We start from the raw sequence: 55,970 nt of genomic DNA, 5'->3' as shown, positions 1-55,970 counted from the left end.
GAACGGCATGATCGAGGCTGACCTGTACGGCAACGTCAACTCGACCCACGTGATGGGCAGCCGGATCATGAACGGCATTGGCGGCTCGGGCGACTTCGCGCGCAACGGTTTCCTGTCCGCGTTCCTGAGTCCTTCAACGGCGAAGAACGGCAGCATCTCGGCGATCGTCCCGATGGTCAGCCACGTGGATCACACCGAACACGATGTATCGGTGATCGTCACCGAACAAGGTCTGGCCGATCTGCGCGGCCTGACCCCGCGCAAGCGGGCGCGGGTGGTGATCGACAACTGCGCGCATCCGGATTTCCGCGATCAGTTGAACGACTACTTCGACCGCGCCAGCCGCGAGAGCTATGGCAAGCACACCCCGCATCTGCTGCCCGAAGCGCTGTCGTGGCACCAGCGCTGGCTGGATACCGGGACGATGAAGGCGTAATCGTCTGACGGTAGTTCCGGCCGCTGGCCGGCACTACCGTCAGGCGTGACGCAGGCTCGCCAGCGACTCGGCCTGCAGCCGCGCGTAGATCGCGAACTCGTCCTCCACCTTGATGCCCAACGCCTGCTCGAAGGCATCGCGGTTGGCATGTGCGGCGTAGGCGCGCTGTTCGTCGCCGCCGAGGTTGGACTGGAAGATGCCCGCGGCGCTGACCGGCAGGAAATCCTCGTAGACGATCGGGTCGGCGCTGGCCAGGCCGGCGGCGATCAGCGCTTCGGCGGGCAGGTCGCCGACCGCGGCCGGGTTCGCGCGACCGGCATCGGTCAGTGCATAGCGGTAATAACCAAGGCCCTCGCGACGCAGGGTGTCGTGGTCATCCGGGAAAGCAGTGAAGGCCTCGGCCAGACGCGTCGGATAGTCCTGGCCGGTGCTGCCGGCACCACCACTGTCGCGCGCCTGCGCCAGCAGCTGGTCATACAGCGCGCGGCCCTTGGGCGTCAGGGCGAGGCCACGCTGTTCGATCTCACCGAAACGCGCGGTATGCGTGCCGGCATCCGCTGCCTCCCCCGACGGGAAGTGCACGGTTTCTTCCAGCGCCTTGAAGCTGGTCTGGCGCAGCAGGATCGGGCAGCGGCGCGGTGGCGGGCCTTCGATCACGGCCTTGGCATCGATGCCGCGGGCGAGCATGCCCGCCTGCGCAGCGTCGATGTCCAGCGTGCGCGGGGTCAGGTGATTGATGTGCGGGCCGCGGAAGCTGACCACGTCGGCAATCAGCCGGTGCGCGTCGTGCAGCGCGTGGTAGGTGGCCAGCGAGACCGTGGCGTCGCCGTGCCAACGGAAGGTCTCCAGCGCTTCGATGACGAAGCGGCGCGCGTCGGCTTCGTCGAGGCCGCCGTCGCGTTCGGCCTGCGCGATCAAGGCCAGCGCGGTGTCGGTGAAGATCCGTCGCTCGGCAAGAATGGCGGCGGACTGCTCGCGCAGCGCGGCGTTCTCGATCAGTTCCAGCCGCAGCAGCGAGGTGAACACCCGGAAGGGATTGCGCGCCAACGCCTGCGCGGTGCGCGGGCGGAAGGCGGTGGAATGCACCGGCACGCCGGCCACCGAGAGGTCGTAATAGCCGATCGGGTACATGCCCATGAGCGCGAACAAGCGACCCAGCGTGGCCAGTTCTTCCGCCGTGCCGACCCGGATCGCGCCATGGCGCTCCTGATCCAGACGGGCGCGTTCATCGGTGCGATCCAACTGCTCGGCCAGCGCTGGAGTGGCGGTCAGCACGGCGTCGTTGATCTCGGCCACCAGGTCGACCAGCGTGCCGTACAGCGGCACCTCGGTGCGGTACATGGTGGACATCGCCTGGGCGAACAGGCTGCGGATATCGTCGGGTGAAACGAAACGGTCGGTGCTCATGACGTACTCGGCAACGGATCACGGGGGAAGGTGCAGCAAGCGCTGCATTGTCGCCGAGGGCGGGGGTTACCGCGATCTGCACAGCAACAAAGAAGTCCCTCAGCGCGCGGGTGGCGTGGGACTGCTCGCCGCACGCTGGCGCTGCTCGCGGTTGCCGAGCTGGCGCTGCAGCGTCGCGTCGAGCGTCACCGGGCGGTCCCAGTGGTCATGGCTGGCGACGATGGCGTGGCGCAGGGCGCGCCAGTGCAGGTTGGTCGGCGTGACCGGCAGCTCGCCCACCACCGCCTCCCAGCGCTTGGCCTCGCCCTCTTCCGGCACCGCGCGCGACCACACCTGCACGCTCTCGCGGCAGGAACGTTCGATCACGTGCGCCCAGAAACAGGCGAAGTAGATGTCGCCGGCCTGCCAGCCGTGGGTGTGCATCAGCGCGGCGATGTAGCCGCGCGAGACGCCGGCATAGCGCGAGACTTCATCCAGAAAGCTGTCCGGATAGCGCTCGGCGTAGTGGTTGATGTCCTGCAGCTGGGTGTCCACCCAGGCATCGCCGGTGTCCACCACGTAGGCGGCGGACTTCTCCGGGGTCTGCTCGGCCACGGCTGCCCAGGGCAGCATCAGCAGCAGCGCGAGCAGGCCTGCGCGCATCATCCGGCCTGTGCGGCCTTGGCTTCGATGGTCCGCAGCGCCTGCGGCCAATCAAAGGCGGTCGGGGCATCGACCATGCGCGGCTCGTCATCGGCCACGCCGTGCTGGGTCTCGTGCGCCCAGGTCACCGCGTACGGGGTGTGGATACCCCAGCCGCCCAGGGTGATCACCGGTTCGATGTCCGAGCGCAGCGAATTGCCGACCATCACGAACCGCTTGATCGGCAGATCGAACTCCTCCAGCACGCGGGCGTAGGTTTCCGGGTCTTTCTCGGAGACGATTTCGATCCGCGGAAACAGGTCGCGCAGGTTGGCCACCTTGATCTTGGCCTCCTGATGGAACAGGTCGCCCTTGGTGATCAGCACGACCGGGTAGTCGCGGGCGATCTCGGTGACCGACTCACGCACGCCGTCGATCAGCTCGACCGGGTGGCGCAGGGTGTCGTGGCCGATATCGAGCATCTGCTGCAGGTCGCGGGCGCTGATGGTCTGGTTGGTGATCTCGATCGCGGCTTCCACCATCGACAGGGTCATGCCCTTCACACCGTAGCCGAACACGCCAAGATTGCGCTGCTGCACTTCCAGCAGGTGGCGCGCGGTCTGCGTGTCATGCACGTCGATGTAGCGCGACAGGATGTCCAGGTAGTCCTGCTCGGCCTTGCGGTAGAAATCCTCGCTCTTCCACAGCGTGTCATCACCGTCAAAACCAACCAGGCCGATAGCGCCTTGCGGCGTGGGCAGGGAAGTCATCATCGGCCAAGTTTACCAACAGCGGCCCAGCGGCCCCACCCCGGCGGCCCATAAAGAAAGGGCGGCCGAAGCCGCCCTTTCCCCCTCACTGCGCTACCGGTGTCCCCGGTCCTTACTTGCTCTGCTGGGCGCCATTGCCGGCCGGCTTGCCCTGCTGGGCGGCCACATACGCCTTGTACTCATCCGGCGAGAGCTCGCCGTCCTTGTTGGTGTCGGCCTGGTCGAACACCTGGGCAAGGCCCGCGTTCACCTGGGCCTCGGCCTTGCTGATGGTGCCGTTGCCGTCGGTATCAACGCTGGCCCACGTCTGGCCACCGCCACCACTGGCCTGCGCGGAGGCCTGCGCCGCCGCGTTGGCAGCCGTATCTGCTGCATCACCAGCCTGCGCTGCCGCCTGCTGTGCCTGGGCGGCCTGATTCTGCGCCTGCGCGGCACTCTGCTGTGCCGACTGGGCCATCGCCGGAATGGCCAGCACACTGCCTGCGGCGACGATCAGGGCGATCAGGGGCTTGCGGTTGCGAATAGTCATTGGGGTGGTCTCCTTGGTAGGTATTGCGCGGCCTGTTGTTTCCGCACGGCCCCACACTGCCACCCCGTTTGTGAATCGATATTGGGCCTCAACCGCCCTGCGCACGCCGTCTTAACCACCCCCAAGAAAGCGTGCATTACCGCGGTGGTTAGCCGCAGGTGAGCGGTTGGTAATGCGCCCATTCATTGGCCCCGGATTTAACCGGATGCAAACGCAATCTCACGCGGTGTTGCTGTTTTTTTCGCCTGAGCGGGAACTGAACAAAAGCCACCCCAGTGCAACACCACCGATCGCACCGGCCACCTCGAGCACCACGCGCGAGCCCAGCTCGTTCGGATCGTGGATGCCGGCGAGGAACAACCGCGCATACAGCGGCGACTCGAGCCGCATCATGCCCATATAGAACAGATTCCACGCATCGATGCCGGCCGAGGCCACCACCGCGATCACGCAGGCCCAGCCGATCGCATGCCCGTCGGTCCAGCCTGCCCAGCGACACAGGCGATGCCACAGCGCATACACCAGCAGCCCGACCAACAGCGCGATCAGCCCTGCCTCCAGTGTTCCCAGCAATCCAAAGTGCAGCGGCAGGTTCATCGTGGTCCGATCCGGCGGTCAGCGCACAGTGTAGCGGTGCGCCTCAGCGGACCGGCACATCGTAGGCGGTGGTCGGCGCCGGCTCGGGCTGCAGGGTGAAATGCCACCACTCCATCGGGTAGTTGGCAAAGCCATGCCGTGCCATCGCCTGGCGCAGGTGCTGGCGGTGGCTGCGCTGGGCCGCGCTGATCTCCGGCGCGTCGGTATGCGCGCGCGGGCCGAAGAAATCGAAGTCGGTGCCCATGTCCACGGGCGCGCAGGGGCCGTCGCGGCAATCGAGCAGGGTCAGATCGACCGTCGCAGCCCGACTGTGGCCGGAGGTCTCGGCGATGTAGTCGCCGAGCAGGGCCGGCTTGTCGATGTCCGGGTACTGCAGGGCCTTGCGCGACTGCTCCTTGGGATCCTGTGCCCAGGCGACGAAGGCCGTCACCGCGTGAGCCGGGCGGTAGCAATCGTAGAGACGCAGCGCGTAGCCCTCTGCCCGCAGGTCGGCCTCCACCTGTGCGAGCGCGGTCGCCACCGGGGCGAGCAGATAGCACTTGGGCGCGTCATAGCCGGGCACGCGCTGGCCGGTGAAGTTGTCGGGGCCGGCGTAGCGGATCTCCTGTTCGATCGCCGGGGTCAGCGTGCGGATGTCGACCAGCCCGGCCTCGGCGACGTCGCGTGCGGGCGAGACCGTGACCGCCGGCGCCGCGGCGTGGGCACTGCCGACCAGCAGCGCCAGCAGCAGTGCGCTACGGGCAATCGCCGATGCGGGTGAAGTGCAGGTCCTGGTAGTCATAACTGAAGTCGATCTCCGGATCGATCGGGGCCAAGGTCAGCACGGGCGTCGCGCCTGGCTGCAGCTGCAACCAGGGCTCGGCGTCGGCCCCGAGGGTATCCCACTGCACCAGCCAGCGCGCGCCGAGCTGCATGACCTGACCCCGCAGCAAGGGGGATTTGTCGACACTGAAACGCAGCGCACCCTGCTCCGGGCAGAGCAGCGCCTCGCCCAACCACGGATCGCGATAACGGCCGTGCGCGGTGGCGGTCACACGTAGCGAGGCCGGTTGGCGCGCGCGGGTATCCGGCCGTACCTGTCCCGCATCGCGGCGCGCGGTGCGCTCGCGTTGCAACAGGGTCAGATAGTGGTCCACATCAGCACCGTCCTCCGGTGCGGTGTAGTGCTTCAACGCTGCCTGCATCAGCGCGGTGCGGGCGTCTTCGGCGTCGCTGTTGATCAGGATCACCACGCCGATCTTGCGGTCCGGCAGCAGCGCCAGCGAGGAATACATGCCCGACAGCGTGCCGGTGTGGGCCACCTTCCACTGCCCATCCATGTCCGACAGTCGCCAGCCATAGCCGTAGGCAGACACATGCGCGTTATCCCAGCGGCGTTGGCGTTCGCCCAGCGGCATCGGCATGTGCGCGGTCCAGAGCGCGCGCCGCTGCGCGGTACTCAGCCAGCCGGGCACGAGCGCCGGATCGAGCAGCACCTGCATCCAGCGGGTCATGTCGCGCAGGCTGCAGCGGATGCCGCCGGCGGCCATCGAGGTCAGATCGGCGCTGGTGTCACCATCGGCACCGCGCACCACGTTGCGGCCATCTTGCCGCGTGTGCGGCTGGGCGACGTTGCCGACCGCCGCGACCGACCACGCGCCGACCTGGCAGCGGTCCATGCCGAGCGGCACGAACACCTCGTCGCGCAGCAGTTGATCGTACGGCTTGCCCCCTGCCGCCGCGGCGACTTCACCGGCGACCACATACATCAGGTTGTCGTAGGCATAGCCGCTGCGGAAGCTGGTGACCGGTTTGAGATGGGCCAACCCGGCGATGATGTCCTGGCGGGTGAAGCGGTTCGGCTCAGGCCACAGCATCAGATCGCCCGCCCCCAAGCCCAGGCCGCTGTTGTGAATCAGCAGATCGCGGACCTGCATCTGCTGCGTCACCCACGGGTCATGCATGCGGAACTGCGGCAGGTGCTTGATGACCGGGTCGTCCCAGCGCAGTGCACCGCGGTCGACCAGGCGCGCCAGCAGTGCGGCGGTCATCGCCTTGCTGTTGGAGGCGATCTTGAAGAGGGTGTCCGGGTTGATGGCCTCACCCTTCCCAGCGCGGCGCCCGCCGCGGGTGCCGATGAAGACGGGGTTGCCATCGTCGACGACGGCCATGGCGATGCCCGGCAGGTGTTCGTGGGCGACCGTCTGATCGAGCAGGCGATTGAGGGTGTCGGCGGGATCGGCATTGGCGGCTGTTGCGACGGGCAACGCCGCCAGACTGCATGACAGCGCCAGCAGCAGGCGACTGCACCTGGATGTTGAAGATGCAGATGGCATGGAGTCCCTCGTCATGACCTCAGGGCGTGCAACCGAAGCCGCCCGTGGAAGGCAGGTGCCGACACACTGTCGGCACCTGTCACGTGCAGGCCGGATCAGAAGTTCCAGGTCACCATCAGCTGCGTGTACCGCGGGGCCTGCCAGCGGGTGCCGGTGTTGAAGGTGTTCTCACGCACCTGGCCCGGCTGGGCTTCATAACGCTGGTGCACGTTGATGACGGTCTGGTTGTTGAACAGGTTGTAGACCGACAGGCGCGCGCTCAGGTCGATGCCCTCCACCGGCAGCCGCCAGGTGACGTTGGCGCCCATGGTCCAGGTCCACGGCAGGCGACCGAAGGCGCCGCGCGGGCTGTACTCGAACTGGCGCTGGTTGTACGCACCCGAGCAGTTGGCCACGCACAGCCAGCCGGTACCGCCGCCGCTGCCCTCACTGGAGGTGCTGCCACCGGCCACGGTGTCGTTGGGCCACATCACGCCGAAGGCGGTGATCGGGCCACCGGACAACACCTGCAGCGTGGTGCCGAACGACCACTGCTCGTTCAGCGCGTAGGCGGCGCGGAACTTGAACTGATGGCGGAAGTCGTTGAACAGCGGGCCATAGCGCTGGTTGTTGGACGGATGATCCCAGTGCTGGACCATGCCGGTGTCACCGTAGTTGGTATCCGAATTGACCGGACCTTCGAAGTTGCCATCGCTGCGCGACCACAGGTAGGACGCGTTGAACAGCCACTTCTCATCCCACGCGCGGTCGATCTGGAATTCCAGCGCCTTGTAGGTGCGCTTGGGCTTGGAATAGCCCACCACTTCCAGGCTGCCGCCCTTGCGGTAGCCATCCTTGGCGGTGTCGATGGTGATCCAGCCTTCGGTGGCGCAGCCGATGCTGGAGTCGCCCCAGATCGTCAGGCTCTCGCCCGGGTTGGCGATCGGCCACAGGGTGGTGCCGGTCGGGCCGCACGGGGTGTGGTTGATGCGCATGTCATCCAGCGCGCGGTCCATCTTGCGGTAGGTCGCGTTGACGCCCCATGACCAGGCCTGGTTGATCATGGTCTGGAAACCGAGGATGTACTCGTCCTGGTAGACCGCCTTCAGGTCCTTGTCCACGCTCTGACGCAGATCGGCCGCACCGGTGTTCATGCGGGTATCGACCGGGCCGATCTGCTGGCCGATCACCGGGGCCATGTACGGTGCGCCGGTGACCGGGTTGGCCTGCTGCTGCCAGCCGTTGAGCACGTAGTAGGAATATTCGTCGGTGAGGCCGCCGGCGAAGTTGACGTTGATGTTGTTGGTCACCGGCAGGTAATAGCGGCCGGCGTTGCCGAACAGCTTGGTGCTGCCGTCGCCCTTCATGTCCCACGAGAAGCCGAAGCGCGGCGCGATCAGGTCGTCCATCTTGATGAAGGCATCGCCATCGGCGGTGCGGTTCTCGAAGCGGTCCCAGCGCACACCCAGGTTCAACATCAGGTTCGGGGTGATGTTCCAGATGTCTTCGAGGTAGAACGCGTTGGCTTCCGTCTCGAAGGTGCCACCGGACACGCGGTTGCGTGCGCGCAGCATCTCGGTCACGCCGGCCGGCACATAGGCGTTGGCGCCATCCCACACTTCATCGCCCGGCCGGGCGACGTAGGCGGTGTAGCTGAGCTGGGTCGGGCCCGGGTAACGCGTGGACTGTTCGGTGGTCATCAGCTCGCGGTCAACACCGAAGCGCAGCAGGTGCGTGCCCAGCTGCCATTCGAAGTCCAGGCGTGCGACCTCGCGCGTATCATCGCGCTCGGCCACCGCGGCCCCAGTGGGATGGCAGCCGGCGCGCAGGCCGTTGAGCTTGCCCAGCCGCGAGGCGTAGCTGGCATCGGTGAACACCGGGCTGCAGGCCTCATCCAGCGAGGAACGGGTGAAGGCGCGCTGGTTGTTCTCACCCACCATGGCGCGGGCGGTGAAGTTCTCGCCGAAGTGGCCGGTATAGGTCGCCGACCAGTTCTTGCCACCGGTCTCGGTGACCGAATCGCCGCCCCACGCACCGATCTGATCATCATCCCAATCGTAGTTGTACGAGCCGTTGGTGATCTCGCCCTCATCGGAAAACGCCAGCAGCGCCAGGCTGTGGTTGTCGTTGATGTTCCAGTCCAGCTTGGCGCCCCAGAAGCCGTTGTCGCTCTTGTTCTTGAACCAGGTCAGCGCATCGGAGGACGTGTTGTGGCCGGTGTCGTTTCGGTCTTCATACATCGCGAACAGGAACAGCTTGTCCTTGATGATCGGGCCGGAGCCCCAGACGTTGGTCTTCAGGAATGAGTTGTTGTCGCGGCTGGCATAGGAGTGCGGCGTGCCGTCGCGATGGAAATGGTCACGCGGGCTGGAGCGCAGTGCGCTCGGTTCGGCGGTGACTTCCACGCCGCCCTGGAACTCGTTGGTGCCCGAGCGCGTCACCGCATTGATCACCCCGCCCGTGGAGCGCCCGAACTCGACCGAGTAGCCACCGGTCTTGACCTGGAATTCGTTGAAGAACCCGAACGGCGCGCTGGAGAAGCCGCGGCGGGTGTACATGTCGGTAACGTTCAGGCCGTTGATGAAGACGGCATTCTCGGCCACCGAGGAACCGGCGAAGGACAGACCACCGAAGGAGGAGTTGCCGCCCACCACGCCCGGTGCCAGCAGCGCCACCGCCGAGAGGTCCTGCGCTACCGGCAGGCGCGACAGCTCCTGGCGGTTGACGTTGAACGAGGTTTCGGTGGAGTACACATCCACGCGGTTGACCACACGGGTACCGACCACCTGCAGCGCATCAAGATTGACAACGCCCCCGCTGCTGGCCAGGTTCACCGTGGTGGTGCCGCCGACTGCCACGCTGACTGCGAAGGGCTCACCCAGCGCCTGGCCATCGCGGCTGACCTGCAGCTGGTAGTCGCCCACCGGCAGCTGGCCAAGGCGATAGCTGCCATCGGCGCTGGCGGTGACCGTGCGGGTGAGGCCGGTAGCCGTGCTGACCACAGTGACCTGGTCACCCGCGGTCGCACGCCCGGCCACCGCACCGCTGACAGTCTGTGCCGAGGCGCCCATCGGCACCAACGTGCCCAGACATACCCCGAGTGCGGCATACAACGCCGCGCGCTTCAATCGATGTGCATTCATTCCCTGCTCTCTCCTGCAGATGTGGAATCGTGGGTACCGCCGTTTACCGCGTTGCCTCCAGTGGCACTACGTGCGACTGGACGTCGTAATTCCATTGATCGAAGTACAGGTTGCCGCCGCACCACTCGGCCTCACCGCGCTGGGAGTCCACCGTGTCGGAGCGGAAATGTTGCTTGGCCGGGACCAGTGGCTGCGCGTAGTCGTCGTTGAAGGCGATGCGGTACGCGTCCAGCCCGCCCAGGTAGAAATCACGCAGTGCCGGCTGCGGGCTGTCCAGCCGCCCGGTGGTGACATCCATCGGCACCCATCCGTACGGCGCCAGATACACCGCGCCCCAATCGTGCAGATTGGTATAGCCGACCGCATCGTCCGAATACACCATGCCCGACTGCCAGCGCGCGGGGATGCCGTTCAAGCGCAGCAGGGCGATCAGCAGCAGCGTCTGCTGCCCACAGTCGGCGTGACCGGCGTGCAGGGCGTAATCGCTGATGTTGGAGATCGTCGCGTACTCGCGCGCACCGGCCCAGGGAATCCGGTCCACGGCATCGAACAACCTCTGCACGATGCGGTACGGATCGGTTTCCGTGCCCACCACTTTCTGCGAGTAGGCGCGCAGCGCCGGGGTGAACACGATGTGCGGCGCCTGCTCGGCGAGGTACGGCGTCAGCGCGGGATCCTTCGGCGTGGGCTGCACCTTGGCCGGATCGATCGCGATGTGCCGGGCATACACGGTGACCGCATAGCGGATCTGGAACTCGGTGGGCGTACCGGCCACTGCCTTGCGCTCCAGGTAGGCGGTGCGCTGCAGAGTGGCTTCAGGCGCTACCTGCGCGCCGGCGGGCGTACTCGCGATCCAGGTGATGTCTTTCTGCTGGCCGGTAATCGTGCGCGGATACGGAATCCACGCACGGATGGTTTGCCCGGCAGGCACGGCGTCGGGCTTGACCACCAGCGACTGCGTGACCTCGATACGACGTGGCACCAGGCTGGTCGCGCCCGTGGCGCGGGCGGCAGCGAGAATCTCCTCGTGGTGCGGGTGCAGGTGCTCGTAGGGGCCGTCCTTCGGCATCGGGGCATCGGGCGAGCGCCGGGCACGCGCCTCGGCACTGATGCGGAACAGGTTGGATGGCGCGCGTTTGAAGTAGCGGCGCTGGCCATCGATATCCAGGTGTTCGATCAGGCCGGCCGCCTCCCAGCGTGCGAACTCCTCATCGCGAAGATCGGGAATCTGTTTGCGCAGCTGCGCTTTGGCGGCCGTCGCATCCAGGGTGAAATCCAGGCGCAGGCGACGCATGCGTTCGCGCTCGTAGGCATAGGCCTGACGGTCCGCTGCCGACAGGCTCCGATCCTGCAACGCCATCGCGATGTCGGCCTCGGCCTGCGCGAACGCACCGCGGTCGATACCGGCGATCACCGTCGGCAGCGCGGCCGGCGCCGCGGCCAGCCCCCACGGCGTTGCCAGCAGACCAGCGCACAGGCACCAGACAGCAGGCAGAGGCAATCGCGGTTTGCGCATCACAGGATCCACGGCGACACTTCCCAGGTGCGGGTGGGGTAATCGCTGTGTAACACGGGCCTGATAGCCGGTCAATAATGTATTCTTGCTTTCGCCGAAAAAAGGAATAAATATTCCTGATGCTTCCGAGGAGGGTGACCGCGTGATGATCCAGGCTTCCCCCCACCGCCCCGTGCGGTCCCGCTGGCTGTCGCGCACGCTTCTGGCGGCGGTCCTTGCGACCACGCTGGCGCCAGTGTGGGCCGACGCGCCGCGTGCTGCGCCCGCCGCCGATTTCGGCGGGGTCATCGCCTTGCGCGAGGCCTATCTCGATCCCGGCTTCTGGGCCGATCGCCTGCCCGATCCGGACCGGGTGATCCTCGATCGCGCCGGTATCGCTGCGCAGAACGCCCGCATGCGTGCCGAGGATGCCGCCATCCACGATCTGCGCGCGTTGCCGGCGCAGTTGCCCCGTGCCCAGGTGCTGGGCAGCATCCAGTCGCTGTCCAGGTGGCCGGAGCGCACGCTGTATGGCCAGGATGGCAAGACCATCAGCGACCGGCAGCGCAGTGACACCCTGGCCAATCTCGCGCTGGAGGCGATACCGGCGCAGCGCCCACTGCAGTACGGCCTGGTCACCCATCGTGCCGCGCTGCGCGCGTTCCCGACCACGCTACGGGTCTTCAGCAGCCAGGGCGACACGGATATCGACCGGTTCCAGGAGTCGGCGCTGTTCCCCGGCGACGCGGTGGCGGTGCTGCATGAAAGCGCCGACGGGCGCTGGCTGTTCGTCACCAGCGAGCGCTATTCGGCGTGGATCGAGAAGCGTTTCGTGGGTATCGGTGACGCGGACACCGTGCTCGGCTACGGTCAACGCGGTCCTTACCGCGTGGTCACCGGCGCCACGGCATTCACCGCCTACACCCCCGAGGAACCGCGCGTGTCCCGGCTGCAGCTGGACATGGGCGTGCGCCTGCCGGTGATCGCCGACTGGCCGCTGGAGAAGACCGTCAATGGCCAACAGGCCCACGCCGCGCATGTGGTGCAGCTGCCGGTGCGGGAGGCCGATGGTCGCCTGGCGCTGATCCCGGCGCTGCTGCCGCGTTCGCAGGACACTGCCGACGACTACCTGCCACTGACCCCGCGCACGCTGCTGACCCAGGCCTTCAAGTTCCTCGGCGAGCGCTACGGTTGGGGCCACGATTACGACACCCGCGACTGCAGCGGCTTCGTCTCGGAGATCTACCGCAGTGTCGGCGTGCTGATGCCACGCAACACCAGCGCGCAGGCGATCAGCCCCGCGCTGGACCGCATCGCCTTCACCGCGAAGGACGGCAAGCCCACGCGCGATGCCGCCGTAAAAGAACTGCAGGTCGGCGATCTGGTCTACATCCCCGGGCACGTGATGATGGCGATCGGCCACATCGACGGCCGTACCTGGTTGATCCATGACACCGCCGGCGGCGGCTGGATCGGCGCGGACGGCACGCGCGTGCAGGCCCATCTCAACGGCGTGTCGGTCACTCCGCTGGAGCCGATGATGGCCAGCGATACCGTGAGCTACATCGACCGCATCACCAACATCCAGCGCCTTCGGCCACAGAACCCCTGAATGAAGATCACCGACATCGAACTCGGCATGCTGCGCGTGCCGCTGAAGACCCCGTTCAAGACCGCGCTGCGCACCGTGGACACCGTTGAAGACGTGGTGGTGCTGGTCCGCACCGACAGCGGCCACACCGGCTACGGTGAGGCGCCGGCGACGGCGGTGATCACCGGCGATACCCACGGCTCGATCATCGAGGCCATCGACAGCTTCATCAAACCGCGCCTGATCGGCGAGGACGTGGCCAACCTCAACCGGCTCTGCGGCCTGATCCAGACCTCGATGGAGCGCAACACCAGCGCCAAGGCGGCGGTGGAGATCGCGGTCTACGATCTGTGGGCGCAGCTGCACAACGCGCCGCTGTATCGCATGCTCGGCGGTGGCGACCCGGTGATCACCACCGACATCACCATCAGCGTGGACTACATCGACAAGATGGTGGCCGACTCGCTCTCGGCCATCGAACGGGGGTTCGAGTCGCTGAAGATCAAGGTCGGCAAGGACATCGGCTTGGACATCGAGCGGGTCAAGGCGATCCATGCCGCGGTGCAGGGTCGTGCCCTGCTGCGTCTGGACGCCAACCAGGGCTGGACCGCCAAACAGGCCGTACACGCGATGCGTGCGCTGGAAGACGCCGGCGTGGTGCTGGAGCTGCTGGAACAGCCGGTCAAGGCCGCCGACATCAGCGGCCTGAAGTACGTCACCGACCGGGTCAACACCCCGGTCATGGCCGATGAAAGTGTGTTCAACCCCGGCCAGGTGTTCGACCTGATCCAGCAGCGCGCCGCCGACATCATCAACATCAAGCTGATGAAGACCGGCGGGTTGTCCAACGCGATCCGCATCGCCGACATCGCCGCGATCTACGGCGTGCCGTGCATGATCGGCTGCATGATCGAATCGAGCATCTCGGTGGCGGCCGCCGTACACCTGGCCGTTGCCAAGAGCGACATCATCACCAAGGTGGATCTGGACGGGCCATCACTGGGCCAGTTCAACCCGGTCACCGGTGGGGTCAACTTCAACGAATCGGAGATCACCATCAGCGATGCGCCTGGGCTGGGCATCACCGAGGTGCGTGGGCTGGAAATGATCACGCCGCGGCGGTGGTCCTGACGCCGTGCCCATGCCGCCCCTGGTGAAAATCCGCTCCGAGCGTGACCACATGTCGGCGATCGAACGTCGCATCGCCGACTTCATCCTCGACAACGCCCACCTCCTGCGCGATTACTCCTCCCAGCAGTTGGCCAGCGCGCTGGGGATCAGCCAGTCCAGCGTGGTCAAGTTCAGCCAGAAGCTGGGCTTCAAGGGCTACCCGGACCTCAAGTACTCCATCGGTGAGGCCGTCGCCCGCGCTGGCAGTGACCCGCACAGCCGACCACCCGCGCCGGAGGCGGCCGACGGCTTCTCCCAGATCGCCGAGCGCCTGCGCGCAAGCAAAGCCGCCGCCGAAGAAGAAACCTGGCTGGCCAATCCACAGGCCGACATCGAAGCCATCGTGCAGCTGATCGATGGTGCGCCCAAGGTGTTCGTCTACGGGTTGGGCGATGACGGCCTGTACGCGCGCGAGTTCGCCATGCGGCTGTCGCTGCTGGGCATGCTCACCGTGCACCACGCCGACCCGATCCTGATGATGGCCAACCTCTCGGCTGCGCGGCCCGGCGATGCGATGCTGGTGTTTTCCGAATTCGGCAAGCTGCCGCAGCTGTTCCAGTTGTCGCGCCAGTTCCAGGACATGGGCGGCAAAGTGGTCTCGATCACCCGCCACAGCGCCAACCCGCTGCGCGCGCATGCCGATGCCAGCCTGGTGCTGTGCGCGCATGACCCGGCACCGCACGTGGCGCAACTGCTGTACCGTTCTTCTCTGCAGTCCCTGCTGGATTTCGTCTTCGTCCTGCTCTGCCACGCCAACCCGGACCGCCACCGCCAGCTCGGGGTGAACCTGGAACGGATCGAACACCTGATCGACAGCTGATCCCGGAGTCCACCACGATGATGCCGCTGCTCCGTTCCGTCACCGCCGCCGTGTTGCTGGTCGTCAGCGCGCCCGTTTTCGCCGCCACGCTGGAGGGCAGCACGCAGCTGGTCGTGGTCACCACCGAAGGCTGGGGTGCTACCCAGGGCCGGCTGCAGGCGTTCGAGCGCACCGACACGGGCTGGCAGCCACATGGCGCCGCCTTCGATGTGGCCGTGGGCCGCAGCGGCAGCGCCTGGGGCGAAGGACTGCACCCGGCCCAGTCCGCAGCCCCGCAGAAGCAGGAAGGCGACGGCCGCAGCCCGGCCGGCATCTTCGCGATCGGCCCGGCGTTCGGGTATGCGCCCGGCGTCACCAGCGGCCTGCCCTACCAGCCGATGCGCGACACCAGCTACTGCATGGATGTGCCGGATTCGCCGTACTACAACCGCATCGTCGATGCCGAGGCGGTCGGCGCCGAGGCGGTGGAAGGCTCGACCGAGCCGATGCGGCTGGACCTGCACAACAAGGGCGACATGCGCTATCGCGAAGGCTTCGTGATCGAGCACAACCCGAAGGCGACGCCCGGCCGTGGCAGCTGCATCTTCGCCCACCTGTGGCGCACGGCGGGTGAGGCGACCGCCGGTTGTACCGCAATGGAGCCCGCGCGGATGACGACACTGCTGGCCTGGTTGAACGCCAACGCCCGGCCACGCTTCGTGCTGTTGCCGCGCGCGGAATACCAGCGCCTGCAGGCCGACTGGCAACTGCCCGTGCTGAACGGGAGCGCGCATTGAGCACCGCGCCTCCCGATCCGCAGCTGGAACGCGCGGTCAGCCGTTGGCAGATCGTCGGCCTGTCCATCAACGATGTGATCGGCAGTGGCGTCTACCTGCTGCCGGCCGCCACCGTGGCCCTGCTCGGCCCCTTCAGCCTGTGGGGCGTGGTCGCCGCCGGCATCGTGGTCGCGCTGCTGGTGCTCTGTTATGCGCAGGCGGCCAGTTACTTCGACGAGCCCGGCGGCAGCTACCTGTATGCGCGTGAGGCGTTCGGTCGGTTCGCCGGGTTCGAGATCGGCTGGATGATCTGGCTGACCCGGATCAGCTCGGCGGCCGCGCTCAGCAATGCACTGGCCGATGCGGTGGCACGCTTCTGGCCGTGGGCCGGTCATGACATCGGCCGCATTGCGATCATCGTGGTGTCGCTGGGCTTCCTCACCGCGGTGAATGTGGCCGGCGTGCGCTCGGCCGCACGCACCGGTGTGATCCTGGTGATCGGCAAGCTGCTGCCGCTGCTGCTGTTCGTGGCGATCGGCGTGTTCTACGTCGATACCGACCTGGCCTTCTCCGGCGTTCGGCCGGACCCGCATGATCTGCAGCGCATGGGCGAAGCCGCGCTCCTGCTGCTGTATGCCTACGCCGGCTTCGAGAACATCCCGGCCGCTGCCGGTGAGTACAAGAACCCGCGGCGCGATATTCCGTTCGCGCTGATCACCATGATCGTCACCGTCACCGTGATCTACGGCGCGGTGCAGTTCATCGCCCAAGGCACGCTGGCCGGGCTGGCCAGCTCGCCGACGCCCTTGGCCGATGCCGCCGCCAGCTTCGGTGGGCTCACGCTGGCCTTGATCCTGACGGTCGGCGCGACGATCTCCATCCTCGGTACCAACAGCAACACGATGATGATGGGGCCGCGCTTCCTGTTCGCCCTGGCGCGCGATGGCTACGGGCCGAAGATCCTGGCCCAGGTGCATCCGCGCTTGCGCACACCGGCGGCGGCGATCATCGCGCAGGGCCTGATTGCGCTGGCGCTGGCCTTGTCCGGTTCGTTCGTGCAGTTGGCACTGTTGTCGATGACCACGCGCCTGTTCGCCTACATCGGCACGGCCGCCGCGGTGCTGGTGCTGGCGCGTCGTTTCCGTGATCGCCCGGGTGCACTGAAGCTGCCGGGTGGCCCGTTGATTCCGATCCTCGCGCTGGTCTTGTGCTTGGCCCTGTTCGCCAGTGCGAGCTGGCAGAACATCGCTGCGGCGGGCATCGCGTTCGCCGTGGGTGCGGTGATCTACATGTTCCCGCGCCGCGATCAACAAGGCTGAGCAGATGCGCAGGTGAATGGCGCTTGATGTGTCATTCACCTCGCGGGTCCATGACGTTAACCCGGCTTTGGGTACGGTGAAGCCTCACCCAACCGGAGCCAACACATGAGCACTGACTATCAGATTCCCGGCCGGGTGCCGGAAGACGGTGTCCCGCGCCAGGCGGTATCGGATTACTGGCGTGAACGCTTTCCAAGCGAACCGTACTACGACAGCAACCAGTTCTTCGATGACTACGAGCCGGCGTATCAACTCGGTCATCGCACCCGCGCCGACGACATGATCCGCGCGTATGAAGAAGTCGAAGCCGAACTGCAGACCCGCTGGGCGCAGGAACATGGCCAGAGCAAGCTGAGCTGGGAACAGGCCCGCAATGCCGTGCGGCGTGGTTGGGATGAATCCACTGCGCTGCGCCAGGCGCACCTGGACAAGGGCGTGCCGCGCGGCACCTGATCGCGCCTGCCCGAACGGCGACAGCGCACACGGCAGCGGCGGCCTTCGGGTCGCCGTTGTCATGTCCGCAGGGCCTTGGGTCCACGCGACGTTGATGGCCATGGTGTACAACAGGGGCTGGCCATCGCCTCCCCGACGGAGACTTCCATGACCCGCAAGCTGTTGCTCACCCTCGCTATCAGCCTCACCCCCGCCCTGTTCACCACCGCCTGCGTCGCTGCAGACACGGCCAGCCCGACCGCGCCGGTCCTCAAGAAGGCCCAGTGGCCATTCGCCGCCACGGAGTTCGCCCGCTTCAACGAACCGTGGGCGATGAGCTTCCTGCCCGATGGCAGTTTGCTGGTGACCGAGAAGAAAGGCGCGCTGAAGCACTTCAACGTGCAGACCCGCAAGACCGCCACCATCACCGGTGTGCCCGAGGTGGCCTACGGCGGCCAGGGCGGCTTCGGCGATGTGCTGCCGCACCCGGATTTCGCGAAAAACCAGCTGATCTATCTCAGCTACGCCGAGGAAGGCGAGAACGATACCCGCGGTGCTGCGGTGGCGCGTGCACGCCTGGCACTGGCCGCCGACGGCAGCGGCACGCTGGAAGACCTCAAGGTGATCTGGCGCCAGACCCCGAAAGTCAGCGGCAAGGGACACTACGGCCATCGTCTCGCCTTCGGCCCGGACGGCAAGCTGTGGATCACCTCCAGCGAGCGCCAGAAGTTCGATCCGGCCCAGGATATGAGCGGCAACCTCGGCAAGCTGATCCGCCTCAACGACGATGGCAGCGTGCCGGCCGACAATCCCTTCGCTTCGCAGGGTGACGTGGCCGCGCAGGTGTGGTCGCTCGGCCATCGCAATGCGCTGGGCATCGCCTTCGACGCCCGCGGCAAGCTGTGGGTGCATGAGATGGGCCCGGCGGGCGGCGACGAGTTGAACCTGATCGAGCGCGGCGCCAACTACGGCTACCCGATCGTCTCCAACGGCAGCCACTACGATGGGCGCGACATCCCCGACCACGATACCCGACCGGAATTTGCTGCGCCCAAGGTGACCTGGACCCCGGTAATCTCCCCGGCCGGTTTCATCATCTACAACGGCACCCAGTTCCCGGCGTGGAAGGGCAGCGGCTTCATCGGTGGCCTGTCCTCCAAGGCGCTGGTGCGCGTGGCCTTCGATGGCGACACCGCCCGCGAGGCCGAGCGCTTCGACATGGGCGAGCGCATCCGCGAGATCGAACAGGGTCCGGAGGGCGCGATCTGGCTGCTGGAAGATGGCAGCAACGGCAAGCTGCTCAAGCTCACGCCGAAGGCCTGAGCCTTGGCAGGCTGCCGGCGCATCGCCGGCAGCCTGCACACCTCGCGCGCGCTCAGGCGCTGCACATGTTTACTGGATGGTCACGACCTTGACCTCGGTGCGGCTGCAGGCCGCATCAAGGCAGGTGCCGTTGAGCCAGACCTGGCCGTCGCCGATCATCACGCCCTGCTGGTTGACCATGACGTCGTCGAATGTCTGCGCGGCGATCGCCTTGCGCACGGCCGGGGTGAGGATGCGCTCGTAGTTGCGCTGGAACTCGCCGGGGCCCGTGATCTTGGCGCCGTTGGCGATGTTCAACGGGAAGCGGACCTCCTCGACCACCGCGGCGCGATCGCCGCCATTGACAGCTTTCTGGAAGGCGTTGAAGACGGCTTCGTACTGGGCAGAGTCGCCCAGGACCTGATCGATGCGCTGGCGGACGTCGCTGGCGCCGACAGTGGCCGGTGCGGCGGGTGTGGCCGATGTCGCGGCGCCATCCGCAGCAGGTGGCGTGGCACCACCAGCGGCAGGCACAGCGGCATCCGGCGTGGGGCTGCCGGCAGTGACCGCATCCGGCGACAGGCCGGATGACGGCACGGTATCACCTGGCGTCGGGCGGCCTTCGGGTATGGCGGTGGCAGGGCCCTGTGCGGGGTCCGCGGCGGCGGTATCGGCCGGCGGCGGCGTCGACGGACTGCAGGCAGCCAGCCACAACGGGCTGGCCAGAGCCAACAGCAACGGGGTACGAGACAGGCGCATGAGTGGCTCCATCAGTTTGACGAGGGAGCCAGCGTACCCGCCGAAATGTCAGCCAACGATGATGGATCACGGTGGTGCCGGCCAGCGGCCGGCACTACCGGGGGAGGCGATTGCGGGTCAGGGGGCGAGCCGCGAGAAGACACCGGCTCGCCGCTGACCGACGAGGCACATACCCACAGCTCGAACTGGCCCGGCTCGGCGCGGAACACGCCGTCACGGCCGGTAAAGCCCAGCGCGTGGCGGTCCAGGGTGAACTTCACCTCAGTGCTCTCACCCGGCTGCAGGGCAATCTTGTCGAAGCCCTTCAGCTCGCGCACCGGCCGCACGCGGCTGGCCACACGATCGTGGATGTACAGCTGCACCACTTCCTCACCGGCCACCGCACCGGTGTTGGTCAGCGTGGTGGTGATGGTCAGGGTGTCGTCCCAGCCCAGCTGCGCGCTGCTCAGCTGCGGCACGCCATAGGCGAAGGTGGTGTAGCCGATGCCGTGGCCGAAGGCGTACGCCGGCTCGTTCGGAATCTCGCGCCAGCGCGCCTTGAACTCGGACATGGTCGGCAATTCCGGGCGACCGGTACGCGGGTGGTTGTAGAAGTACGGCTGCTGGCCGGACACCTGCGGGAAACTGACCGGCAGGCGGCCGGACGGGCTGTAATCGCCGAACAGCACATCGGCCACGGCGTGGCCGGTCTGGGTGCCCAGGTACCAGGTGATCGCCACGGCATGCGCATTGCGCACCGCGCCCTGCAGGGCCAGCGCGCGACCATTGCGCAGCAGCACGACCAGCGGCTTGCCGGTCATCGCCACTGCCTCGGCCAACGCCTGCTGCGCCGGCGGCAGCGTGATCTCAACGCGCGACTGCGCTTCACCGCTGTAGCGCTGCGGTTCGCCCAGGGCGAGCACCACCACGTCGGCACGCAGCGCGGCAGCCACAGCCTGCTCGATGCCGTCCTGCACGGCCGCTTCCAGATCACAGCCCGGCACGATTTCAAGCAGCGCTTCATCGTTGATCGCCGCGCGTACGCCGGCTTCCAGCGTGACGTAGCGCGACTTGTCGCCGAACAGCGTCCAGCAGCCTTCGATGTTCTCGCGGTCCTGTACGAACGGCCCGATCAGCGCGATCTTCTGGCCGGCCTTCTTCAGCGGCAGCACCGACTCGGCGTTCTTGAGCAGCACGATCGAGCGGCGCGCGGCATCGCGCGAGAGCGCGTCATGCGCGGCGATATGCGAGGTGTCCGCTTCACGCGCCAGATCCAGCGAGCGGTACGGGTCGTCGAACAGACCGATCGCGTCCTTCAGGCGCAGGATGCGGCGCACCGATTCGTCCAGCGTGGCCATCGGCACTTCGCCGCTCTCGATCAGGCCCGGCAGGTGCTCGGCATAGAAACCGCTCTGCATGCTCAGGTCCAGGCCGGCGGTGAAGGCCTTGGCGGTGGCGTCGCGGTCATCGGCGGCATAGCCGTGCGCGACCAGTTCCATGTCGGCGGTGTAATCGGAGATCACCACGCCCGGGAAGTTCCACTCCCCACGCAGGATGTCGGTCAGCAGCTCGGCATTGGCACTGGCCGGCACGCCGTTGATGTCGTTGAACGAGGACATCACGGTCAGCGCGCCGGCTTCGAAGGCGGCCTTGAACGGCGGCAGGTGGACGTCGCGCAGGGTCTGCGGTGAGATGTCGACCATGTTGTATTCCATACCGGCCATCACCGCCCCGTAGGCGGCGAAATGCTTCGGCGTGGCCAGCAGGGCATCGTCGGCGCGCAGGTCCGGGCCCTGGAAGCCGCGCACACGGGCGGCGGCGAACGCACAGCCCAGCACCACGTCTTCACCGGCGCCCTCGGCGCCCCGGCCCCAGCGCTGGTCGCGGGCGATATCCACGGCCGGCGCGTAGGTCCAGTGCAGACCGGCGGCGGTGGCTTCCACCGCAGTGGCACGGGCGGTGCGCTCGGCCAGGTCCGGCTCGAAGCTGGCAGCCTCGCCCAGCGGGATCGGGAACACGGTGCGCATGCCGTGGATCACGTCGGCCGCCAGGATCACCGGGATCTTCAGGCGGCTTTCTTCCATCGCCACCTGCTGGATGCGACGGCCGGCTTCCACGCCGACACCGTTGAACAGCGAGCCCACCTTGCCCTCGCGCACCTGCTGCAGCACCTGGTCGGCGTTGAGCACATTGGCTTCCGGGTTCACGTCCGGGGCGAACGGGCGGACCATGTCGGCGAACACACCCAACTGGCCGACTTTTTCTTCGACGGTCATCTGGGCAATGAGGGTTTCGATACGATCGGCGGCCACCGGCTGTCCTTATGAAAACGTTTACAAGCCCGGGATTCTAGCGTTCCCGAGGCGGTTGTGAATGACTTTTGTGTTCATTTTTCTTCCCTGGGGGAAGAACTCCGCCCCCGCCGGCACGCCGGCAGGGGCAGAGGAGCTTACTCTTCCGCCGCCAGCCGCTGCTGCCCGACCATCAGCATCGCATCGCTGGAGGCCTGGAACACCCGCAACCCAAAGGCCGGCAGGATCGCCAGCAGGTGATCGAACACGTCCGACTGCACGCCTTCGTACTCACCCCAGGCGGTGCTGCGGGTGAAGCAGTAGATCTCCAGCGGCAGGCCTTCGGTGGTCGGCTGCAGCTGCCGTACCAGCAGGGTCATCTCCGTATGGATACCCGGATGCTGCTTCAGATAGCGCTCCACGTAGGCGCGGAACGTACCGAGGTTGGTGACCCGGCGCGCGTTGACCGCCGCCATGCCCTTGGCCTGCAACCCGGCGTTGTACTGCTGCAGCTCGGCCTGCTTCTCGCGCAGGTAATCACCCAGCACCGCGAACTGCTCCAGCTCGGCCAGCATCGGCGCATCGACGAAGCCGACACTGTGCTGGTCCAGGTACAGCGCGCGCTTGATCCGGCGCCCGCCCGCTTCCTGCATGCCGCGCCAGTTCTTGAACGACTCGGTCACCAGCTTCTTGGTCGGGATGGTGGTGATGGTCTTGTCGAAGTTCTGCACGGTGATGGTGTGCAGCGCGATGTCGATCACATCGCCATCGGCGTTCTGGCTGGGCATTTCGATCCAGTCGCCCAGCCGCACGCGACCGTCGCCGCTGATCTGCACACTGGCCACCAGCGACAGGATGGTGTCCTGGAAGATCAGCATCAGCACGGCGGTGGCCGCGCCCAGGCCGGTGACCAGCGGGCCGAGCTTCACCCCCAGCAGGGTCGCCACGATCGACAGGCCGGCGATCACGAAGACGATGATCTTCACGACCTGCAGGTAGCCCTTGATCGGCTTGTTGCGCGCATCCGGGCGGCGCTCGTACAGATCGTTGGCGGCGTCCAGCGCATGCGAGACGGCCAGTGCCACGGTCAGCACCGCCCACGCCCGGCACGCCCCGATCACGAATTCCACCAGCTCCGGCGGCAGATCCGGGACGATCCGGATGCCGGCGGCGATCACCATGCTCGGCACCACGTTGGACAACCGCGAGATCACCCGCAGGTTGTTGCCACCTTCATTGCCCGCGTTGTGACCGGGCAGGCGGCTGACCACCTTGCGCAGGCCGCGCAGCAGGATCTTCTTGGTGACGAAGTTGGCCAGCCAGGCGGCCAGGGCCAGCGCCGCCAGCACCAGCAGGGTGTACGCCCAGGGCCAGGGTTCAAGGGTGTTCTGCAGGCCGTCCAGCCATCGGGTTGCCGCTACCGCATCCAACATCGTGTATTGCTCTCCTATCAGGGGTATCAGGGCGTTGCCAGGTCCTGCGCGCTGCGCTCGATGATCACGCCAACCGCGCGCGCGCCGCGCACCGCACCGGGCTTGCTGAGTTTGAGCCGCAGCCATTGCACGTTGAATTCACGCAGCACGATCTCGGCGATGCGCTCGGCCAGGGTTTCGACCAGGCCATAGTCCGAGTCACGCACGAACTGCTCGATGCGCTTGCTGACGGCTTTGTAATTGAGGGTATCGGCGATGTCGTCGCTGGCCGCCGGGCGGCGGTTGTCGAAGCCCATGTCCAGATCGAAACGCAGGGTCTGGCGGATCCGCCGTTCCCAATCGTAGATCCCGATCAGGGCATCGATCTCGAGCCCTTCGATGAATACCTTGTCCATAGCCATGCCACGTGGAAGATGGCGACCATGGTAACGGGGCTGTCGGGAATGTGCCGGGAATAGAGGTTGGGGCGTCTGCACCGATGCTGCAAAAGACAAAGGGTCCCGCGCGGGACCCTTTTGACCGACTTCCCTGATACCGCGCGCCAGAAGTGCCCCTACGGTGGAGGCCCATGGACCCAGCAAAGCTCCGTCGTGCGCGATCTGCATCTGATTCACCGCTCATTCTCCGCAGCACGCATGATGACGTATGAACGAGCCGTCTCACGCGCCCGACTGCGCGCCCATCCATTTGAGCTGTATCGATGGAACATGCGTGTCAGCGGCGCATTTCTACTGCCCCTCCATACCTGCGAAGTAGTTACCCGCGGCCGTCATCGCATCGTTGAGATTCGCGTTCTGGCAGCACCTGTTTACTCAACGGTTCGACAGGACGTTGTGGTCCAAGACCCTGAGGGGCGTCCTTCCAGGCGCGGACCCGAACATGCCGGAGCACCTTCTGCGCGCGCAGTTGCACAGCCACCTGGAACAGGTGCGGCAGCTACGCAACCGGATTGCACATCACGAACCGATCTTCGCACGTGATCTCGCGCTGGATCTGGCCACGATTGGACGAATCGTCCAGATGCGCTGCCCCCACATCGAACGTTGGATGACCCGGCATGAATCAGTGACATCGTTGCTGGAGCGAAGGCCTGTCTGAGGTACTGCAGGCCCGCCGCCCCCCTCACACCGCCGGCAGCGTCGCCATGTCCCAGCGCGGGGTCACCTGCACCTGCGGCGGGTTGTGCTGGCCAGCTTCCAGACGCAGCGCGCCGGCGAAGGCGATCATCGCGCCGTTGTCGGTGCACAGCGCCGGGCGCGGGAAGCAGGCGCGGCCACCGCGGCGGGCGGCCATCTGCTGCAGCTTGGCGCGCAGGCGCTTGTTGGCCCCTACCCCGCCGGCCACCACAATCACATCGGTGCCGGCCGCATCCAGCGCGCGCTCGCACTTGATCGCCAGGGTGTCGACCACCGCATCTTCAAAGCCCCGCGCGATATCGGCGCGGGTCTGCTCGCTCTGGTCGCTGTCACGCCAGGCCAGCAGCACCTGGGTCTTCAGCCCGGAGAAGCTGAAATCCAGCCCGGGGCGATCGGTCATCGGGCGGGTGAACTTGAACCGGCCTGGGGTACCGCGCTCGGCCAGGGCGGCCAGCTGCGGGCCACCGGGGTACGGCAGGCCCATCAGCTTGGCGGTCTTGTCGAAGGCCTCGCCGGCGGCGTCGTCCAAGGTCTCGCCGAGCAGGCGGTACTGGCCGATCCGGTCCACCGCCACCAGCTGGGTATGCCCACCGGACACCAACAGGGCCACGAAGGGCGCCTGCGGCGCGTCGTCTTCCATCAGCGGGGCCAGCAGATGCCCTTCCATATGGTGGACACCGACCGCCGGCACCTCCAGCGCCCAGGCCAGCGAACGGGCCACGCCCGCCCCGACCAGCAGCGCGCCGACCAGGCCGGGGCCGGCCGTGTAGGCCACCCCGTCGATGTCGGCCACGCGCATGCCGGCCTCGGCCAGGGTCTGGCGGATCAGGGGCAGCAGCTTGCGCACGTGGTCGCGGCTGGCCAACTCGGGCACCACCCCGCCGTACTCGGCGTGAAGGGCAATCTGGCTGTAGACCGCATGGGCGCGCAGGGCGTCGATCCCGGACAGGGAGGTGTCGTACACCGCCACGCCGGTCTCATCGCAGGAAGATTCGATACCAAGGACTCGCATACCGGGTATTATGGACCTCTTCAGGCCCCGGCAGACGTACGCTGGCCTGTCTGCGCATCACCCGGGGCCAAGAAGTTCGCCGGGGTGGGTTGCAACTTCTTTTCTCGCCGCTATAATGTGCGGCTCTCACCGGGCGTGACCCGGTTCTACTGTGTCCCGGAGATTCCATGCCCAGCGTTAAAGTCCGCGAGAACGAGCCCTTCGAGTTTGCGCTCCGTCGCTTCAAGCGCACCTGCGAAAAGGCCGGCGTGCTGGCCGAAACCCGCAAGCGCGAGTTCTATGAAAAGCCGACCCAGGAGCGTAAGCGTAAGGCTGCCGCTGCTGTGAAGCGTCAGCTGCGCCGTTCGTCGCGCGACGTTACCAAGCGTCAGCGCCTGTACTGATCGGACGCAACTTCGATACGGCAGGCCATGGCCTGTCGTGACGGAGCCGAAGCCGGAACGCGCAAGCGTTACCGGCTTTTTGCGTTCCAGCGCTTCGGCGCCCCGCTTTCCTTTTCCACCGACACGAGGTGTTCCCATGAGCCTGAAGCAGCAGCTCACCGATGACATGAAGGCCGCCATGAAGGCCGGCGAGAAGCACCGCCTGGGCGTGATCCGCCTGATGAACGCCGCGATCAAGCAGCGCGAAGTCGATGAGCGCATCGAGCTGGACGACGCCGCCGTGCTCGCCGTGCTGGAAAAGATGGTCAAGCAGCGCAAGGACTCGGTCACCCAGTTCGAAGCCGCCAACCGTGAAGACCTGGCCGTGATCGAGCGCGATGAAATCGTGGTGATCGACCAGTACCTGCCGGCCAAGCTGGGCGAGGCCGAGATCGTGGCCGCCATCCAGGCCGCCATCGCCGAAACCGGCGCGACCACCCCGGCCGACATCGGCAAGCTGATGGGTGCGCTTAAGCCGCGCCTGGCCGGTCAGGCCGACATGGGCCTGGTCTCCAAGCTGGTCAAGCAGCAGTTGGCCGGCTGAACCCCGCCGCCACGCCGCAGTGAAAAGGCCCGCATGTCGCGGGCCTTTTCCGTTTCAGCAGGTCCGTTGTTACGTGGCCTGGCGACAGTTGCGCAGCGTCATCGAGCTTTCCTCGATCGAACTGATCTCACCTTCCAGCTTGGCCCAGTCGCGCTCGCGCAGCATGGTGAAGTTGGCGGCCTGGTCCGACGCGAATTCGCAGCGGATGGTGTAGTTGTTGTTGTTGTACGTGTCGTTCTGGCGGACCCGCAGCAGGCCACGGGTCGGCGTGACCAGGTAGTTGATCGAGCCGATGTCACCGGGCTTGGTCGAATACGTGCTCGGATTGACCGTATAGATCTGGCCATCGATCTGATAGCGCCGCCCCACGTAGGTTGCGTACAGCGGCAGGAAGGTGGCCGAACGGTCGCCCTTGTCTTCCTTGTTCGTGTTGGTCCCCAGCATCAGATCCTTGAAGGCGCCGGCACTGCGGTACAGCGCCATCGTGTCCTTCACTTCCTTGCCCATCTTCTTGGACAGATCCGGGGCCGCCACTGCCTCGATGGCCGGCATCGGGTACTGGGTGCGTCCGGCTGCGGCAATCGCATCGCCTTGGCTGCCCGCCTTGAGTTTGTCCAGCATCCCGCACATCGACTGCTTGGCCGCCGCCGGCTCGATCGACTGACCGCGCGCCAGCTTGGTCGCCAGCGTGACGCGACCGGTGCGATCGGCGGTACCCACCAGGACCAACGGGACGCGCAGCCCTGTGCGCTGGATCAGGTACTGGTCGCCGGTATCGCCCTCCACCAGCTGCCCCGCGACTTCGAACTTGTCATCGCCGCCGATCTTGCGCAGCTGGTCCAGTGCGCTCTGCACCTTCAGGCCCGGCACGGTGACATCGGCCATGTACAGCGCACCGTTGCGTGCATCCCCTACCGTCTTGAAGGCCTTGTCGCAGGCCCCGGAAGCCGCCGCCGGGCCCGCAGCGGCCAACAGCACCATCGTCGTGTAGACCATTCCTTTCATGAAGCGTCCTTTCTGCTGTGAAGGTGGAAAACCGGGCGAAAGGATAGCGCGATATCCGTCAAGACCATGGCCTGATCGGCCCACTTCACCCGATGCAGCCCGGGCATTTGCTAGAACGGGCCCTCGTTCCCGATCCGATGCCGTCCATGCACACGCCGAGCCATTCCCTCTCCAGGATCCGCAAGCACATGGCGCGGCTGGAGCAGAGCTTCCCCGCCGTGCTGCTGCGCCGTTTCATCGATGCGGACGTGATGACACAGGCCGCTGCGCTGGCGTTCTATGCACTGCTGTCGATGGCCCCGCTGCTGGTCCTGCTGCTGTGGCTGACCGCCTCGCTGTATCCGCCGGCGCAGGAAGCGCTGCTGGGCCAGATCAACGATGTGGCCGGCACCAGCGCCGCCTCGGTGGCGGAGACCGTACTCAGCAACGCCAACAACCAGCCGGACATCGGCACGCTCGCCGGCGTGTGGAGCACCCTGCTGCTGTTCATTGGTGCCACGGCGGTATTCGCCCAGCTGCAGAACGCCCTGAACCTGATCTTCAACACCAGCGGCGAGCGCCTGGATGGCATCGTGGCCTGGTTGCGCAAGCGCGTGTTTTCGTTTGGCGTGGTGCTGGCGCTGGGCTTCCTGCTGATCCTCTCGATGACCGCCACCACCATGCTGCAGGTCGTGTTCGCGCACCTGCCCTCGGTGCTGCCGGCGATCGGCTATCTGACCAGCCTGGCGCTGTACACCGTGGGCTTCGCCTTCCTCTACCACTACCTGCCCGACCGCCGCGTGGCGTGGCGCCAGGCCTTCATCGGCGGGGCGATCACCTCGGCCCTGTTCGCACTGGGGCGTTATGGCATCGGCCTGTACATCGCCACCGTCGCACCGGGCAGCGCGTATGGCTCGATGGGCGCGCTGGTGATCTCGCTGGTGTGGATCTACTACGCCACCGTGGTGTTCTTCGTTGGTGCACTGATGACCTCGGTGATCGATGAGCGCCTGCGCGCCCATGCCGTGCTCGCCGAGGCTGGGGTGGAGCCACCAAAACCGGGCGAACCGGCCGACAGCTAGTAGACTAGCGGCACCCCCGCTTCCGCGCGTGGCCGTGACCGGCCATGCCCCCGCCTGCTGCCCATGGCCCGTATCCCCGACGCATTCATCGACGACCTGCTGGCCCGCTCCGACATTGTCGAGGTGGTGGGCAGCCGTGTGCCGTTGAAGCGCCAAGGCAAGGAATACGCGGCGCGCTGCCCGTTCCATGACGAGCGCTCGGCCTCGTTCACGGTCTCGCCGACCAAGCAGTTCTATCACTGCTTCGGCTGCGGCGCGCACGGCACGGCGATCAGCTTCCTGATGAATTACGACCGCCTCGAGTTTCTCGACGCGGTCGATGAGCTGGCCAAGCGCGTGGGCATGGAAGTGCCGCGCGATACCCAGCCGCGCACCGCCCAGCAGCAGGACGACAGCCGCGATCTGTACTCGGCACTGGACGCGGCCACGCGCTTCTTCCAGACCGCACTGAAGGGCAGCGACAAGGCGCGCGCCTATCTGGATCAGCGCGGTGTCGATGACGAAAACCGCGAGCGCTTCGCCATTGGCTACGCACCGGATGGCTACAGCGCGCTGAAGGATGCACTGGGCAAGGACGAGCGGCGGATGAAGCTGCTCGATCGCGCCGGACTGTTCTCCAAGAATGATCGCGGCCACGTCTACGACAAGTTCCGCGACCGGGTCATGTTCCCGATCTTCGACCGCCGTGGCCGCGTGATCGCCTACGGCGGCCGGGTCATGGAGAAGGACGACGGCCCGAAATACCTCAACTCGCCCGAGACGGCGCTGTTCCACAAGGGCCGCGAGCTGTACGGCCTGTGGCAGGTGCGCCAGGCCAACCAGAAGATCGAGCGGCTGATCGTGGTCGAGGGCTACATGGACGTGGTCTCGCTGTTCCAGTTCGGCGTTACCCAGGCGGTGGCGACGCTGGGCACGGCGACCACGCCGGACCATGCCGAGCTGCTGTTCCGCAACGCGCCGGACGTGTTCTTCTGCTTCGATGGCGATGCCGCCGGCCGTCGCGCCGGCTGGCGTGCGCTGGAGTCGGTGCTGCCGCGCATGAAGGACGGCCGCCAGGCCTTCTTCCTGTTCCTGCCCGATGGCGAAGACCCGGACACCATCGTGCGCAAGGAAGGCCGCGAGGGCTTCGATGCCCGCCTTCAGCAGGCTACGCCGCTGTCGCAGTTCTTCTTCGACGAGCTCACCCGTGAGGTCAACATGGGCACGCTCGACGGCAAGGCGCGCCTGGCCGAACGGGCCAAGCCGATGCTGGCGCAGATTCCCGATGGCGCCTTCGGCGACCTGATGAAGCAGCAGCTGACCACCCTGACCGGCCTGGGCGCCAAGCCCAGCGCGTCCGCGCCGCCCTCACGCCAACCGCAGCGCGCGGTGGCACCGGCACAGCGCCGCAGCCTGGTGCGCGCGGCCATCGCGATCCTGCTTCAGCAGCCCTCGCTGGCGATGACCCTGGACGGCCATCACTTCACCGGCCTGCGCCTGCCCGGCATCGAGCTGCTGAGCGAGCTGCTGACGCTGGTCGAGCAGCGCCCGGACATCAGTACCGGCGCGCTGCTGGAGCACTTCGACGGCCGCGAGGAACAGGAATCGCTGCACAAGCTGGCCGCGCAGACCCTGCCCGGCGATGAGGCCATGTGGACCCAGGAACTGCATGACGCCGTGGCCCAGCTGGAGAAACAGCTGCTGATGCAACGTCTGGACGAGCTTCAGGCAAAGCAGAGCCAGCAGGGTCTGGACGATACTGACAAGTACGAGCTGCGCGAACTGCTCAAGGCGCGCAGTACCCTCCGCTTCTGACCGACGGAGCCGCCGTGGCATCCCACCTCGCCCGTCCCGCTGCAGCGATGCCATCTTCGCTCCCCCGCTCACTTCCCTGCTCTACAGGAGCCTGCCCACCATGACCCGCTGGTGGTCGCGCCTGCGACCGGACAACTTCACCCTCGCTTTGCTCTGCACCGTGCTGCTGGCGTCCTTCCTGCCGATGCACGGCGCCGCCGCGATGGTGCTCGACGATGTCACCGACGTCGCCATCGCCGCGCTGTTCTTCCTGCACGGCGCGCGCCTGCCGCGTGAATCGATCGTCGCCGGCCTGCTGCACTGGCGCCTGCACCTGACCATCCTGGCCTGTACGTTCGTGATGTTCCCGCTGCTGGGGCTGATGTTCAAACCGCTGGATGGCTGGCTGCTCACGCCCGAGCTGTACATCGGCGTGCTGTTCCTGTGCGCGCTGCCGTCCACGGTGCAGTCCTCGATTGCCTTCACCTCGATCGCCCGCGGCAACGTCCCGGCGGCGGTGTGCAGCGCCTCGCTGTCGAGCATCCTGGGCGTGTTCCTGACCCCGCTCCTGCTGGCCCTGCTGGCCGGCACCGAAGGCGGCATGCACAACCCCGGCCAGGCCATCGTCAGCATCATGCTGCAGCTGCTGGTGCCGTTCGTGGCCGGCCATCTGCTGCGCCCGTGGATCGCCCGCTGGGTCGAGCGGCAGCGCGCGCTGCTGCGCTATACCGACCAGGCCACCATCCTGCTGGTGGTCTACTCCGCCTTCGGCGAAGCGGTCAACGAAGGGCTGTGGAGCAAGACGCCGCTGTTGTCGCTGCTCAGCGTGGCGGTGGTGGCGGCCGTGCTGCTCGGCATCGCGATGCCGCTGATCCGCTTCCTCGCGCGCCGGCTGGGCTTCAACCGCGAGGATGAAATCACCATCCTGTTCTGCGGCTCGAAGAAGAGCCTGGCCACCGGCGTGCCGATCGCCAAGGTCCTGTTCGCCGGCGGCAGCCTCGGTGCGATCGTGCTGCCGATCATGATCTACCACCAGATCCAGCTGATCGTCTGCGCGGTGATCGCGCAGCGGTATGCGCGTGATCCGGTGGTGGCGGTGAAGGGTGACGGAGGTAGTTGAGCGAGCTCCACTACCTCCATCCGGCTGACAATCGTTCCAGTCTGTTCAAATTCAATCGGTGATTGCTGCAGCGATCTCCTGCAGCACGCGTGCCTTGCGCTCCACGTTACTGTCGCCGGTTGCGGTCAGCGTGTACGCCTTGTCTCCAGCCGCCCACGACAACACCACGCGACCACGTCCCTGGCCATCAACATTCATGTCGATCTGTGCGGGAGAACCGTTGACGGCGGTGTTCTGGGCGTCGGCAATGACCTCGATAAGGGTGCCGGCCACCCGGAAGTTCTCTTCATTGAACGCGACGATGCCCACGTCGCTCAACCGATAGAACCGCGTCAGACCGGTGGATTTCACACCCTCCAACGCACCACTGGGCTCCATGCCGATCATCTCCGCGACACCGAGCACCGTGCCCAGGAGGTTGGTCGGCGGACTCGGCAAGCGTCGGCGGAGAATCGCTTCCGATCGCTTCACCCTGGGTAGGCCGGCGATGACCTCCGCTTGTGATGCGATGGTCCCGTCAGGCACCCGGACTGGACCGCCGCGGTTGCGTTCAATCTGCCCGCGCAACTGATGTTTCACTGCCTCCGGCGCATCCAGCTCCGACAAGGGAACTACGCGAAGGACCCCAACTGCAGGCACGGACCCTGCCCCCGGCACATCGTCGTTGGCTGCCGCCTGCATTGTGCGCTCATGCAGCCACCGGCCGACCGCATCCGCGGTATCAGGCCCGGTGAACGGCAACGCGACGGATGCGAGCATCGCAAACAGGGTGAAAGGCGAAAGTGTATTCACGACGATCATCACTCAGCAGGACGACGGCCGCACCTTCCGACTATGGGAGGCCGGTCCGCGACCGATGTATACGTCTCCGGCGGCTCAAGGAAGTGAGCTGTTGATCCAGCTTTTCAACTTGGATGCGTTCCTGACGCAACGTCGCGGAACATCCCCATCCGCGAGCGGCTACTTCACCCACCGCGCCACGCTGAAGCGCGGTAGCCAGAGCTGCAGATCGTATGACCGGTCTGAGCCCGTTTTCTGCAGCGGCGAAGGCCCGGTATATGCCGGCAGTGATCGCGCGCCGCATTGCCGATGCTGCGTGCAGCCCCACGCCTCGCCGCTGCGCGCGTCCACCCGGATTGCGTACGGCTGCAGATCAAGCAGCAAGGCCGTCATCGGCGGCCATGGCAGCCCCTCGGGCTGAGTGCGCATCGCATGCACATTGCCCGTCAATACCAGCAGCCGTCCATGGGAGGGCAGAATTGCGTAATGTGCGCGCAGAGCGCTCGCCATTGCCGCATCGCGCGCACCGGTACCAGCCATTTCCGGCGGGAGCTCCTGATCGAACCCAAAGACCTGTACATCGCGGCCCTGCGCACGCAGGACCCGAACCGCCTCGATCAGCGAGAGCGTGTCTTCATTGCGGCGACCGTCGTGCGGTTTACCGGCGGTGCGCCAGTAGGAGGTAGTGCGCAACGCTTGGCGGGCTGCGGCGTTACCGTTGGAGGCCAGATAGGTGGTCAACCGGGCGTTCTCGGTGGCCGGCAGTTCCAGCCCCAGATGCACCGGTGCCCCCTGCGCGCCATAGGCCCGGACCAGTTCGTGCACGAGCTGCGGCATCTCACGCGTACCGTGTAGTTCGCCAAGGACCACGAGTTGGCTTGCGCCCGCATGCCGCTTGATCTGCTCGGCCGCATCCTCCGCGGGCGCTGCCGCTGCCGCATTCGCCGCACCCATCGCCATCCCGATCACCCACCCTGCCATCCAGCGCCATCGCTTCATACCGTCACTCCCTGTTCGGTAGACAAGCAATGGCGGCGGCGATCACCGATTCAAGGCGGTCACTGCAACCAGGGCAGCATCCAGTGGTCCACCATCAGGAAGGCGAACAGCGCCATCAGGTAGACGATGGAGTAGCCGAACATCTTCATCGAGAACAGTTCATCCGGCGGATTCAGCATGCGCCAGGCGTACCAGAGGAAGACCGCGTTGAGCACGATCGCGCCGCCGAGGTAGAACATGCCGCTCATGCCGAACACGACCGGCAGGAGGCTGACGATGGCCAGGGCGATCGAATAGACCAGGATCGACTTGCGGGTGTACGCCACGCCGTGGGTCACCGGCAGCATCGGGATTTCCGCCTTGGCGTAATCCTCGCGGCGGAAGATCGCCAGCGCCCAGAAGTGCGGCGGGGTCCAGATGAAGATGATCAGCACCAGCAACGACGCGTAGGCCCAGTCCCACGGGCCCTGCATGCCGGTGATCGCCGCCCAGCCGAGCATCGGCGGAGTGGCGCCGGCGAGGCCGCCGATGACGATGTTCTGCGAGGTCGCGCGCTTGAGGTACACGGTGTAGATCACCGCGTACCCGATCAGCGAGGCGAAGGTCAGCACGGCGGTGATCACGTTGACCCAGACCACCAGGATGGTCATCGACAGCGCGATCAGCAGGCCGGCGAACACCAGTACCTGCCACGGCTTGACCTTGCCCACCACCAGCGGGCGCCACGAGGTGCGCGCCATCTGCGCATCGATGCGCGCGTCCAGTAGCTGGTTGATCGCGGCGGCGGCCGAGGCGGCCAACCAGATGCCGAGGAAGCCGAGGGCGCCGTCCAGCGCCTGCTGCGCGGTCGGCACCCCGGGGATGGCCAGGAACATGCCCACCAGCGCGGTGAACACGATCAGGGCGACGACCTTGGGCTTGGTCAGATCCCAGTACTGACGGTAACTGGCCATGCCGTCAGTCCGCCTGCACGGCAGGGGAGGCAGCGCTGGCCTTGCCACCCTCGGCATCCGGCGCACGCAGGCGCGCCAGCAAGGTCACCAGCACGAACAGCAGCGCCACCGCGCCCCCGCTGTGCGCGACGGCCACTTCCAGCGGCACCGCGAGCTTCACGTTGAGGATGCCCAGGGTGATCTGCAGCACCACCAGCAGACCCAGGGCACTCGCCCAGCCGCGCATGCTCGGCAGCCGGAACAGGCGCACCGACAGCCACAGCAGGTAGACGGCGACCACGATCGCCATCACGCGATGCGCCATCTGGATCGCGATACGCGAGGCGCCATCGAGCACGCCCCCTTCGTAATCCACGCCGATGCCACGCCACAGGGTGAAGCCTTCCTTGAAGTCATGCGGCGGCCACCACTGGCTGACACAGCGCGGGAAGTTGTCCAGCGAGGCGCTGCCGCCACCGCAGGCGAGTGCAGCGTAGTTGGCGCTGACCCAGCCGCCGAGCGCGATCTGTGCGACCAGCACGCCCACGCCGGCGCGGATCAGCCACTTCAGCTTCGGCGCTTCGGCCAGGGTGATCGGCATGTGCGTGGCGCGCCACGCCATCCATACCAGCAGGCCGAACATGAGCATGCCGCCGAGCAGATGGCCCATGACCACGATCGGCTTGAGCAGCCAGGTCACCGTCCACATGCCGAGCAGCGCCTGGAAGATCACCACCGCCAGTGTCAGCAAGGCGGCACGTGCCAGGTCGATGTTGGTCCAGCGCAACGCGGCGATCAGCAGGATCGCTTCGCCGATCAAGGCGATGATGCTCGCGGGAACGTGCATGCCCATCATGTACAGCGGTATGCCGGTCGCCACCAGCACACAGGCGGTGATCACCGCCGTGCTGCCCCAGCGACGGCGGCGCGTAGCCAGCAGCGCCAGGGTGAGGATTTCGATGCCGAGCGCACCGGCCAGGAAACGGTGCACCTGCTCACGCCACGCCTTGTGCGTTTCCAGCGGGCGGATCTTGGCCGCTTCGTGGCCGATCACTTCCTCGGCGTGCTGCGGCCAGGTGACACGGCCATAGCAGGTCGGCCAGTCCGGGCAGCTCAGGCCCGCATCGGACAGGCGCACGAACGAACCGAACATGATCGTGCTGGCGGTCATGATCAGCGCAAACCACGCCAGACGGTGGAAATTGCGGTGCAGCACCGGGCGTGCGGAGAGGCTCATCTAAACGGAACTCACTTCAGTTTCAGCAGCGTGGCCAGGTCTTTGCGCAGACCGGCCATATCGAATCCCGGCGCGTACCGCATGATCACGAATCCATTGGGATCGATCACATACACAGGCGTGCCGGCGGCGTCATCCACGGCGGGCAAAGCGGCACGCAGGTCCGGTTGGGCGCGCAGCGCGCGCAGTGCGGGCATGCCCTGGACCTCGGCCGGCGGCGTGCCCAGCCACAGGATCTCGACATTATCGGCGTTATGGCCGAACAGCTGCCACACCTTGCCCAATCCCTGCGACAAAGTGACGCACTCGCTGGTACAGCTGGCAGACGGGGCCACCAGGATCCGCCAGGTGCGATCGTTGGGGTTCCACGGGTAGGGCTGACCATCGGCCAGGGTGGGCGGCAGCGCGCGCAGATCGGCCGGCGGCTGCAGCAGCTGCCCGGTATTGCGGTGTGAGGTCGGCTGCCAGCCGGAGAAGCGCAGCACGCCCGCCAGCGCCATGGCGCCGAAGAACACGCCGAACAACGCGATCAGGGTCCAGCGGCCGCGTGAGCGGGACGGCAGCCGGGCCGGGGAAGTGGCATTCATGGGCGGCATTTTCTCATGTTGTGCCGGTCAGCGCCGGGGGTGCCACGCCGGCGGCGATGGCGACGGAATTCCAGGACCAGCGCGACCACCAGCACGGTCAACGCCAGCCCGAACCATTGCACGGCGTAGCCCAGATGGCGACTGGGCGGTAGCGTATTGGGCAGCAGCTCCAGATCGCGCGGGTAACCGCCTGGCAGCGCCGGATCCAGCCGCAGCACGCGCGCGGCAAGGCTGCCCGTCGGCAGTGACAGCGCGCGGGCCATGTCGTCGGGTGGCATCCGGCTGGCCAGCCATACGTTCGCCTGTGGCGCGGGCGACAGCGCCGGCCCCAGGGCAAGGCCGGTGGCCGGCGGCGGCGCCAGCAGGCCGCTGATGGCCGCGTGATCGGTGCGCGGGGTGATCGGCGGGATCACACGGTCGGGCGGCATCGGCAGCCAGCCCAGATCGACCAGCACCCGCGCGCCGTCGTCACTCTGGAACGGCTGATAGACCTTGATCCCGGCCCGGCCTTCGCGGGTCTGGTTGTCGAGCAGCAGCGTACCGGGCAGGAAGCGGCCGCGGTCCTCCACCCAGCGCAGCACCGGCGGTGCGGCCAGCGCTTGGCGCAGGGTGAGTGACTGCGCACGGGCCGGCACCTGCTGGGCGAGCAGCGCTTCTTTTTCATGCATGCGCTGCAGTTGCCACCGGCCAAGCTGGCAGAACGCGAGGATGACCAGTACCGCGGCGATCCAGCCGATCAGGCGTGTGTGCTTGCGCATCATGACAACGCCGGCAAAACGCGGTGATATAGGCGCACCCGCCACGCCATCGAGCCGCGCATGAATGATTCGTTGAAGACCCTGCTGGTAATCGCGTTTCTGATCGTCATCGTCTGGAATCTGGGCGCCGGGCTGTATTACCTGCTGGTCGATCGCGGCCAGACCAAGCGCACCGTCAATGCCCTCACCCGCCGCATCGCGGTATCGGTGGCGCTGATCGTGCTGGTGGTCATCGGCATCTACAGCGGTTGGATCAAGCCCCACGGCATCGGCGGCTGAGGCCGCACCGGCGTCGATGCGGCAGGACGTCGCACCGACGCTACAGCACGTAGACGAACAGGAACAGCATCAACCACACCACGTCGACGAAGTGCCAGTACCACGCGGCGGCTTCGAAACCGAAGTGGTTGTCGCGGGTGAAATGCCCTTTCGACGAGCGCAGCCACATCACCGCCAGCATGATCGTGCCGAGCAGCACGTGCGCACCGTGGAAGCCGGTGAGCATGAAGAAGGTCGAGCCGTAGATGCCCGAGCCCAGGGTGAGGTTGAGTTCCTTGTAGGCGTGGATGTACTCCTCCACCTGCAGGGTCAGGAACCCCACGCCGAGCAGCACGGTGATGCCCAGCCAGACCAGCAGCTGGCGGCGGTGACCGGCCTTGAGCGCGTGATGCGCGATGGTCAGGGTGACGCCGGAGGTGAGCAGGATCAGCGTATTGATCAGCGGCAGGCCCCAGGCCGGAATGGTCTGGAAGTGCCCACCGATCGCGCCGGGGCCGTTGGTCGGCCACGCCGCCGAATACCCGTCCCACAGCAATTCGTTGGTCATCACCCCATCGCCGGCGCCGCCCAGCCACGGCAGGCCCAGATTGCGGGTGTAGAACAGCGCGCCGAAGAACGCGCCGAAGAACATCACTTCGGAGAAGATGAACCACACCATCCCCATCCGGAACGAGCCATCCACCTGGCGGTTGTAGCTGCCGGCCTGCGATTCGCGCACCACGTCGCTGAACCACCAGAACAGGGTCAGCACCAGCATTGCGATGCCGGTGTAGAAGGTCCATTTGCCCCAGCTGGAATCATTGAGCCAGCTGGCCACGCCGACCATGGTCACCATCATCGCAATGGAACCGATGAACGGCCATTTGCTGTGCGTGGGCACGAAGTACACGTTCGCATCGGGGCTTTGCTGGGCCATGGTCTTGGGTCCGGTCCGGATCAGGGAGCTGCACGCGCGCCGGTCGGCAGGCTGGCCGGAGCCAGCTGCGCAGACAAAGCGTCGTTCTTGTAGAAGGTGTAGGACAGGGTGATCGTGGTGATGTTGGCCGGCAGGTCGGGATCGACGATGAAACGCACCGGCATGTCGCGCTTTTCACCGGCCTGCAGGGTCTGCGCGGTGAAGCAGAAGCACTCGGTCTTGCTGAAATAGCCCGACGCCTTGGCCGGGGCCACCGACGGCACCGCACTGCCGACCAGCGCACGATCGCTGTCGTTACGCGCGTAATACAGCGCCTCGTTGAGCTCGCCGGGCACCACGTCCATCGTCAGCTGTTCGGGATGGAACGCCCACGGCAGCTTGGAATTCACCCCGCCATCGAACTCGACCCGCACCGTGCGCTTGCCGGTGGCGGCTGCAGCCCCTGCCGCCGCGCCGGGGCCACGCTCCAGGCGCACGCCGAACACCTTCTCGCAGGCGATGCGGTACAGCGGCACCAGCGAGAAGGTCAGCACGAACACCGCCAGCGCCACCCCGATCAGGCGGGGCAGTCCCGCATGACGTGCGGGCGGGGCCGGGCGCGGATCGCTCATCGCCCGATCACCCCGCTGAGGATGAAACCCGCATAGACCATCAGCGCGACGATGCCGACCGCCCACGCGGTGCGGTGCGCGCGGCGACGTTGCAGGGCCTGCTCATCCGGCGTGCGGGTCGTGCTGGTCATGAGCGGCCTCAATGGGTGATGTCGTCATGGGCCAGATCACCCGGACGGATGGTCGGCGGCGTGGTGAAGGTATGCGCCGGTGCGGGCGAGGGAATCGTCCACTCCAGGCCACGTGCGCCTTCCCAGCAGCGGTCGGCGGCCTTCGCGCCGTGGCGCAGCGAGTGCCACAGGATCGCGGCCATCATGAAGGGCGTGACGAACATGCCGAATGCACCGATCGAGCTGATCAGGTTCCAGTCCGCGAAGGCCACGCTGTAATCGGGAATACGCCGCGGCATGCCGGCCAGGCCGAGGAAATGCTGCGGGAAGAACAGCAGGTTCACGAACACGATCGACCACCAGAAATGCACCTTGGCCCAGGTTTCGCTGTACATGCGCCCGGTCCACTTCGGCCACCAGTAGTACACCGCGGCGATCAGCCCGAACACGGCGCCGGTGACCAGCACGTAGTGGAAGTGCGCGACCACGAAGTAGGTGTCGTGGTACTGGAAGTCGGCCACCACGATCGCCAGCATCAGGCCGGAGAAGCCGCCGATGGTGAACAGGATCACGAAGGCCACCGCCCACAGCATCGGGGCTTCGAAAGTGAGCGAGCCGCGCCACATGGTGCTGACCCAGTTGAACACCTTCACCCCGGTCGGGATGGAGATGAGCATCGTGGCGAACATGAAGTAGATCTCGCCGCCCAGCGGCATGCCCACGGTGAACATGTGGTGGGCCCAGACGATGAAGGACAGGAAGGCGATCGCGGCGATCGCGTAGACCATGGCCTGGTAGCCGAACAGCGGCTTGCGGCTGAATGTCGGGATGATCTCGCTGACCACGCCGAACGCCGGCAGGATCATGATGTAGACCTCCGGGTGCCCGAAGAACCAGAAGATGTGCTGGTACATCACCGGGTCACCGCCACCGGCGGCGTTGAAGAAGCTGGTGCCGAAGAACTTGTCGGTGAGCAGCATCGTCACCGCGCCGGCCAGCACCGGCATCACCGCGATCAGCAGGAAGGCGGTGATCAGCCAGGCCCAGCAGAAGATCGGCATCTTCAGCAGATCGATGCCGGGCGCGCGCATGTTGAGCACGGTGGCGATGATGTTGATCGCGCCCATGATCGAGCTGATGCCGGCCACGTGGATGGCGAACACGCTGAAGGCGACGTTGTAACCACCCTGCAGCGACAGCGGCGGGTACAGCGTCCAGCCACCGGCCGGCGCGCCGCCAGGCAGGAACAGGGTCAGCAGCAGCAGGCTGAAGGCCACCGGCAGCAGCCAGAACGACCAGTTGTTCATGCGCGGCAGCGCCATGTCCGGCGCGCCGATCTGCAGCGGGATCATCCAGTTGGCCAGGCCGACGAAGGCCGGCATCACGCCACCGAAGATCATCACCAGCGCATGCACGGTGGTCATCTGGTTGAAGAACTCGGGCTTGACGAACTGCAGGCCCGGTTGCGCCAGCTCGGCGCGGATGATCACGCTCATCGCCGCACCGATGATGAACATGATGAAGCTGAAAAGCAGGTAGAGCGTGCCGATGTCCTTGTGGTTGGTCGAGAAGAACCAACGCTCGAAGAACCCCTGCTGATGCCCGTGATGCCCGTCGTGGTCAACTGCGGAATGCGCCATCGCAACTACACCTCACTGTATCCGGTGGTACCCGCATCCGCCGGCTGGCGGGCGCGGCTCGATTTCAGGCGTTGCTGTCTGTTGCTGCCGCGGCAGGCTCGCTGGCCGGTGCCGGTGCCGGTGCCGGGGTGGCCTCCGCGGGGGCAGCTGGCGTGGGCGCCGGAGCGTCCTGCGGCGCAGGGGCCGGCGCAGGCTTCCTGGAGGCCAGCCATTTCTGGTAATCCTCCTTGGAGACCGCCTCGACCACGATCGGCATGAAGCCGTGATCCTTGCCACACAGCTCGGCGCACTGGCCGCGGTACACGCCGACCTGTTCGATGTTGGTCCAGGCCTCGTTGATGAAGCCGGGAATCGCATCCTGCTTCCAGCCCAGCGCCGGTACCCACCAGGCGTGGATGACGTCGTCGGAGGTGATCACGAACCGCACCTTGGTATCGACCGGCAGCACCAGGCGGTTGTCGACATCCAGCAGGTAATGCGGATGGGTGTCGCGGGTCGGCACCACGCCACTCTGGCGCACACGGTCGGACTCACGGTCCAGGCGGCTGGTGAAGCTGACGTTCTCGCCGAGGTATTCGTACTTCCACATCCACTGATAGCCGGTGACCTTGACGGTCATTTCCGAATCGCGGGTGTCGTAGAACTTGATCAGATTGGCCGTGGCCGGCCAGGCCATGACAACCAGGATGATCACCGGGATCACTGTCCAGATGACCTCGGCCTTGGTGTTGTGGCTGAAGGTGGCGGCGACCGCACCCTTGGATTTGCGGAATTTGAAGATCGCGTAGAACAGCGCGCCGAACACCAGCACGCCGATCACGGTACAGACCCACAGCGAGAACAGGTTGGACTCCCACGCCAACCGCGAGCTCTGGGTCACCCCCTTGCCCATGTTCAATTGCCACGGTTTGGGGTCGGCCGCCTGGGCCCACGCCATGGCCGGCGCCAGCAGCGCAGCCCCGCCCAACACTGACTTCCCGAACGTCCTGCCCCACTTTCTGCATTGCTTCATTGCCTAGACCCTTAGCGTCGTCGGTTGCGGCCGTCATTGGCCGCGAGCAAGCCTTCTAGTTTCTGAGCCAGTACCTGGCGTTCGGCCGGTGCGAGGAAACTCCCCACGTCCACCTGCCGACCGCTGGATGCCAGCCGGACTCTGCGCTCGTCGGCGATCAGCCTCACCCAGTGCGGGTGGGCGCTGAACACCGGCGAATGCCCGGGTGCGGGAATCACTTCCACACACGCCGGCACTACCCGGATCTCTTCCTGCCGTTCTCCACTGCGCCACACCGTGCGCAGCGCCACTGCCAGCAACACGCTGTACAGCAGAGCAAACACGGGAGCGAATACGTTGCCGGTGAACCAGCCCAGGCCGGCTGCCAGCCACATCACCCCCGCCAACACCACAAACAACAGGACGAACTGCCGGGCATCGAGCGCCCGTGGGGGGCGCAGCCGCAGTTGCGTCCCTGATCCGTCCGGAGCGATAAGCACCTCGATCATGTCGCAACCGCGTTTTTCCTGCCGCGGGAAACGTCTCGATGGTAGCCCCGCTCTCCAGCGAGTAGCAAGGGTCCATTCACAGTTTCAGGAATGTTGCAATACAGCATTGACTGCGGCGGCCGTTTTGACGAAACCAGCACAATAAATGGCGGGCGGGTCGAATCCGCCGAATCCCCCTGTATGAAAGGCTATGCGCCGCATGGGTGCGACCAGGAAAACCCCTTGACTCGCCAAAAAAGCGATTAAAATGGTCAAGTTCTCCACGAGCCGACCGGCATGACTGCATCCTCTGTCCTTCCCCCTGCCCCGGCATCGTCCGGCGCCGCCCGCCCGCCGCTGCTGTCCCCCGAGCTGCCGGCCGTTCCCAACGCGTTCCGCCAGGCGATCACCGATGCCTGGTTGAAGGACGAGGCCACCCATGTGCGCGAGCTGCTCGAGCAGGCACGCCTGCCGGCCGCCGAGCAGGCCAAGGTGCAGGCCACCGCTGCCGACCTGGTCAAGCGCGTGCGGGTGCGCGCCCAGGACCAGGGCGCGATCGAAGCGTTCATGCGCCAGTACGATCTGGGCAGCGAAGAAGGCGTGCTGCTGATGTGCGTGGCCGAAGCCCTGCTGCGCATTCCGGACCAGGAGACCGCTGACAAGCTGATCCGCGACAAGCTCGGCGATGCCGACTGGAAGAAGCACATGGGCGGCAGCGACTCGGTGCTGGTCAACGCCTCCACCTGGGGTCTGATGCTGACCGGCCGCCTGGTCCAGATCAACGATGCCACCCGCGCCGATGTGCCGGGCGCGTTCAAGCGCCTGATCGGCCGCGTGGGTGAGCCGGTGATCCGACTGGCCGTGCGCCAGGCGATGAAGATCATGGGCCACCAGTTCGTCATGGGCCGCACCATCGATGAGGCACTGTCGCGCTCGCACAAGGGCGACAACGCCAGCTACCGCTATTCGTTCGACATGCTCGGCGAAGGCGCGCTGACCATGAAGGACGCCAAGCGTTACCTGGAAGACTACCGCCGCGCGATCCACTCGATCGGTGGCGACCACAAGGCCCGCGGCGGCCGTCCCGATGGCGACGTCAATTCGGCACCGGGCATCTCGATCAAGCTCTCCGCGCTGTACCCGCGCTACGAGCATGCCAAGCGCGCACGCGTGATGGCCGACCTGGTGCCGGGCGTACTGGAACTGGCGCAGCTGGCCAAGTCCTACGGCATCGGCTGCACCGTCGACGCCGAAGAAACTGACCGCCTCGAACTGTCGCTGGACATCATCGAAACCGTGGTCAGCGATGCCTCGCTGGCTGGCTGGGAAGGTTTCGGCGTGGTCGTGCAGTCGTACCAGAAGCGCACCCCGTACACGATCGACTACCTGGCCGACCTGGCCCGTCGCATCGGTCGCCGCCTGCAGGTGCGCCTGGTCAAGGGCGCGTACTGGGATGCGGAAATCAAGCGCGCGCAGATCGACGGTCTGCCGGCCTACCCGGTGTTCACCCGCAAGCAGAACACCGACGTCTCCTACCTGGCCTGCGCCAAGCGTCTGTTCACGCACAGCGATGCGATCTACCCGATGTTCGCCACGCACAACGCGCACACCATCGCGGCGGTGCAGGCGATCGCCAAGGGCGGCCAGTACGAGCACCAGAAGCTGCACGGCATGGGCGATGACCTCTATGCCGAAGTGGTGCCGGCCGACCGTCTGAACGTGCCGTGCCGCGTGTATGCGCCGGTCGGTTCGCATGAAGACCTGCTGCCGTACCTGGTGCGTCGCCTGCTCGAGAACGGCGCCAACTCCAGCTTCGTCAACCGCATCACCGACGAGAACGTGGCCATCGACGACCTGATCCGCGATCCGGTCGAGGTGGTCTCCTCGTTCGCGTCCATCCCGCATCCGAAAATCCCGCTGCCGGTCGATCTGCTGCGCAGCCAGAACCATGACAGGAAGAACTCCATGGGCGTCAATCTCGCCAACGACAACGATCTGCGCGCCCTGGCCGAGCAGCTCAACGCCGCCGTTAAGCCGTGGCACGCCGCGCCGCTGGTGCCGGGTGCCAACCCCACCGGCGCGCTGTTGAACGTGACCAACCCGTCCGACACCCGCCAGGTCGTCGGCCAGTGGCAGCCGGCCGACAGCGCCACCGTCGAGAAGGCACTGGCCAATGCCGTGGCCGCGCAGCCGGCCTGGAACCGCACCCCGGCCGCCAGCCGCGCCGCGATCCTGGAGCACGCTGCCGATCAGCTGGAAGCACGCCTGCCGGAATTCATGGCGCTGTGCGTCAAGGAAGCGGGCAAGAGCCTGCCCGACGGCATCGCCGAAGTGCGCGAAGCCGTCGACTTCCTGCGCTACTACGCCAAGCAGGCACGCGAGCAGTTCGGCCACGCCGAAAAGCTGCCGAGCCCGACCGGTGAATCCAACGAACTGCAGCTGCATGGCCGCGGGGTGTTCGTCTGCATCAGCCCGTGGAACTTCCCGCTGGCGATCTTCCTGGGCCAGGTCAGCGCCGCGCTCGCCGCCGGCAACAGCGTGATCGCCAAGCCGGCCGAGCAGACCAACCTGATCGGCTATTACGCAGTGAAATTGCTGCTCGATGCCGGCGTGCCCGAAGGCGTGCTGCAGTTCCTGCCGGGCGACGGCGCCACCGTCGGTGCCGCACTGACCGCCGACCCGCGCGTGGCCGGCGTGGCCTTCACCGGCTCGACCGACACCGCCCGTGCAATCAACCGCGCGATGGCCGCACGCGACGCCGCGATCGGTGTGCTGATCGCCGAAACCGGCGGCCAGAATGCGTTCATCGCCGACTCCTCGGCGCTGCCGGAGCAGCTGGTCAAGGATGCGATCGGGTCGGCCTTCACCTCCGCCGGCCAGCGCTGCTCGGCCGCCCGCGTGCTGTTCGTGCAGGACGACATCGCCGACAAGGTGATGACCATGCTGTCCGGCGCAATGGCCGAACTGAAGGTCGGTGACCCGGGTCTGCTGTCGACCGATGTCGGCCCGGTGATCGATGCCGACGCGCTGCAGATCCTCAAGGATCACGCGGTGCGCATGGAGAAGGACGCCCGCCTGATCGCCGCTGCCACGCTCAGCGACGACGCCGCGCACGGCACCTTCTTCGCCCCGCGTGCGTACGAACTGAAGAACCTGGACCAGCTGCACAAGGAAATCTTCGGGCCGGTGCTGCACGTGATCCGCTGGAAGGGCGATCAGCTCGATGCGGTGATCGACCAGATCAACGCGACCGGCTACGGCCTGACCCTGGGCGTGCATTCGCGCATCGATGAAACCGTCGACCGCATCTCCTCGCGCATCAATGTCGGCAACGTGTACGTCAACCGCAACCAGATCGGTGCGGTGGTCGGCGTGCAGCCGTTCGGCGGCCAGGGCCTGTCCGGTACCGGCCCCAAGGCCGGCGGCCCGCACTACCTGCTGCGCTTTGCCACCGAGAAGACCGTCACCGTAAACACCACGGCCGCCGGCGGCAATGCCTCGCTGCTGACCTTGGGCGACTGATCTCCGGCGTCATGCAGCAAACGAAAAACCCCGCGAATGCGGGGTTTTTTGTGGGTCACGGGCTTTCGATGGACTCGATCTCGTCGTGCATCAGCAGTTCATCGCCCATGTAACGCTCGAACTTGATGCGACCGAAACCGGCGGCATACCAGGCCTCGATGCGGTTGTCTTCGAAGGTGGCGGTGACGTGGCAGGTGTCCTTGAACGTGCGCGGCTGGTTGCCGACGTCCGTCTCCAGATCTTCGAAGCCGACGAAGGTGTAGTCGGAGAAGCCGTCGTAGTCGATCGGCTCGACGGTTTCCTCGATGTGGTTGGTGCGCTCGCCCGTGCCGGTGAGTTCGAAACGCTCACCCGGCTTGGCGCTCTGCGGGAAGGTCGGCGCCGGCTTGAAGACGTCGGTCCGCGTGGGGCCGTCGCTGGACATGCCGTAGCGCTCCTGGCCGAGCAGCTGGCGGCCGCTGGGGTCGTAGAAGCTGGCCATGCCGATGCCACCACCGGCACTGTGCACCTTGATGGCGTTCTGGCCGGCGAACGTGACTTTTTCGATGGTCAGCGTTTCATCTGCGTTGGACCAGGACAGCCCCGGGGTCAGGGTGAAACAGGCTGCGAAATCCGGGGCGGCCGCTGCGGGCAGCGAGATGGCGGAAAGTGCCATGGCAAGGGTGGAGCGGAGCAGAGTAGACGTCATGGGAGACCCCGTGGGGAGAGAAGTGAAGGCGAAACGGCATTGCGCTGGCGACCTGCGTCTCCAGCGGGAGGTTGATTCAAGGGAGATGCCTAGGCCGGCAGTGATGCCAGATCCAGGTGGCGCAGCTGCGCTTCCAGGGACTGCAGGCTGGTCCACGGCAGGATGGGCGAGTTCTGACGCTCGTCCGGGGGATGGGTCCGCAATGTATCGGACCATCCGCCGCAGCCTTCCAGGGGCAACAATGGCCGCTTGTGCAGCCACGCCAGACAGACTTCCGAGATGGTGCCCGCGCGACCACCAATGACGATGCAGGCATCGCCGGCCAAGGCCATCATCAGGTTGCGTGCATCGCCCATGCCACACGGCAACACGACCGTTGCCGGCCAGTCAGCCGCCGGCATCACATCGGGGGGAATGATGCTGACCACCAGGCCGCCTGCGGCAATCGCGCGCTCGGCGGCCACACGGGTGGCAGGACTCCCACAGCCGCTGACAACGGTGATGCCGAGTCTGGCCATCAACGCGCCAGCGTCTCCAGCCAGTTCGTAGGCTGCGGAACCCGGTTCGGCGCTGCCCAGAATGCAGACCTGCGGTCGTCGATGCGCAGACTTCATTTACGTCCCTTTAAATGATCGTGCTTGCGTAGCTGCCGGCACCGGAGTGCGATCCTATCGCGTCACGCCTTCGACGTGAACGCCGATACCGTTGACGCTGCGCGCAGCGGATGCCGCACGAGCAGCGCGCAGACAACAAAAAACCCCGCTTTCGCGGGGTTTTCTGCTGCTGCGTTCAACCGATCAGTGCTGCGTTGATCAGAACTTGTAGTTGAACGACGCGGCCAGCACGTCGCCACGGACCTTGTACTTGCCGGTCAGCGAGTTGCCCTGGTTGTTGGTGGTACCGGCGATGTTCACGTCCGGATCCTTGGTGAACAGGTGGGTGTAACCGAAGTTGTATTCGGTGTTCGCCGACGGGGTCCAGCCCAGGCCCACGGACAGCCACTTGCGGCTGGTGTCCGGCACGCGCACGTCGCGGTGTGCATTGGTGGTCGGGGTCTGATCCAGTGCGATACCGCCACGCAGGGTGACGGTGTCGCTCAGCTTGAAGTCGGTACCCAGCGAGACGAAGGTCGTATCGCGGTAGCCGAACTCCAGCACCGAATCGGGCTGGTTGGAGGCGTAATCGATGGTGACCTGGTCGAACGCGGTCGACCAGGCGGTACGGGTGACATCACCCATCACGGTCCAGCGGTCGTTGACGTTGTGGGTGACGCTCAGCGTGGCCGAGGCCGGCAGGGTCAGCGTCGCCTTGCCCGAGGTGCTGGTGAAGCGGCCCGGCTGAGCGACAGCCAGCACGGCAGCAGCGTTGGTCGGCACGTCGAAGGTGGCATCGCCGCCGGTGATCTTGTGCTCGACCTTGGAGCGGTAGCTGATGCCGATGTGGGTGTTCTCATCGGGGCTGAACAAGCCGCCGACGGTCCAGCCCACCGCATTGTTGTCGCCTTCCACGGTCAGCTTGCCATCGGCGCTGCCCGGCGCGAAGCCCGGCACGCGCGACTGCGCCAGTGCGGTGCCGAAGTCGATGTTGTTGCTCAGTTCGATGGTCAGGTGCTCGACGAACACGGACGCACCGAAGGACACGTACGGGTTGACGTCATAGGACGCGGCGAAGCCCAGGTCGATGGCCTTCATGTCGGTCTTCATGCCGCTGTAGCGGCCGACCCAGCCATTGTCGTAATCGGTCTTGAAGCCGAACGGTGCGGTCAGCGAGACACCGAAGTGGGCCTGCTCGCCGATCGGCATGTGGAAGTACGCGGCCGGAACCGGGGCGATCATGCCGGCGTCGCCGCCGTCACCGCCGGTCTGCGGCTGGCCGGTCGGCTTGCGGCCGGTGCCATTGAACTTGGCCGAGAAGCTGATGGCGCTCAGGTCGCCCTGGACCTGCATACCTTCGAGCTGGCGCATGCCAGCCGGGTTGACGGCCATGATGGAGGCATCGCCGGCGGCGCTGCCGGAACCGGCGAAGGCGCGGCCGAGGCCCTTGGCGCTGTTTTCCTTCAGCTGGAAGGCGGCAGCGTGGACGTGGCCGACGGCCAGGACGCCGGCAATGCCGACAGCCAGGGCGGTGACGCGGGCAAGCGTGGAAGCGGTATGCATTGTTGGTTCTCTCCGGATAGCGATCATGTTTGGCAACGCGCGCCTGCGTTTTCCCTTCCCTTGCAGGTCAGGACAACGCGCCGGATTCCCCTCCCGACATACGACGCCGTATGCGAGTATACCGAGAGCGGTTAATGAAACAATAACGTGTGTCGCCCTTGTGGCTATTCATGCTGAACACGACATATCCCCGTCAGGTCGGCCTCCGCGCTAGGCTAGTGCCGCATGTTCGTGTCCACCCCCTCCCGCAAGAAAGCCGCCTACCGCTGGGCCACCCCCCTGCTGTTCGCCGCGCTGTGGGTGGCCTTCCTGTGGTCGATTTCGCGGCCCGATGACGCCCGCCGCAGCCTGTGGATGGACTGGGGCGCGCTGTCGACCGGTCTCACCCACCCGCTGGACTGGTGGGCGACCCTGCAGGATGGCAGCGTGCTTCGACTGTTCACCGCGCTGTTCCTGCACGCGGACTGGTCGCACCTGCTGGGCAACCTGGTGTTCCTGCTGATCTTCGGGCTGCCGGCCGAGCGTGTGCTGGGGCCATGGCGGTTGATGCTGCTGTTTCTGGTGGGCGGGGCGATCTCCAACCTGACCGCGATCTACACCATGGGCAGCCCGGACCAGATCATCATCGGTGCCAGCGGCGCGGTGTCGGCCCTGATCGGCGCCTACCTGGCGCTGTTCCCGGGCGCGCGGCTGGGCGTGGTGATCCCGCTGGGCCTGTTCCTGGAATTCGTCCGCGCCCCGGCCTATCTGCTGATCGGGGTCTGGGCGGCGCTGCAGGTGGTATTCGCCTACATCGGCCCGACCTTCGGCATGGTCGCCTGGTGGGCGCATATCGCCGGCTTCGTATTCGGCCTGGGCTACGGCGTGTATGTACGTGCCGCGATCGCACGGCGGCTGCGCAAGCGGCATGGGTTCTAGAAGAACAGCCATGGCCTGCGGGTAGTGCCGGCCGCTGGCCCGGTAAACAAGACAGGTGGGGTACTGCAGAGCCGGCCAGCGGCCGGCACTGCCGGTCAGGGCTTGATCGGCGCCGTCGAAGCCGGTGCCTCGGGCTTGGCCGGCGCGGGCGTCACCGGTGCCGCCGCAGGCTGTTCGGTCGGCTTTGCTTCTGCCGGCTTTGCTTCTGCCGGCTTTGCTTCTGTCGGCTTCGTATCTGATGGCTTCGCGTCGGCCGCCCTGGCCGATGGCGCTGCCGGCGTGGACGCCGCCTTGTTCGCCGCCTCTGCCTTCTGCCTGGCCAGCACCGAACCGGGCTGCTTCAGCTCGGCCAGCGCGTCATTGATCGGGCCATCGCCCGGCAGCACGTCACCAGCCTTGTAGCCTTCGGTGCCTTCTTCGTCACCGCGCAGGTGACCGGGCAACGTGGCTTCGCTGTAGTCGGTCAGGCTCGCCGGCAGGTCGTCATCACCGGCACGCTTTTCCGGCTGCAGGAGCACGTCGGGGATGATGCCGGTGGCCTGGATCGACTTCCCGCTCGGGGTGAAATACCGCGCGGTAGTGAGCTTCACCGAGTCGCCGTTGTCCAGCGGCAGCACGGTCTGCACCGAGCCCTTGCCGAAGGTACGGCTGCCCACCACGCGGGCGCGGCCGTTGTCGCGCAGCGCGCCGGCCAGCACTTCGGACGCACTGGCCGAACCGGCATCGGCCAGCACCACGACCGGCGCGCCCTTGAGCAGGTCGCCCGGGGTCGCATCGAAACGGGCATCGCTGATCGAGATGCGGCCGCGGGTGCTGACGATGTTGCCCTTTTCGAGCAGATCGTCGGCCACCTGCACGGCGGCGGTGAGCAGGCCGCCCGGGTTGCTGCGCAGATCCAGCACCAGGCCCTTGAGCTTGCCGCCGGCCTGCTGCTGCAGTTGCGCAACGTGCTTCTGGAAATCGGCCCCGGTATCGGCCTGGAAGGTACTCAGGCGGATGTAGCCATAGCCGGGTTCCAGCATCCTGCTGCGCACGCTGGTGACGCGGATGGTCTCGCGGGTGACGGTGACATCGAACGGCTTGGGCCTGCCCTCGCGCACCAGGGTCAGCACAACCTTGGTACCGGCGGCGCCACGCAGCGGTTCGGTTGCCTCGATCGCGCTGATCGGCTTGCCATCGATGGCAATGATCAGGTCGCCCGCCAGAATCCCCGCGCGCGTTGCCGGCGTGTCGTCGATCGGCGAGATGACTTTCAGGCTGCTGTTGTCGGGCTGCTGCTGCAGCTCCACGCCGATGCCGTCGTAGGCGCCGTTGGCCTGCTCATCGAAGGCTTCGGCGTCTTCCTTGTCGAAATAGGTGCTGTGCGGATCCAGATCCAGCAACAGGCCGCGGATCGCGGACTGCATCAGCTTCTTGTCGTCCACCGGATCCACGTAGGCCGCGCGCACCGCGTTGTAGACGGCGACGTAGCGGCGGATTTCTTCCAACGGAACCCGTGAGGTCACCGCTTCTTCCGTAGTGGCCGCATCGGCCCCGCGTGCCGGCGCTTCGGCGGTCTGCTGCGCCCAGGACACCGCAGGCAACAGGGCCAGCAGCAAGGTGGCGGAACGGGCTACGCGCATGAAGCACTCCAGAATGAGCGGGGGACGGTTATCCACGCACGGGGGTGCGTCGCCCGATTATGCGCGAAGCGACGATAAATTCCCGTTGAATTCCCTGCACGACGGCACGCCCGTGTTGGGCGCGGTTTATCGCCGCTGCAGCCAGCTGCCCGGGTCCACCGGCTGTCCATTGCGGCGCAGTTCGAAGTACAGCGCGGTTACGCCCTGCCCACCGGAATTGCCGACCTTGGCCACCGCCTCGCCCTTCTTCACCGTGGCGCCCGCATCACGCAGCAGGGTGTCGTTGTGGGCGTACAGGCTCATGTAGCCGTTGCCGTGATCGACGATCAGGATCATGCCGTAGCCGGTCATCCAGTCGGAGAACACGACGGTGCCATCGGCGACGGCGGTGATGGTGCTGCCGGCCGGCGCACCGATCAACACGCCGCTGCTGGTGCGGCCATCGGGCAGTTTGCCGCCGTAACGGGCGAGCAGATTGCCCGACAACGGCCAGCCCAGACCGCCGACCTTCGGTGCCGGTGCAGAAGCGACTGCCGGAGGCGTCTTGGTCGCACGCGGCGGCGGGCGGGTACCGCTGGCCGCCGCCGCGCGATCGGCCTTGTCGGCAGCGGCTTTTTCCGCAGCGGCACGTCGCGCGGCAGCACGGCGCTCGGCCTCGGCGCGGGCAGCAGCGGCACGCAGGTTCGCGAGCAGTGTTTCCAGTGCTTTGGCGTCCTGACCGAGCGCCTTCTCACGCTCGCTGCGGTCCTTGTAGCGTTCGTCCAGCGTGGCCACGGTGGCCGCGCGCGCGCGACGGTCATCGGCCAGTGTGGCGACCTGCTGCTTCTGCTGCTGACGGGTGCCTTCCAGCGCCTTGCGGCGCTCGACGATCTCCGTCTCCACCCGCTGCAGTTCGGTGAGATCGGCCGTCAGCGACTGGATCCGCTGCGCGCGCTCGCGTTGGAGGTAGCGGTGATAGGCCAGGCTTCGGTTCGCGTCGGCGACGCGATCCTGCGACAGCAGCAGCTTCAGCGGTGCGTTGTTGCCGATGCGGTACGCCGCGCGCAACAGCGAGGCCAGCTCCGTACGCTGCTGATCCAGCCCGGCCTGCAGCGCATCGCGCTTGGCCTGCAGTTCGCTCATCGCACGGGTCTCGCGCTGCAGTGCGGTTTCGGTCTGGGCCAGGACACGCCCGGTGCGGGCCACCTTTTCGTCGGCTTCGCGCAGCTGGCGCGAGGCCTGCCCGCGCTGCCCTTCCAGATTCCGCCGTTCCTGCGCCACGCCCTTGAGCTCGCTGCGCAGCTTCTGCAGCTTGCGTTCGGCTTCCTTGGAGGATTGCGCGGCCAGCGGGCTGGCACCGAGAACGGCCACTGCCAGCAGCAGCGCACGCAACGCCGGGGTCAGCCACTGCGTGCGACCGCGTCCGTCGGTCGGATTGTTATCCCGGCGTGAGGAAAAGGCGTTGTGGCGCAAGGGCTTTCCAGTGACTTCAGGCAGATGCGGATTGCAACGATGCATGGTGACATTCCTGCAGGCGGCCTGCCAGCCGCGCTCCACCATCGAGGTCCTCATGAAACGCTCCCTGCTCCCGCTGTTGCTGGCCCTGACGCTGCCCTGTGCGCCGGCCATCGGCAGCGACAACATCAGCAAGGTCAACGGCAGCATCTCCGCCGAGGCCGGCCAGACCTACGGCAATCTGGAGACCGTCAACGGCGGCATCCAGGTCGCCGAGGGTGTCACCACCGGCCGCATCGAAACGGTCAACGGCGGCATCCGCGTTGCCGATCGCGCGCGCACTGGCGGCATCTCCACCGTCAACGGCAGTGTGCGCGTCGGGCGCGAAGTGATTGCCAGCGGCGGTGTGGACACGGTCAATGGCGGCATCTTCCTGGATCGCGGCACCCAGATCGACGGCAGTCTGGAAACCGTCAATGGCAGCATCGGCCTGGTCGAAACGCGCGTGGCGCGTGGCATCGAGACCGTCAACGGCGACATCACCGTCGGCGTGGGCTCGCAGGTCGAGGGCGGCATCGAGGTCAAGAAGCCGAACTTCAACCTGTCGCTGACCCCAGGCCGCAAGCCGCGCGTGATCATCGGGCCGAACGCCTCGGTCAACGGATCCCTGCAGTTCGAGCGTGAGGTCACGCTGTATGTGCACCGCACCGCCCGCATCGGATCGGTCACTGGCGCCGTGGCCGTGCCCTTCGATACCGACACCGCGCCCCAGGATTGATATGGTGGTCGCTGGTGCGCTGCGCACCCGCCTTTCCCGTTCCAGGAACCGATGATGCCCCGCAAACTTCTGTTGTGCCTTGCCGCTGCCGCTGCGTTGACCGCGTGCAAGGGCGAATCCACCACGCCCACCGCGGCACCCGCCACTGACGCGGCACCGACGACGCCGGGACATGCGTTCTCGCCCGAGATCAACGCCGGCGATTTCGCCGAACTGGTCGAGACCCTGGCCTCGGATGAGTTCGAAGGCCGCTCGCCAGGCAGCAAGGGCGAAGAGCTGACCGTCAATTACATCCGCGACCAGATGCAGCGCATCGGCCTGCAGCCGGGCAACGGCGACAGCTGGTTCCAGGAGGTCGCGATGACCGAGACCACGGCCGATGAGTCGACCGTGTTGACGCTGGACCAGGGCGGCAAGACCCGCGAGCTGAAGTTCGGCACCGACATGGTGATCGGGACCCGCAGCGGCCAGCCGGACGTGAAGGTCGAGGCCAGCGATCTGGTCTTCGTCGGCTACGGCGTGGATGCGCCCGAGCAGAAGTGGAACGACTACGCCGGCCAGGACTGGAAGGGCAAGACGGTCGTGATGTTCGTCAACGATCCCGGCTTCCACGTCAACGACGAGAAGCTGTTCGACGGCAAGCGCATGACCTATTACGGACGCTGGACGTACAAGTTCGAAGAGGCCGCACGCAAGGGCGCCGCTGCCGCGCTGATCGTGCACGACACCGCCGGTGCGTCGTACGGCTGGGATGTGGTCAAGAACTCGTGGGCCGGCCCGCAGTACGATCTGCCGGCCAAGGATGACCCGGAAGCGCGTCTGCCCGCACAGGGCTGGCTGAGCGCCGAGGCGGCACGCCAGTTGTTCGCCGAGGCCGGCCTGGATCTGGACAAGGCCTACAAGGACGCCAGCAAGCGCGGCTTCAAGCCGGTCCCGCTGAAAGCCAAGGTGTCCTTCGATCTGAAGAGCACCATCGCCGAGAAGAAGTCGCGCAACGTGGTCGGTGTCCTGCCGGGCAGCAAGCGGGCCGATGAAGCCGTGCTCTACATGGCGCACTGGGATCACCTGGGCAAGCACGAGGGTGAGCAGGGCGACAACATCTACAACGGTGCCGTCGACAACGCGACCGGCGTGGCCGGCATCCTGGAAGTCGCCGATGCGATGGTCCACCAGCAGCCAGCCCCGGAGCGGTCGGTGGTGTTCCTGGCGGTGACGCTGGAAGAGTCGGGCCTGCTGGGCTCGAAGTACTACGTCAGCCACCCGACCTTCCCGCTGGACAAGATCGCCGGTGTGATCAACATCGATGCGATGTCGGTGGCAGGCCGTGCCAAGGACATGACCGTGACCGGCTTCGGCAGCTCCGAGCTGGAAGACATCCTCAAGCCGCTGGCGGCCAATCAGGGGCGTACCCTGCACGGCGAAACGGCGGTGCAGAGCGGCTTCTACTTCCGTTCGGATCACTTCAACTTCGCCAAGGCAGGCGTGCCGGCGCTGTACGCCGACGGTGGTGAGGATCTGCGCGACGGCGGTGTCGAGGCTGGCCGCAAGGCCGCCGAAGACTATGGCACCAACCGTTACCACGGCCCGAAGGACGAGTTCGATCCGGCCACCTGGAAGCTGGATGGCACGGTCGAGGACCTGCAGCTGCTGTATGGGGTTGGCAAGGAACTGGCTGGCGGCGACCGCTGGCCGAACTGGTACGAAGGCAATCCGTTCAAGGCGGCACGCGATGCGATGATGAAGGGCAAGGGCGCTGAGACGCCGGCCGCGGAGTCTGCGCGCTGAGCGGTTGGTTGCTGTGACGTGATCTTTGCTTCATGAAAACGGCGCCTTTCGGGGCGCCGTTTTTTTTGGGGTTGGCGGCTGGCGTGGTCGGGCGTTGGGCCGCGATACCCTTGCCGGCGACGCCCCCGGCCGCCGCCTTGCGGCGACGGCCTCCTCCTTGATTTCGCCCACAAGGGCATCGCGACCCAACGTATCCAGACAATTGGCGCCGCCCAGCATCAGCGCGACAGCGAGTGCCGGGATGGGTCTGGTCAGTCCGCACACAGCACGCGAAGCCTCCTAGCGGCCGGTAGGCGCCTGGGCAAAATCAAGGAGGAGGCCGCCGCCGTCAGGCGGCGGCCGGGGGACATTTGCCGAGGGGCCTACCGGTCGCTACGGGCCCTTACGCTCGCGGAAGATACAAGCGGAGACGCCACCTGCCGTACTGGCCGCATACGCATGACCGTGCTCATCTGCTGTGGCACGTGAAATGAGACGCTCCCTTCAGTTGAGAGAAGGACAAAAAAAACCCCGCTGCGTGAGCAGCGGGGTTTGGGGTGTAAACCCTGGCGATGACCTACTCTCGCATGGCTTAGGCCACACTACCATCGGCGCAGCTGCGTTTCACTTCCGAGTTCGGGATGGGATCGGGTGGTGCCACAGCGCTAATTTCACCAGGGAGACGGTTGGAGCAGCGCATTGCGCCAGCTCAGCAGAGGTCTCTTCCGAGAAACAGATACCTGTAAAAACCAGGTGCCTGCAAAAAAAGGAAAACCCCGCTGCGTGAGCAGCGGGGTTTTCGGGCTAAAAAAACCCTGGCGATGACCTACTCTCGCATGGCTTAGGCCACACTACCATCGGCGCAGCTGCGTTTCACTTCCGAGTTCGGGATGGGATCGGGTGGTTCCACAGCGCTAATTTCACCAGGGAGACAGTTGGAGCGTCGCCATCCTAAGGAACGGATTAAGGCGCCTGCCTCTCGTAAGTCTTGTGACGTAGCGTGCACTTGGGATCTATCGACATGTCATGTCGGCCAAGGCAACTTGAGGTTATATGGTCAAGCCACACGGATCATTAGTATCAGTTAGCTCAATACATTGCTGTACTTACACACCTGACCTATCAACCACATAGTCTATATGGTTCCTTCAGGGGGCTTGTGCCCCGGGAGATCTCATCTTGAGGCGCGCTTCCCGCTTAGATGCTTTCAGCGGTTATCGCTTCCGAACATAGCTACCCGGCAATGCCACTGGCGTGACAACCGGAACACCAGAGGTTCGTCCACTCCGGTCCTCTCGTACTAGGAGCAGCCCCTCTCAAATCTCCAACGCCCATGGCAGATAGGGACCGAACTGTCTCACGACGTTCTGAACCCAGCTCGCGTACCACTTTAAATGGCGAACAGCCATACCCTTGGGACCGACTACAGCCCCAGGATGTGATGAGCCGACATCGAGGTGCCAAACACCGCCGTCGATATGAACTCTTGGGCGGTATCAGCCTGTTATCCCCGGAGTACCTTTTATCCGTTGAGCGATGGCCCT

50 protein-coding genes, 3 rRNA genes and 1 pseudogene (2 of these 54 cut by a window edge) are annotated in these 55,970 nt (G+C 66.1%); 19 read left to right on the top strand and 35 right to left on the bottom strand.

What is annotated here, in order from left to right; all coding sequences use genetic code 11:
- Positions 1-436, top strand: partial view of an acetyl-CoA hydrolase/transferase family protein gene (locus AC13F7_RS15240; protein WP_070471520.1) — the 3' end only. The gene continues 1,079 nt to the left of window position 1, outside the view; 436 of the gene's 1,515 nt are visible here — the last part of the coding sequence; its start codon lies beyond the left edge, outside the window; the stop codon is at positions 434-436.
- Between the two features lie 39 nt (positions 437-475).
- On the opposite strand, the gene hglS is transcribed toward AC13F7_RS15240, so the two are convergent.
- The 9 genes from hglS to AC13F7_RS15195 form a co-directional block, all read right to left on the bottom strand.
- Positions 476-1,843, bottom strand: a complete 1,368-nt coding sequence (gene hglS, locus AC13F7_RS15235; RefSeq protein ID WP_483001851.1) for a 2-oxoadipate dioxygenase/decarboxylase HglS — start codon at positions 1,841-1,843, stop codon at positions 476-478.
- Positions 1,844-1,942: 99 nt separating this feature from the next.
- Entirely contained in the window at positions 1,943-2,488 is a 546-nt protein-coding gene (locus AC13F7_RS15230) for a hypothetical protein (RefSeq protein ID WP_481470066.1), read from the bottom strand.
- Positions 2,485-3,237, bottom strand: coding sequence for an HAD family hydrolase (locus tag AC13F7_RS15225; RefSeq protein WP_123731350.1), 753 nt, complete (start codon positions 3,235-3,237; stop codon positions 2,485-2,487). Before AC13F7_RS15225 ends, AC13F7_RS15230 begins: the two co-directional genes overlap by 4 nt.
- 109 nt (positions 3,238-3,346) lie before the next feature.
- A complete protein-coding gene (locus AC13F7_RS15220) occupies positions 3,347-3,763 on the bottom strand; it encodes an EF-hand domain-containing protein (protein ID WP_481470068.1) in 417 nt (138 codons plus the stop codon).
- 219 nt (positions 3,764-3,982) lie between these two features.
- Complete coding sequence (locus AC13F7_RS15215) at positions 3,983-4,360, bottom strand: hypothetical protein (RefSeq protein WP_265309774.1); 378 nt, start codon at positions 4,358-4,360, stop codon at positions 3,983-3,985.
- 43 nt (positions 4,361-4,403) lie between these two features.
- Complete coding sequence (locus tag AC13F7_RS15210) at positions 4,404-5,141, bottom strand: M15 family metallopeptidase (RefSeq protein ID WP_483001848.1); 738 nt, start codon at positions 5,139-5,141, stop codon at positions 4,404-4,406.
- Positions 5,095-6,675, bottom strand: a complete 1,581-nt coding sequence (locus tag AC13F7_RS15205) for a serine hydrolase domain-containing protein (RefSeq protein ID WP_483001846.1) — start codon at positions 6,673-6,675, stop codon at positions 5,095-5,097. Before AC13F7_RS15205 ends, AC13F7_RS15210 begins: the two co-directional genes overlap by 47 nt.
- A gap of 95 nt (positions 6,676-6,770) precedes the next feature.
- Positions 6,771-9,797, bottom strand: a complete 3,027-nt coding sequence (locus AC13F7_RS15200) for a TonB-dependent receptor (protein WP_483001844.1) — start codon at positions 9,795-9,797, stop codon at positions 6,771-6,773.
- A 43-nt stretch (positions 9,798-9,840) separates the two neighbouring features.
- Entirely contained in the window at positions 9,841-11,157 is a 1,317-nt protein-coding gene (locus AC13F7_RS15195) for a transglutaminase-like domain-containing protein (RefSeq protein ID WP_483002317.1), read from the bottom strand.
- Positions 11,158-11,458: 301 nt separating this feature from the next.
- Between AC13F7_RS15195 and AC13F7_RS15190 the strand changes: the two genes are divergently transcribed.
- The 7 genes from AC13F7_RS15190 to AC13F7_RS15160 all read left to right on the top strand — a co-directional run bounded on the left by AC13F7_RS15190 (position 11,459) and on the right by AC13F7_RS15160 (position 18,702).
- Positions 11,459-12,904, top strand: coding sequence for a C40 family peptidase (locus AC13F7_RS15190; RefSeq protein ID WP_483001842.1), 1,446 nt, complete (start codon positions 11,459-11,461; stop codon positions 12,902-12,904).
- Positions 12,905-14,014: a dipeptide epimerase gene (locus AC13F7_RS15185; protein WP_483001840.1), complete on the top strand. Its 1,110-nt coding sequence runs from the start codon at positions 12,905-12,907 to the stop codon at positions 14,012-14,014. It begins immediately after the preceding gene.
- 10 nt (positions 14,015-14,024) lie between these two features.
- Positions 14,025-14,873 carry a MurR/RpiR family transcriptional regulator gene (locus tag AC13F7_RS15180; protein WP_483002316.1) on the top strand — a complete coding sequence of 283 codons (849 nt, stop codon included), beginning with the start codon at positions 14,025-14,027 and terminating at the stop codon, positions 14,871-14,873.
- Between the two features lie 17 nt (positions 14,874-14,890).
- The gene (locus AC13F7_RS15175; protein ID WP_483001838.1) at positions 14,891-15,649 is read left to right on the top strand and encodes a L,D-transpeptidase family protein; all 759 of its coding nucleotides are present in this window, start codon (positions 14,891-14,893) and stop codon (positions 15,647-15,649) included.
- On the top strand, positions 15,646-16,947 hold the full coding sequence (locus tag AC13F7_RS15170; RefSeq protein WP_483001836.1) for an APC family permease: 1,302 nt from the start codon (positions 15,646-15,648) through the stop codon (positions 16,945-16,947). The genes AC13F7_RS15175 and AC13F7_RS15170 overlap by 4 nt, the downstream gene beginning before the upstream one ends.
- Positions 16,948-17,052: 105 nt before the next feature.
- Positions 17,053-17,400 carry a hypothetical protein gene (locus AC13F7_RS15165; RefSeq protein ID WP_483001835.1) on the top strand — a complete coding sequence of 116 codons (348 nt, stop codon included), beginning with the start codon at positions 17,053-17,055 and terminating at the stop codon, positions 17,398-17,400.
- 147 nt (positions 17,401-17,547) lie between these two features.
- Positions 17,548-18,702, top strand: a complete 1,155-nt coding sequence (locus tag AC13F7_RS15160; RefSeq protein ID WP_483001833.1) for a PQQ-dependent sugar dehydrogenase — start codon at positions 17,548-17,550, stop codon at positions 18,700-18,702.
- Positions 18,703-18,771: 69 nt separating this feature from the next.
- Here the strand turns inward: AC13F7_RS15160 and AC13F7_RS15155 are convergent, their stop codons facing one another.
- The 4 genes and pseudogenes from AC13F7_RS15155 to folB all read right to left on the bottom strand — a co-directional run bounded on the left by AC13F7_RS15155 (position 18,772) and on the right by folB (position 23,538).
- Positions 18,772-19,416 carry a hypothetical protein gene (locus AC13F7_RS15155; protein ID WP_483002314.1) on the bottom strand — a complete coding sequence of 215 codons (645 nt, stop codon included), beginning with the start codon at positions 19,414-19,416 and terminating at the stop codon, positions 18,772-18,774.
- 164 nt (positions 19,417-19,580) lie between these two features.
- Positions 19,581-21,731: pseudogene (bglX, locus tag AC13F7_RS15150) on the bottom strand (beta-glucosidase BglX); the annotation flags it as partial.
- 137 nt (positions 21,732-21,868) lie between these two features.
- Complete coding sequence (locus tag AC13F7_RS15145) at positions 21,869-23,143, bottom strand: mechanosensitive ion channel family protein (protein WP_483001831.1); 1,275 nt, start codon at positions 23,141-23,143, stop codon at positions 21,869-21,871.
- A gap of 26 nt (positions 23,144-23,169) precedes the next feature.
- Positions 23,170-23,538, bottom strand: coding sequence for a dihydroneopterin aldolase (gene folB, locus AC13F7_RS15140; RefSeq protein ID WP_123731362.1), 369 nt, complete (start codon positions 23,536-23,538; stop codon positions 23,170-23,172).
- A gap of 484 nt (positions 23,539-24,022) precedes the next feature.
- Here folB and AC13F7_RS15135 point away from each other — a divergent pair, with 484 nt between their 5' ends.
- Positions 24,023-24,241, top strand: a complete 219-nt coding sequence (locus AC13F7_RS15135) for a hypothetical protein (protein ID WP_483001829.1) — start codon at positions 24,023-24,025, stop codon at positions 24,239-24,241.
- A gap of 24 nt (positions 24,242-24,265) precedes the next feature.
- On the opposite strand, the gene tsaD is transcribed toward AC13F7_RS15135, so the two are convergent.
- Positions 24,266-25,291, bottom strand: a complete 1,026-nt coding sequence (gene tsaD / locus AC13F7_RS15130; RefSeq protein WP_483001827.1) for a tRNA (adenosine(37)-N6)-threonylcarbamoyltransferase complex transferase subunit TsaD — start codon at positions 25,289-25,291, stop codon at positions 24,266-24,268.
- A gap of 167 nt (positions 25,292-25,458) precedes the next feature.
- Here tsaD and rpsU point away from each other — a divergent pair, with 167 nt between their 5' ends.
- Together rpsU and AC13F7_RS15120 are read left to right on the top strand one after the other, a co-directional pair.
- Complete coding sequence (gene rpsU, locus AC13F7_RS15125) at positions 25,459-25,674, top strand: 30S ribosomal protein S21 (protein ID WP_002808376.1); 216 nt, start codon at positions 25,459-25,461, stop codon at positions 25,672-25,674.
- A gap of 136 nt (positions 25,675-25,810) precedes the next feature.
- On the top strand, positions 25,811-26,257 hold the full coding sequence (locus AC13F7_RS15120; protein ID WP_123731364.1) for a GatB/YqeY domain-containing protein: 447 nt from the start codon (positions 25,811-25,813) through the stop codon (positions 26,255-26,257).
- 69 nt (positions 26,258-26,326) lie between these two features.
- Here the strand turns inward: AC13F7_RS15120 and AC13F7_RS15115 are convergent, their stop codons facing one another.
- On the bottom strand, positions 26,327-27,262 hold the full coding sequence (locus AC13F7_RS15115; RefSeq protein WP_483001825.1) for a hypothetical protein: 936 nt from the start codon (positions 27,260-27,262) through the stop codon (positions 26,327-26,329).
- 146 nt (positions 27,263-27,408) lie between these two features.
- On the opposite strand from AC13F7_RS15115, the gene AC13F7_RS15110 reads away from it, so the two are divergent.
- The 3 genes from AC13F7_RS15110 to AC13F7_RS15100 all read left to right on the top strand — a co-directional run bounded on the left by AC13F7_RS15110 (position 27,409) and on the right by AC13F7_RS15100 (position 31,216).
- Positions 27,409-28,323 carry a YihY/virulence factor BrkB family protein gene (locus tag AC13F7_RS15110; RefSeq protein ID WP_483001823.1) on the top strand — a complete coding sequence of 305 codons (915 nt, stop codon included), beginning with the start codon at positions 27,409-27,411 and terminating at the stop codon, positions 28,321-28,323.
- A 63-nt stretch (positions 28,324-28,386) separates the two neighbouring features.
- On the top strand, positions 28,387-30,117 hold the full coding sequence (gene dnaG / locus AC13F7_RS15105; protein WP_481470694.1) for a DNA primase: 1,731 nt from the start codon (positions 28,387-28,389) through the stop codon (positions 30,115-30,117).
- A gap of 100 nt (positions 30,118-30,217) precedes the next feature.
- Entirely contained in the window at positions 30,218-31,216 is a 999-nt protein-coding gene (locus AC13F7_RS15100) for a bile acid:sodium symporter family protein (RefSeq protein ID WP_483001821.1), read from the top strand.
- A 51-nt stretch (positions 31,217-31,267) separates the two neighbouring features.
- On the opposite strand, the gene AC13F7_RS15095 is transcribed toward AC13F7_RS15100, so the two are convergent.
- From AC13F7_RS15095 to AC13F7_RS15070, 6 genes are all read right to left on the bottom strand, one after another.
- On the bottom strand, positions 31,268-32,008 hold the full coding sequence (locus tag AC13F7_RS15095; protein WP_483001819.1) for a hypothetical protein: 741 nt from the start codon (positions 32,006-32,008) through the stop codon (positions 31,268-31,270).
- A 168-nt stretch (positions 32,009-32,176) separates the two neighbouring features.
- The gene (locus AC13F7_RS15090; RefSeq protein ID WP_483001817.1) at positions 32,177-32,995 is read right to left on the bottom strand and encodes a calcium-binding protein; all 819 of its coding nucleotides are present in this window, start codon (positions 32,993-32,995) and stop codon (positions 32,177-32,179) included.
- Between the two features lie 59 nt (positions 32,996-33,054).
- Positions 33,055-33,948 (bottom strand): heme o synthase, encoded by an 894-nt coding sequence (cyoE, locus tag AC13F7_RS15085; protein ID WP_483001815.1) that lies wholly within the window; start codon positions 33,946-33,948, stop codon positions 33,055-33,057.
- Between the two features lie 4 nt (positions 33,949-33,952).
- On the bottom strand, positions 33,953-35,164 hold the full coding sequence (locus AC13F7_RS15080) for a COX15/CtaA family protein (protein ID WP_483001813.1): 1,212 nt from the start codon (positions 35,162-35,164) through the stop codon (positions 33,953-33,955).
- Positions 35,165-35,175: 11 nt separating this feature from the next.
- Positions 35,176-35,751, bottom strand: a complete 576-nt coding sequence (locus tag AC13F7_RS15075; protein WP_102788907.1) for a hypothetical protein — start codon at positions 35,749-35,751, stop codon at positions 35,176-35,178.
- Positions 35,748-36,512 carry an SURF1 family protein gene (locus tag AC13F7_RS15070; RefSeq protein WP_483001811.1) on the bottom strand — a complete coding sequence of 255 codons (765 nt, stop codon included), beginning with the start codon at positions 36,510-36,512 and terminating at the stop codon, positions 35,748-35,750. Before AC13F7_RS15070 ends, AC13F7_RS15075 begins: the two co-directional genes overlap by 4 nt.
- A 57-nt stretch (positions 36,513-36,569) precedes the next feature.
- On the opposite strand from AC13F7_RS15070, the gene AC13F7_RS15065 reads away from it, so the two are divergent.
- Positions 36,570-36,788 (top strand): twin transmembrane helix small protein, encoded by a 219-nt coding sequence (locus tag AC13F7_RS15065; RefSeq protein ID WP_019185993.1) that lies wholly within the window; start codon positions 36,570-36,572, stop codon positions 36,786-36,788.
- Between the two features lie 40 nt (positions 36,789-36,828).
- Here AC13F7_RS15065 and AC13F7_RS15060 read toward each other — a convergent pair whose 3' ends face one another.
- The 6 genes from AC13F7_RS15060 to AC13F7_RS15035 form a co-directional block, all read right to left on the bottom strand.
- Entirely contained in the window at positions 36,829-37,704 is an 876-nt protein-coding gene (locus tag AC13F7_RS15060) for a cytochrome c oxidase subunit 3 (protein WP_123731374.1), read from the bottom strand.
- A gap of 20 nt (positions 37,705-37,724) precedes the next feature.
- The gene (locus AC13F7_RS15055; RefSeq protein WP_483001809.1) at positions 37,725-38,315 is read right to left on the bottom strand and encodes a cytochrome c oxidase assembly protein; all 591 of its coding nucleotides are present in this window, start codon (positions 38,313-38,315) and stop codon (positions 37,725-37,727) included.
- Positions 38,312-38,446, bottom strand: a complete 135-nt coding sequence (locus AC13F7_RS15050; RefSeq protein WP_346492618.1) for a hypothetical protein — start codon at positions 38,444-38,446, stop codon at positions 38,312-38,314. The genes AC13F7_RS15055 and AC13F7_RS15050 overlap by 4 nt, the downstream gene beginning before the upstream one ends.
- A gap of 8 nt (positions 38,447-38,454) precedes the next feature.
- The gene (ctaD, locus tag AC13F7_RS15045; RefSeq protein WP_019185997.1) at positions 38,455-40,065 is read right to left on the bottom strand and encodes a cytochrome c oxidase subunit I; all 1,611 of its coding nucleotides are present in this window, start codon (positions 40,063-40,065) and stop codon (positions 38,455-38,457) included.
- A gap of 64 nt (positions 40,066-40,129) precedes the next feature.
- On the bottom strand, positions 40,130-41,077 hold the full coding sequence (coxB, locus tag AC13F7_RS15040; protein ID WP_483001806.1) for a cytochrome c oxidase subunit II: 948 nt from the start codon (positions 41,075-41,077) through the stop codon (positions 40,130-40,132).
- 11 nt (positions 41,078-41,088) lie between these two features.
- Positions 41,089-41,565, bottom strand: a complete 477-nt coding sequence (locus tag AC13F7_RS15035) for a DUF2244 domain-containing protein (RefSeq protein ID WP_121042248.1) — start codon at positions 41,563-41,565, stop codon at positions 41,089-41,091.
- A gap of 276 nt (positions 41,566-41,841) precedes the next feature.
- Between AC13F7_RS15035 and putA the strand changes: the two genes are divergently transcribed.
- Complete coding sequence (putA, locus tag AC13F7_RS15030; protein WP_483001804.1) at positions 41,842-45,066, top strand: bifunctional proline dehydrogenase/L-glutamate gamma-semialdehyde dehydrogenase PutA; 3,225 nt, start codon at positions 41,842-41,844, stop codon at positions 45,064-45,066.
- Positions 45,067-45,121: 55 nt separating this feature from the next.
- Here putA and AC13F7_RS15025 read toward each other — a convergent pair whose 3' ends face one another.
- The 3 genes from AC13F7_RS15025 to AC13F7_RS15015 all read right to left on the bottom strand — a co-directional run bounded on the left by AC13F7_RS15025 (position 45,122) and on the right by AC13F7_RS15015 (position 47,910).
- A complete protein-coding gene (locus AC13F7_RS15025; protein WP_483001802.1) occupies positions 45,122-45,721 on the bottom strand; it encodes a hypothetical protein in 600 nt (199 codons plus the stop codon).
- A 122-nt stretch (positions 45,722-45,843) separates the two neighbouring features.
- Entirely contained in the window at positions 45,844-46,368 is a 525-nt protein-coding gene (locus AC13F7_RS15020; protein WP_483001800.1) for an SLOG cluster 4 domain-containing protein, read from the bottom strand.
- Between the two features lie 198 nt (positions 46,369-46,566).
- Positions 46,567-47,910, bottom strand: a complete 1,344-nt coding sequence (locus AC13F7_RS15015; protein ID WP_346472947.1) for an outer membrane protein transport protein — start codon at positions 47,908-47,910, stop codon at positions 46,567-46,569.
- A gap of 225 nt (positions 47,911-48,135) precedes the next feature.
- Between AC13F7_RS15015 and AC13F7_RS15010 the strand changes: the two genes are divergently transcribed.
- Entirely contained in the window at positions 48,136-48,828 is a 693-nt protein-coding gene (locus AC13F7_RS15010) for a rhomboid family intramembrane serine protease (protein WP_019186003.1), read from the top strand.
- 95 nt (positions 48,829-48,923) lie between these two features.
- On the opposite strand, the gene AC13F7_RS15005 is transcribed toward AC13F7_RS15010, so the two are convergent.
- Entirely contained in the window at positions 48,924-50,450 is a 1,527-nt protein-coding gene (locus tag AC13F7_RS15005) for a S41 family peptidase (RefSeq protein ID WP_483001798.1), read from the bottom strand.
- A 126-nt stretch (positions 50,451-50,576) separates the two neighbouring features.
- Positions 50,577-51,902 (bottom strand): murein hydrolase activator EnvC family protein, encoded by a 1,326-nt coding sequence (locus AC13F7_RS15000; RefSeq protein WP_483002312.1) that lies wholly within the window; start codon positions 51,900-51,902, stop codon positions 50,577-50,579.
- Positions 51,903-51,999: 97 nt separating this feature from the next.
- Here AC13F7_RS15000 and AC13F7_RS14995 point away from each other — a divergent pair, with 97 nt between their 5' ends.
- On the top strand, positions 52,000-52,662 hold the full coding sequence (locus tag AC13F7_RS14995) for a DUF4097 family beta strand repeat-containing protein (protein WP_483001796.1): 663 nt from the start codon (positions 52,000-52,002) through the stop codon (positions 52,660-52,662).
- A gap of 54 nt (positions 52,663-52,716) precedes the next feature.
- Positions 52,717-54,447: a M28 family metallopeptidase gene (locus tag AC13F7_RS14990; protein WP_483001794.1), complete on the top strand. Its 1,731-nt coding sequence runs from the start codon at positions 52,717-52,719 to the stop codon at positions 54,445-54,447.
- Positions 54,448-54,990: 543 nt separating this feature from the next.
- Here the strand turns inward: AC13F7_RS14990 and rrf (AC13F7_RS14985) are convergent.
- The 3 genes from rrf (AC13F7_RS14985) to AC13F7_RS14975 all read right to left on the bottom strand — a co-directional run.
- Positions 54,991-55,105: ribosomal RNA gene (gene rrf, locus AC13F7_RS14985) — 5S ribosomal RNA — on the bottom strand.
- Between the two features lie 134 nt (positions 55,106-55,239).
- A 5S ribosomal RNA gene (gene rrf, locus AC13F7_RS14980) occupies positions 55,240-55,354 on the bottom strand.
- Positions 55,355-55,479: 125 nt separating this feature from the next.
- Positions 55,480-55,970, bottom strand: a 23S ribosomal RNA gene (locus AC13F7_RS14975); it runs 2,388 nt beyond the window's last position.

It is taken from the genome of Stenotrophomonas sp. K-6 (assembly GCF_056861555.1).
Note: the sequence above shows the minus strand (reverse complement) of the source record. Positions and strands in the feature narration are given on the sequence as shown.

Excerpts from the sequence above, each read along its gene's own strand:
- hglS (WP_483001851.1), bottom strand. The coding sequence starts at position 1,843 with ATGAGCACCGACCGTTTCGTTTCACCCGACGATATCCGCAGCCTGTTC.
- AC13F7_RS15230 (WP_481470066.1), bottom strand. The coding sequence starts at position 2,488 with ATGATGCGCGCAGGCCTGCTCGCGCTGCTGCTGATGCTGCCCTGGGCA.
- AC13F7_RS15225 (WP_123731350.1), bottom strand. The coding sequence starts at position 3,237 with ATGATGACTTCCCTGCCCACGCCGCAAGGCGCTATCGGCCTGGTTGGT.
- AC13F7_RS15220 (WP_481470068.1), bottom strand. The coding sequence starts at position 3,763 with ATGACTATTCGCAACCGCAAGCCCCTGATCGCCCTGATCGTCGCCGCA.
- AC13F7_RS15215 (WP_265309774.1), bottom strand. The coding sequence starts at position 4,360 with ATGAACCTGCCGCTGCACTTTGGATTGCTGGGAACACTGGAGGCAGGG.
- AC13F7_RS15210 (WP_483001848.1), bottom strand. The coding sequence starts at position 5,141 with ATGACTACCAGGACCTGCACTTCACCCGCATCGGCGATTGCCCGTAGC.
- AC13F7_RS15205 (WP_483001846.1), bottom strand. The coding sequence starts at position 6,675 with ATGCCATCTGCATCTTCAACATCCAGGTGCAGTCGCCTGCTGCTGGCG.
- AC13F7_RS15200 (WP_483001844.1), bottom strand. The coding sequence starts at position 9,797 with ATGAATGCACATCGATTGAAGCGCGCGGCGTTGTATGCCGCACTCGGG.
- AC13F7_RS15195 (WP_483002317.1), bottom strand. The coding sequence starts at position 11,157 with ATGGCGTTGCAGGATCGGAGCCTGTCGGCAGCGGACCGTCAGGCCTAT.
- AC13F7_RS15190 (WP_483001842.1), top strand. The coding sequence starts at position 11,459 with ATGATCCAGGCTTCCCCCCACCGCCCCGTGCGGTCCCGCTGGCTGTCG.
- AC13F7_RS15185 (WP_483001840.1), top strand. The coding sequence starts at position 12,905 with ATGAAGATCACCGACATCGAACTCGGCATGCTGCGCGTGCCGCTGAAG.
- AC13F7_RS15180 (WP_483002316.1), top strand. The coding sequence starts at position 14,025 with ATGCCGCCCCTGGTGAAAATCCGCTCCGAGCGTGACCACATGTCGGCG.
- AC13F7_RS15175 (WP_483001838.1), top strand. The coding sequence starts at position 14,891 with ATGATGCCGCTGCTCCGTTCCGTCACCGCCGCCGTGTTGCTGGTCGTC.
- AC13F7_RS15165 (WP_483001835.1), top strand. The coding sequence starts at position 17,053 with ATGAGCACTGACTATCAGATTCCCGGCCGGGTGCCGGAAGACGGTGTC.
- AC13F7_RS15160 (WP_483001833.1), top strand. The coding sequence starts at position 17,548 with ATGACCCGCAAGCTGTTGCTCACCCTCGCTATCAGCCTCACCCCCGCC.
- AC13F7_RS15145 (WP_483001831.1), bottom strand. The coding sequence starts at position 23,143 with ATGTTGGATGCGGTAGCGGCAACCCGATGGCTGGACGGCCTGCAGAAC.
- folB (WP_123731362.1), bottom strand. The coding sequence starts at position 23,538 with ATGGACAAGGTATTCATCGAAGGGCTCGAGATCGATGCCCTGATCGGG.
- AC13F7_RS15135 (WP_483001829.1), top strand. The coding sequence starts at position 24,023 with ATGCCGGAGCACCTTCTGCGCGCGCAGTTGCACAGCCACCTGGAACAG.
- tsaD (WP_483001827.1), bottom strand. The coding sequence starts at position 25,291 with ATGCGAGTCCTTGGTATCGAATCTTCCTGCGATGAGACCGGCGTGGCG.
- rpsU (WP_002808376.1), top strand. The coding sequence starts at position 25,459 with ATGCCCAGCGTTAAAGTCCGCGAGAACGAGCCCTTCGAGTTTGCGCTC.
- AC13F7_RS15120 (WP_123731364.1), top strand. The coding sequence starts at position 25,811 with ATGAGCCTGAAGCAGCAGCTCACCGATGACATGAAGGCCGCCATGAAG.
- AC13F7_RS15115 (WP_483001825.1), bottom strand. The coding sequence starts at position 27,262 with ATGAAAGGAATGGTCTACACGACGATGGTGCTGTTGGCCGCTGCGGGC.
- AC13F7_RS15110 (WP_483001823.1), top strand. The coding sequence starts at position 27,409 with ATGCACACGCCGAGCCATTCCCTCTCCAGGATCCGCAAGCACATGGCG.
- dnaG (WP_481470694.1), top strand. The coding sequence starts at position 28,387 with ATGGCCCGTATCCCCGACGCATTCATCGACGACCTGCTGGCCCGCTCC.
- AC13F7_RS15100 (WP_483001821.1), top strand. The coding sequence starts at position 30,218 with ATGACCCGCTGGTGGTCGCGCCTGCGACCGGACAACTTCACCCTCGCT.
- AC13F7_RS15090 (WP_483001817.1), bottom strand. The coding sequence starts at position 32,995 with ATGAAGCGATGGCGCTGGATGGCAGGGTGGGTGATCGGGATGGCGATG.
- cyoE (WP_483001815.1), bottom strand. The coding sequence starts at position 33,948 with ATGGCCAGTTACCGTCAGTACTGGGATCTGACCAAGCCCAAGGTCGTC.
- AC13F7_RS15080 (WP_483001813.1), bottom strand. The coding sequence starts at position 35,164 with ATGAGCCTCTCCGCACGCCCGGTGCTGCACCGCAATTTCCACCGTCTG.
- AC13F7_RS15075 (WP_102788907.1), bottom strand. The coding sequence starts at position 35,751 with ATGAATGCCACTTCCCCGGCCCGGCTGCCGTCCCGCTCACGCGGCCGC.
- AC13F7_RS15070 (WP_483001811.1), bottom strand. The coding sequence starts at position 36,512 with ATGATGCGCAAGCACACACGCCTGATCGGCTGGATCGCCGCGGTACTG.
- AC13F7_RS15065 (WP_019185993.1), top strand. The coding sequence starts at position 36,570 with ATGAATGATTCGTTGAAGACCCTGCTGGTAATCGCGTTTCTGATCGTC.
- AC13F7_RS15060 (WP_123731374.1), bottom strand. The coding sequence starts at position 37,704 with ATGGCCCAGCAAAGCCCCGATGCGAACGTGTACTTCGTGCCCACGCAC.
- AC13F7_RS15055 (WP_483001809.1), bottom strand. The coding sequence starts at position 38,315 with ATGAGCGATCCGCGCCCGGCCCCGCCCGCACGTCATGCGGGACTGCCC.
- AC13F7_RS15050 (WP_346492618.1), bottom strand. The coding sequence starts at position 38,446 with ATGACCAGCACGACCCGCACGCCGGATGAGCAGGCCCTGCAACGTCGC.
- ctaD (WP_019185997.1), bottom strand. The coding sequence starts at position 40,065 with ATGGCGCATTCCGCAGTTGACCACGACGGGCATCACGGGCATCAGCAG.
- coxB (WP_483001806.1), bottom strand. The coding sequence starts at position 41,077 with ATGAAGCAATGCAGAAAGTGGGGCAGGACGTTCGGGAAGTCAGTGTTG.
- AC13F7_RS15035 (WP_121042248.1), bottom strand. The coding sequence starts at position 41,565 with ATGATCGAGGTGCTTATCGCTCCGGACGGATCAGGGACGCAACTGCGG.
- putA (WP_483001804.1), top strand. The coding sequence starts at position 41,842 with ATGACTGCATCCTCTGTCCTTCCCCCTGCCCCGGCATCGTCCGGCGCC.
- AC13F7_RS15025 (WP_483001802.1), bottom strand. The coding sequence starts at position 45,721 with ATGGCACTTTCCGCCATCTCGCTGCCCGCAGCGGCCGCCCCGGATTTC.
- AC13F7_RS15020 (WP_483001800.1), bottom strand. The coding sequence starts at position 46,368 with ATGAAGTCTGCGCATCGACGACCGCAGGTCTGCATTCTGGGCAGCGCC.
- AC13F7_RS15015 (WP_346472947.1), bottom strand. The coding sequence starts at position 47,910 with ATGCATACCGCTTCCACGCTTGCCCGCGTCACCGCCCTGGCTGTCGGC.
- AC13F7_RS15010 (WP_019186003.1), top strand. The coding sequence starts at position 48,136 with ATGTTCGTGTCCACCCCCTCCCGCAAGAAAGCCGCCTACCGCTGGGCC.
- AC13F7_RS15005 (WP_483001798.1), bottom strand. The coding sequence starts at position 50,450 with ATGCGCGTAGCCCGTTCCGCCACCTTGCTGCTGGCCCTGTTGCCTGCG.
- AC13F7_RS14995 (WP_483001796.1), top strand. The coding sequence starts at position 52,000 with ATGAAACGCTCCCTGCTCCCGCTGTTGCTGGCCCTGACGCTGCCCTGT.
- AC13F7_RS14990 (WP_483001794.1), top strand. The coding sequence starts at position 52,717 with ATGCCCCGCAAACTTCTGTTGTGCCTTGCCGCTGCCGCTGCGTTGACC.